At 41.6% G+C, this 57,671-nt stretch carries 55 protein-coding genes, 1 other RNA gene, 1 riboswitch and 1 other annotated feature (2 of these 58 cut by a window edge); of the genes, 7 read left to right on the forward strand and 49 right to left on the reverse strand.

Going from position 1 to position 57,671, the window contains the following annotated elements; all coding sequences use genetic code 11:
* From ACQRD1_RS01870 to ACQRD1_RS01885, 4 genes are all read right to left on the reverse strand, one after another.
* Nucleotides 1-478: the beginning of a CvpA family protein gene (locus ACQRD1_RS01870; RefSeq protein WP_235231754.1), read on the reverse strand. 1,133 nt of this gene lie to the left of the window's left edge; only the first 478 of its 1,611 coding nucleotides appear in the window; the start codon lies at nt 476-478; the stop codon falls past the left edge of the window.
* A gap of 20 nt (nt 479-498) precedes the next feature.
* Complete coding sequence (locus ACQRD1_RS01875; RefSeq protein WP_235231755.1) at nt 499-1,944, reverse strand: TrkH family potassium uptake protein; 1,446 nt, start codon at nt 1,942-1,944, stop codon at nt 499-501.
* A gap of 17 nt (nt 1,945-1,961) precedes the next feature.
* On the reverse strand, nt 1,962-3,320 hold the full coding sequence (gene trkA, locus ACQRD1_RS01880; protein ID WP_347376441.1) for a Trk system potassium transporter TrkA: 1,359 nt from the start codon (nt 3,318-3,320) through the stop codon (nt 1,962-1,964).
* A gap of 108 nt (nt 3,321-3,428) precedes the next feature.
* A complete protein-coding gene (locus ACQRD1_RS01885) occupies nt 3,429-5,504 on the reverse strand; it encodes an elongation factor G (RefSeq protein ID WP_235231757.1) in 2,076 nt (691 codons plus the stop codon).
* Nucleotides 5,505-5,739: 235 nt separating this feature from the next.
* Here ACQRD1_RS01885 and ACQRD1_RS01890 point away from each other — a divergent pair, with 235 nt between their 5' ends.
* On the forward strand, nt 5,740-6,834 hold the full coding sequence (locus tag ACQRD1_RS01890; RefSeq protein ID WP_347376442.1) for a prephenate dehydrogenase: 1,095 nt from the start codon (nt 5,740-5,742) through the stop codon (nt 6,832-6,834).
* Nucleotides 6,824-8,122, forward strand: a complete 1,299-nt coding sequence (aroA, locus tag ACQRD1_RS01895) for a 3-phosphoshikimate 1-carboxyvinyltransferase (RefSeq protein ID WP_347376443.1) — start codon at nt 6,824-6,826, stop codon at nt 8,120-8,122. Before ACQRD1_RS01890 ends, aroA begins: the two co-directional genes overlap by 11 nt.
* Before the next feature lie 779 nt (nt 8,123-8,901).
* Here aroA and ACQRD1_RS01900 read toward each other — a convergent pair.
* The 8 genes from ACQRD1_RS01900 to ACQRD1_RS01935 all read right to left on the reverse strand — a co-directional run bounded on the left by ACQRD1_RS01900 (nt 8,902) and on the right by ACQRD1_RS01935 (nt 17,286).
* The gene (locus ACQRD1_RS01900; protein WP_235231761.1) at nt 8,902-10,074 is read right to left on the reverse strand and encodes a SpoIIE family protein phosphatase; all 1,173 of its coding nucleotides are present in this window, start codon (nt 10,072-10,074) and stop codon (nt 8,902-8,904) included.
* Nucleotide 10,075: 1 nt separating this feature from the next.
* On the reverse strand, nt 10,076-11,788 hold the full coding sequence (locus ACQRD1_RS01905; RefSeq protein WP_235231762.1) for a [Fe-Fe] hydrogenase large subunit C-terminal domain-containing protein: 1,713 nt from the start codon (nt 11,786-11,788) through the stop codon (nt 10,076-10,078).
* The gene (locus ACQRD1_RS01910) at nt 11,779-12,030 is read right to left on the reverse strand and encodes a (2Fe-2S) ferredoxin domain-containing protein (RefSeq protein WP_235231763.1); all 252 of its coding nucleotides are present in this window, start codon (nt 12,028-12,030) and stop codon (nt 11,779-11,781) included. Before ACQRD1_RS01910 ends, ACQRD1_RS01905 begins: the two co-directional genes overlap by 10 nt.
* A gap of 240 nt (nt 12,031-12,270) precedes the next feature.
* A complete protein-coding gene (locus ACQRD1_RS01915) occupies nt 12,271-14,013 on the reverse strand; it encodes an NADH-dependent [FeFe] hydrogenase, group A6 (protein ID WP_347376444.1) in 1,743 nt (580 codons plus the stop codon).
* A gap of 15 nt (nt 14,014-14,028) precedes the next feature.
* Complete coding sequence (gene nuoF / locus ACQRD1_RS01920) at nt 14,029-15,819, reverse strand: NADH-quinone oxidoreductase subunit NuoF (RefSeq protein ID WP_235231765.1); 1,791 nt, start codon at nt 15,817-15,819, stop codon at nt 14,029-14,031.
* Between the two features lie 19 nt (nt 15,820-15,838).
* The gene (locus tag ACQRD1_RS01925) at nt 15,839-16,213 is read right to left on the reverse strand and encodes a (2Fe-2S) ferredoxin domain-containing protein (protein WP_235231766.1); all 375 of its coding nucleotides are present in this window, start codon (nt 16,211-16,213) and stop codon (nt 15,839-15,841) included.
* Between the two features lie 18 nt (nt 16,214-16,231).
* The gene (locus ACQRD1_RS01930; RefSeq protein WP_427786860.1) at nt 16,232-16,789 is read right to left on the reverse strand and encodes an ATP-binding protein; all 558 of its coding nucleotides are present in this window, start codon (nt 16,787-16,789) and stop codon (nt 16,232-16,234) included.
* A 2-nt stretch (nt 16,790-16,791) separates the two neighbouring features.
* Nucleotides 16,792-17,286: a complex I 24 kDa subunit family protein gene (locus ACQRD1_RS01935; RefSeq protein ID WP_235231769.1), complete on the reverse strand. Its 495-nt coding sequence runs from the start codon at nt 17,284-17,286 to the stop codon at nt 16,792-16,794.
* A 278-nt stretch (nt 17,287-17,564) separates the two neighbouring features.
* Here ACQRD1_RS01935 and ACQRD1_RS01940 point away from each other — a divergent pair, with 278 nt between their 5' ends.
* Genes ACQRD1_RS01940 through ACQRD1_RS01960 form a run of 5 tightly spaced genes read left to right on the forward strand, consistent with a single transcriptional unit; the run spans nt 17,565 to nt 20,783 of the window.
* Nucleotides 17,565-17,909: a DRTGG domain-containing protein gene (locus tag ACQRD1_RS01940; RefSeq protein ID WP_235231771.1), complete on the forward strand. Its 345-nt coding sequence runs from the start codon at nt 17,565-17,567 to the stop codon at nt 17,907-17,909.
* Between the two features lie 4 nt (nt 17,910-17,913).
* Nucleotides 17,914-18,336, forward strand: a complete 423-nt coding sequence (locus ACQRD1_RS01945) for an ATP-binding protein (RefSeq protein ID WP_235231772.1) — start codon at nt 17,914-17,916, stop codon at nt 18,334-18,336.
* A 19-nt stretch (nt 18,337-18,355) separates the two neighbouring features.
* A complete protein-coding gene (locus ACQRD1_RS01950; RefSeq protein ID WP_347376446.1) occupies nt 18,356-19,729 on the forward strand; it encodes a [Fe-Fe] hydrogenase large subunit C-terminal domain-containing protein in 1,374 nt (457 codons plus the stop codon).
* A gap of 2 nt (nt 19,730-19,731) precedes the next feature.
* Entirely contained in the window at nt 19,732-20,064 is a 333-nt protein-coding gene (locus ACQRD1_RS01955) for a DRTGG domain-containing protein (RefSeq protein ID WP_235231774.1), read from the forward strand.
* Complete coding sequence (locus ACQRD1_RS01960; protein WP_347376447.1) at nt 20,061-20,783, forward strand: PHP domain-containing protein; 723 nt, start codon at nt 20,061-20,063, stop codon at nt 20,781-20,783. Before ACQRD1_RS01955 ends, ACQRD1_RS01960 begins: the two co-directional genes overlap by 4 nt.
* Here ACQRD1_RS01960 and ACQRD1_RS01965 read toward each other — a convergent pair.
* From ACQRD1_RS01965 to ACQRD1_RS02145, 37 genes are all read right to left on the reverse strand, one after another.
* A complete protein-coding gene (locus ACQRD1_RS01965) occupies nt 20,764-21,525 on the reverse strand; it encodes a Type 1 glutamine amidotransferase-like domain-containing protein (RefSeq protein WP_235231776.1) in 762 nt (253 codons plus the stop codon). The genes ACQRD1_RS01960 and ACQRD1_RS01965 overlap by 20 nt on opposite strands.
* Before the next feature lie 18 nt (nt 21,526-21,543).
* Nucleotides 21,544-22,281: a peroxide stress protein YaaA gene (gene yaaA, locus ACQRD1_RS01970; RefSeq protein WP_235231777.1), complete on the reverse strand. Its 738-nt coding sequence runs from the start codon at nt 22,279-22,281 to the stop codon at nt 21,544-21,546.
* Between the two features lie 68 nt (nt 22,282-22,349).
* Nucleotides 22,350-23,243 carry a DUF6179 domain-containing protein gene (locus tag ACQRD1_RS01975; protein WP_347376448.1) on the reverse strand — a complete coding sequence of 298 codons (894 nt, stop codon included), beginning with the start codon at nt 23,241-23,243 and terminating at the stop codon, nt 22,350-22,352.
* Between the two features lie 33 nt (nt 23,244-23,276).
* The gene (locus ACQRD1_RS01980; RefSeq protein ID WP_347376449.1) at nt 23,277-23,807 is read right to left on the reverse strand and encodes a DUF6323 family protein; all 531 of its coding nucleotides are present in this window, start codon (nt 23,805-23,807) and stop codon (nt 23,277-23,279) included.
* Nucleotides 23,808-23,960: 153 nt separating this feature from the next.
* The gene (locus ACQRD1_RS01985; protein WP_347376450.1) at nt 23,961-24,596 is read right to left on the reverse strand and encodes a precorrin-8X methylmutase; all 636 of its coding nucleotides are present in this window, start codon (nt 24,594-24,596) and stop codon (nt 23,961-23,963) included.
* Nucleotides 24,593-26,104, reverse strand: coding sequence for a cobyric acid synthase (locus tag ACQRD1_RS01990; protein WP_427786861.1), 1,512 nt, complete (start codon nt 26,102-26,104; stop codon nt 24,593-24,595). The genes ACQRD1_RS01985 and ACQRD1_RS01990 overlap by 4 nt, the downstream gene beginning before the upstream one ends.
* A complete protein-coding gene (locus ACQRD1_RS01995; RefSeq protein WP_347376452.1) occupies nt 26,086-27,123 on the reverse strand; it encodes a threonine-phosphate decarboxylase in 1,038 nt (345 codons plus the stop codon). Before ACQRD1_RS01995 ends, ACQRD1_RS01990 begins: the two co-directional genes overlap by 19 nt.
* 24 nt (nt 27,124-27,147) lie before the next feature.
* Nucleotides 27,148-28,080 (reverse strand): adenosylcobinamide-phosphate synthase CbiB, encoded by a 933-nt coding sequence (gene cbiB / locus ACQRD1_RS02000; protein WP_235231812.1) that lies wholly within the window; start codon nt 28,078-28,080, stop codon nt 27,148-27,150.
* Nucleotides 27,968-28,642 carry a histidine phosphatase family protein gene (locus tag ACQRD1_RS02005; RefSeq protein WP_235231784.1) on the reverse strand — a complete coding sequence of 225 codons (675 nt, stop codon included), beginning with the start codon at nt 28,640-28,642 and terminating at the stop codon, nt 27,968-27,970. Before ACQRD1_RS02005 ends, cbiB begins: the two co-directional genes overlap by 113 nt.
* Nucleotides 28,639-29,016 carry a bifunctional adenosylcobinamide kinase/adenosylcobinamide-phosphate guanylyltransferase gene (locus ACQRD1_RS02010; protein ID WP_347376453.1) on the reverse strand — a complete coding sequence of 126 codons (378 nt, stop codon included), beginning with the start codon at nt 29,014-29,016 and terminating at the stop codon, nt 28,639-28,641. Before ACQRD1_RS02010 ends, ACQRD1_RS02005 begins: the two co-directional genes overlap by 4 nt.
* Complete coding sequence (locus ACQRD1_RS02015; protein WP_427786862.1) at nt 29,013-29,807, reverse strand: adenosylcobinamide-GDP ribazoletransferase; 795 nt, start codon at nt 29,805-29,807, stop codon at nt 29,013-29,015. The genes ACQRD1_RS02010 and ACQRD1_RS02015 overlap by 4 nt, the downstream gene beginning before the upstream one ends.
* The gene (locus ACQRD1_RS02020) at nt 29,788-30,342 is read right to left on the reverse strand and encodes a bifunctional adenosylcobinamide kinase/adenosylcobinamide-phosphate guanylyltransferase (RefSeq protein ID WP_235231788.1); all 555 of its coding nucleotides are present in this window, start codon (nt 30,340-30,342) and stop codon (nt 29,788-29,790) included. Before ACQRD1_RS02020 ends, ACQRD1_RS02015 begins: the two co-directional genes overlap by 20 nt.
* On the reverse strand, nt 30,342-31,397 hold the full coding sequence (gene cobT, locus ACQRD1_RS02025) for a nicotinate-nucleotide--dimethylbenzimidazole phosphoribosyltransferase (RefSeq protein WP_427786863.1): 1,056 nt from the start codon (nt 31,395-31,397) through the stop codon (nt 30,342-30,344). Before cobT ends, ACQRD1_RS02020 begins: the two co-directional genes overlap by 1 nt.
* Nucleotides 31,394-32,758: a cobyrinate a,c-diamide synthase gene (locus tag ACQRD1_RS02030; protein ID WP_235231790.1), complete on the reverse strand. Its 1,365-nt coding sequence runs from the start codon at nt 32,756-32,758 to the stop codon at nt 31,394-31,396. Before ACQRD1_RS02030 ends, cobT begins: the two co-directional genes overlap by 4 nt.
* Nucleotides 32,755-34,746 (reverse strand): precorrin-6A reductase, encoded by a 1,992-nt coding sequence (gene cobK / locus ACQRD1_RS02035; protein WP_427786864.1) that lies wholly within the window; start codon nt 34,744-34,746, stop codon nt 32,755-32,757. The genes ACQRD1_RS02030 and cobK overlap by 4 nt, the downstream gene beginning before the upstream one ends.
* On the reverse strand, nt 34,733-35,470 hold the full coding sequence (gene cobJ / locus ACQRD1_RS02040; RefSeq protein ID WP_427786865.1) for a precorrin-3B C(17)-methyltransferase: 738 nt from the start codon (nt 35,468-35,470) through the stop codon (nt 34,733-34,735). The genes cobK and cobJ overlap by 14 nt, the downstream gene beginning before the upstream one ends.
* Nucleotides 35,463-36,515, reverse strand: a complete 1,053-nt coding sequence (locus ACQRD1_RS02045; protein WP_427786866.1) for a cobalt-precorrin 5A hydrolase — start codon at nt 36,513-36,515, stop codon at nt 35,463-35,465. Before ACQRD1_RS02045 ends, cobJ begins: the two co-directional genes overlap by 8 nt.
* A complete protein-coding gene (gene cobM / locus ACQRD1_RS02050) occupies nt 36,516-37,274 on the reverse strand; it encodes a precorrin-4 C(11)-methyltransferase (protein ID WP_235231794.1) in 759 nt (252 codons plus the stop codon).
* On the reverse strand, nt 37,271-37,963 hold the full coding sequence (gene cobI / locus ACQRD1_RS02055) for a precorrin-2 C(20)-methyltransferase (RefSeq protein ID WP_235231795.1): 693 nt from the start codon (nt 37,961-37,963) through the stop codon (nt 37,271-37,273). The genes cobM and cobI overlap by 4 nt, the downstream gene beginning before the upstream one ends.
* A 40-nt stretch (nt 37,964-38,003) precedes the next feature.
* A complete protein-coding gene (gene cbiD / locus ACQRD1_RS02060) occupies nt 38,004-39,149 on the reverse strand; it encodes a cobalt-precorrin-5B (C(1))-methyltransferase CbiD (RefSeq protein ID WP_235231796.1) in 1,146 nt (381 codons plus the stop codon).
* A gap of 143 nt (nt 39,150-39,292) precedes the next feature.
* Nucleotides 39,293-39,478, reverse strand: a riboswitch (cobalamin riboswitch).
* Between the two features lie 58 nt (nt 39,479-39,536).
* The gene (locus ACQRD1_RS02065; protein WP_235231797.1) at nt 39,537-40,307 is read right to left on the reverse strand and encodes a Uma2 family endonuclease; all 771 of its coding nucleotides are present in this window, start codon (nt 40,305-40,307) and stop codon (nt 39,537-39,539) included.
* Nucleotides 40,308-40,396: 89 nt separating this feature from the next.
* Entirely contained in the window at nt 40,397-40,876 is a 480-nt protein-coding gene (locus ACQRD1_RS02070; protein WP_235231798.1) for a superoxide dismutase family protein, read from the reverse strand.
* A gap of 107 nt (nt 40,877-40,983) precedes the next feature.
* Nucleotides 40,984-42,009 carry a tRNA preQ1(34) S-adenosylmethionine ribosyltransferase-isomerase QueA gene (gene queA, locus ACQRD1_RS02075; RefSeq protein ID WP_235231800.1) on the reverse strand — a complete coding sequence of 342 codons (1,026 nt, stop codon included), beginning with the start codon at nt 42,007-42,009 and terminating at the stop codon, nt 40,984-40,986.
* A 23-nt stretch (nt 42,010-42,032) separates the two neighbouring features.
* Nucleotides 42,033-42,692 carry an RDD family protein gene (locus tag ACQRD1_RS02080; protein WP_235231802.1) on the reverse strand — a complete coding sequence of 220 codons (660 nt, stop codon included), beginning with the start codon at nt 42,690-42,692 and terminating at the stop codon, nt 42,033-42,035.
* A complete protein-coding gene (sppA, locus tag ACQRD1_RS02085; protein WP_235231804.1) occupies nt 42,673-43,662 on the reverse strand; it encodes a signal peptide peptidase SppA in 990 nt (329 codons plus the stop codon). The genes ACQRD1_RS02080 and sppA overlap by 20 nt, the downstream gene beginning before the upstream one ends.
* Before the next feature lie 18 nt (nt 43,663-43,680).
* Nucleotides 43,681-46,101 (reverse strand): phenylalanine--tRNA ligase subunit beta, encoded by a 2,421-nt coding sequence (gene pheT / locus ACQRD1_RS02090; protein WP_235231806.1) that lies wholly within the window; start codon nt 46,099-46,101, stop codon nt 43,681-43,683.
* Nucleotides 46,102-46,196: 95 nt separating this feature from the next.
* A complete protein-coding gene (pheS, locus tag ACQRD1_RS02095) occupies nt 46,197-47,216 on the reverse strand; it encodes a phenylalanine--tRNA ligase subunit alpha (protein ID WP_235231808.1) in 1,020 nt (339 codons plus the stop codon).
* A gap of 56 nt (nt 47,217-47,272) precedes the next feature.
* Nucleotides 47,273-47,498 (reverse strand) — a binding site (T-box leader).
* 48 nt (nt 47,499-47,546) lie between these two features.
* The gene (locus ACQRD1_RS02100; protein ID WP_235231809.1) at nt 47,547-48,383 is read right to left on the reverse strand and encodes a YihY/virulence factor BrkB family protein; all 837 of its coding nucleotides are present in this window, start codon (nt 48,381-48,383) and stop codon (nt 47,547-47,549) included.
* Between the two features lie 89 nt (nt 48,384-48,472).
* Nucleotides 48,473-49,735: a SpoIID/LytB domain-containing protein gene (locus tag ACQRD1_RS02105; RefSeq protein WP_235231813.1), complete on the reverse strand. Its 1,263-nt coding sequence runs from the start codon at nt 49,733-49,735 to the stop codon at nt 48,473-48,475.
* Between the two features lie 171 nt (nt 49,736-49,906).
* Nucleotides 49,907-50,089: non-coding RNA, 6S RNA (gene ssrS / locus ACQRD1_RS02110), on the reverse strand.
* Nucleotides 50,090-50,143: 54 nt separating this feature from the next.
* Nucleotides 50,144-51,748 (reverse strand): phosphoenolpyruvate carboxykinase (ATP), encoded by a 1,605-nt coding sequence (gene pckA, locus ACQRD1_RS02115; RefSeq protein ID WP_235231811.1) that lies wholly within the window; start codon nt 51,746-51,748, stop codon nt 50,144-50,146.
* 318 nt (nt 51,749-52,066) lie between these two features.
* Entirely contained in the window at nt 52,067-52,417 is a 351-nt protein-coding gene (locus ACQRD1_RS02120; RefSeq protein ID WP_235233587.1) for a hypothetical protein, read from the reverse strand.
* Between the two features lie 13 nt (nt 52,418-52,430).
* Nucleotides 52,431-53,918 carry a threonine synthase gene (gene thrC, locus ACQRD1_RS02125; protein WP_235233585.1) on the reverse strand — a complete coding sequence of 496 codons (1,488 nt, stop codon included), beginning with the start codon at nt 53,916-53,918 and terminating at the stop codon, nt 52,431-52,433.
* Between the two features lie 23 nt (nt 53,919-53,941).
* Nucleotides 53,942-54,430, reverse strand: coding sequence for a 3-isopropylmalate dehydratase small subunit (locus tag ACQRD1_RS02130; RefSeq protein WP_235233584.1), 489 nt, complete (start codon nt 54,428-54,430; stop codon nt 53,942-53,944).
* Nucleotides 54,430-55,704: a 3-isopropylmalate dehydratase large subunit gene (leuC, locus tag ACQRD1_RS02135; protein WP_235233583.1), complete on the reverse strand. Its 1,275-nt coding sequence runs from the start codon at nt 55,702-55,704 to the stop codon at nt 54,430-54,432. Before leuC ends, ACQRD1_RS02130 begins: the two co-directional genes overlap by 1 nt.
* A 44-nt stretch (nt 55,705-55,748) precedes the next feature.
* Nucleotides 55,749-57,287 (reverse strand): isopeptide-forming domain-containing fimbrial protein, encoded by a 1,539-nt coding sequence (locus ACQRD1_RS02140; RefSeq protein WP_235233582.1) that lies wholly within the window; start codon nt 57,285-57,287, stop codon nt 55,749-55,751.
* A 216-nt stretch (nt 57,288-57,503) separates the two neighbouring features.
* Nucleotides 57,504-57,671: the final stretch of a putative ABC transporter permease gene (locus tag ACQRD1_RS02145; protein ID WP_235233581.1), read on the reverse strand. It continues 744 nt past the right edge of the window; 168 of the gene's 912 nt are visible here — the last part of the coding sequence; the start codon falls outside the window, past its right edge — the gene reads right to left on this strand; its stop codon occupies nt 57,504-57,506.

Below are 57,671 nucleotides of genomic sequence, written 5' to 3' on the forward strand. Positions count from 1 at the left end.
TATCCTGATAATTAATCTGGCTATAGATATCATCCACCTCAAACTGTGAGACCATATCTACCATACTTCCCATCTTACGGTCTCCCAGAATCTCTGCCGTATCTTTATCCAGAAGCGGAATCTTATCAAACGAAAGTTCTTCTACATCTTCCGTAAACTCTCCTTCTTCAACAGTCAACAATTTCTGATACTTTTTGGCATTTACAATCGGAGACGATAATAGAGAGCCGATCAGATAGATGATTCCGAGTCCAAGTATAATAATTCCAAAACCTTTCATCACTTTACTCTGCCGGAATTCACCTCTTCCGAGTCTTTTACGCATTGCATAACAGACCGCCAGCACAATAAATATCACAATTACAAAAAACCATGTGTCTGAAGAGTGGATATTGATTGCCGGCAATGAAATATAATAATATAAACCTGCCAGCAATACTACAATAATTGCAATTAAAAACTTCTTTTTTCCTTTCATACTACCTCCTGTTCTATACTCTAGAACTTTCTTTTCCATGCTGAAGCTGTAAATAACATTAAAAATGGAAAGATTTCCAAACGCCCTGCAAGCATATCAATGCAAAAAACCAGCTTGGATAATGGTGAAAATGCTGCAAAATTTCCTGCCGGCCCTACCTTTGAAATTCCAGGTCCGATATTATTCATTGTCGCTAACACAGAGCTGAATGTAGTCGCAAAATCCATATTATCAATAGAAATAAGCAGAACAGACCCTATCAAAAGAGCAGCATATGACATCAAATAGACATTGACGCTTCGAAGAACTTCATGATCCACTTTTTTCCCGTTGACTCTGATAATATTTACAGACTTAGGATGTGCCAGTTTCATAATCTCCTGTTTAATATTTTTCAACACCATCAGAAAACGCGATACTTTCATTCCGCCGCCGGTAGATGATGCACACGCTCCAACGATCATCAAAAACAAAAGTATACATTGAGAAAACATCGGCCACTCATTATAATCTGCCGTTGCATATCCTGTCGTTGTAATAATGGATGCCACCTGAAATACTGCGTAGCGGAATGCTTTTAATGGATTGGGATACTGACCGCTGATATTCAGTGTAATCGCCGCTGTCGAAAGAGATATAATCAGCAAATACGCCTTTAATTCTTCATTTTTGAAAACCATTTTGTATTCTCCGATCAACAGCAGAAAATACAAGTTAAAATTAATACCAAATAATATCATAAATGTAGTAATGACACCATCGATATATGCACTGTTAAAATATCCGACACTGGCTCCGTAATTGGCAAATCCTCCGGTACCTGCTGTTCCGAATGAAAAGATCAGGCTGTCAAAAAGTCCCATTCCACCAAAGATCAAAAGTATGATTTCTATAGATGTCAGTCCAAAGTACATTCCATAAAGAATTCTCGCTGTAGAAGTCATCTTGGGAACCAGTTTATCTTTCTCTGGCCCCGGAACCTCTGCACGCATCAGGTGCATGGTATTCTTCTTGTCCAGAGAAGTAAGCACCATAACGAATACCAGCACTCCCATACCGCCTACCCAATGAGTAAAGCTTCTCCAGAAAAGCATACATTTTGGTAACGCTTCTATGTCTTCAAGAATACTGGAACCTGTTGTCGTGAAACCGGATACCGTCTCAAAAAAAGCATCAACAAAATCAGGGATACAACCTGACAGACAGAACGGTAACGCCCCAAATAAAGACCATAAAATCCACGCACTGGCGACAATAACCATTCCTTCTTTTCCATAGATTGTCCGATTCGCCGGGCTCTTTCTTCCAAACAGGAAATAAGCAACGAATAATATTACTGTGGGTATCAGAAAATACACTCCACAGAACTCCTGATAAATAAGGGATACAAAAGCCGGGAGCAGCAAAAGTACGCCTTCGACTCCCATCATCTTTCCCAATATGTATCGTATCATCTTTGTATTCATAATCTTTTCTCGTCTCCCTACGCCAAAATATCTTTCAAATCATTGATGATATGATCTTTCGTAATTACAATTACACTGTCGCCAACTTCCAGATGATCCTCTCCGTTTGGAATAATGATTCTTCTGTTTCGTCCAATACATGCAATCAGATTATTTGGCTTTGTCGGAAGATTTTTAAGCGGAACATTGGTCAGGCTGCTTTCCTTTTTTATAATAAATTCCATTGCCTCTAAGCTGCCATTTAATAACCGATATATAGTCTCAACATTGGCACTGCTATAAGAATTATTTCTTGCTCTTACATAACCGACAATTGCATCTGCTGCCGCACTTTTCGCAGAAATAATACTGTCAATTCCAAGACCTTCTACCATCTGCGCTCTGGAATCTTCATTCACTTTGGCAATAATCTTGCTGACTCCCTGCGTTTTAGCGAAAAGTGACATAATGATATTCTCTTCATCCATTCCTGTCAACGCAACAACTGCATCCGCATTTCCGATTCCTTCCTCCAGAAGCAGATCATGGTCTGCCGCATCTCCATGGATCACTGTAGCGCCCGGCAATGCCTCACACAGATATTCACAAGTCTTTTCATTACGCTCTACAATCTTTACCTGCATTCCTACCTGGAGAAGCTGTCTGGTAAGATAAAAGCAGACATTACCGCCGCCGCATATCAAGACCTTCTTTATCTTTGCATTTCTGCGTCCTAATGCCTTAAAAAAAGCTTTTAAATCCTGATGTGCAGCTGCGATATGGAGTCTGTCACCTTGCTGCAATACAAAATCTCCATCAGGAATATAGATCTCACTTCCACGCTTCACCGCGCACACCAATATTTTGATCTGGAACTTTCGATATATTTCAGCCAGTGACAATCCTGCTAACAGACTTTCTTCTCTCATAACATGCTCGATCAGTTCCACTCTTCCCTTCATAAAGGTCTCTACTTTACATGCCTCAGGGAGTAATAATACACGAGAAATCTCATTTGCTGCCGCAAGTTCCGGATTGACTGCCATACTCAGATGCAAATCTTCTTTTAAAATATCTATCTGGCGATAATACATCGGATTACGCACCCTCGCAATTGTATGTTTTGCACCTAGCCTTCTTGCAAGCAGACAGCTTAACATATTCATCTCATCCGTAGATGCACATGCAATAACCAGATCGGCATGTGGTACATCTGCTTCTTTCTGTATCTCAACATCAGCGCCATTCCCTGTAATACAGAAAACATCCATTTGATTCAACGATTCCCTTAACTTTCCGGCATTCTGATCAATCAAAACAATATCATAATCTTCTTCTGACAACTGTGCTGCTACTTTATGCCCGACTTTGCCATCACCAATTACTACTATCTTCATTTTCTATGATCCTCTATCTACTATTATTTTTCATATAACAAGGAGATTATAGCACTTTTAATCTAAGAAAAAAAGCCCTTACGGGCTTTTCTTCTATGTGAAAAATCTCTATTCTTCTGCTGCTCTTTTTGCGATCTCAGCTTCCTGAACGTCAGATGGAGCCTGCTCATAACGTGCAAATTCATAAGAATATGTTCCTCTTCCTCCAGTCATAGAACGTAATACTGTACAATAACCAAATAATCCTGTCATAGGAATATCTGCAACGATCTCCTGGTAACCACCTGCAATTGGATTCATGCCAAGCACTCTTCCGCGGCGCTTATTCAGATCTCCCATAACATCTCCTGTATAATCATCCGGAACGATAACTTTAATAGAGGCAATTGGTTCCAACAGAACCGGTCCTGCTTCCATGAAACCTTTCTTGAATGCTTGAATCGTTGCAGTCTTAAATGCCATTTCAGAAGAGTCTACCGGATGATAAGATCCATCATACAATACTGCCTTCACGCCAACTACAGGATAGCCAGCCAAAGGTCCCTTAAGAACAGATTCCTGCAGACCCTTTTCAACAGCCGGGAAGTAATTCTTAGGAACGGCACCACCAACAACTTCTTCTTCGAAGATATATGGTGTTTCAAGATCACCGGATGGCTCGAATCTCATCTTAACATGACCATACTGTCCATGTCCACCTGATTGTTTCTTATATTTGGTATCAACATCCGATTTCTTTTTCAGTGTCTCACGGAAAGCAACCTTTGGAGTCTCCAGAGTAACTTCACATTTGTATCTCTCTGCCAGCTTGCTTACTGCTATTTCAAGATGCTGGTCGCCCATACCATAGAGCAATGTCTGACGGTTCTCACTGTCATTAACTACTTTCAAGGTTACATCTTCTGCCATCATCTTCTGCAATGCCTGAGATACTTTATCTTCATCTCCTTTATTCTTGGTTACATATTTCATATATGTATATGGCTTTGAATAATCTGTCTTACCATACAGAACCGGAGTTGTCTTAGTAGAAAGAGTGTCTCCTGTCTTTGTAGCCGTAAGTTTTGCAATTGCTCCGATATCACCGGCAAATAATTCACTTACTTCTACTGGCTTATTTCCAATCATTGTATATATCTTTCCTAATTTCTCATCCGTCTCTGAATCAGAATTGTAAAGTGTATCATCGCCTTTTAATACACCAGAGCAAACTTTAATGAATGAATATTTTCCAATGAATGGATCTACCATTGTCTTAAATACATATGCAGATTTTGCTTTTGCGAAATCATAATTTGCTTCATATATCTCATTTGTCTTGCGATTGATACCTGCACATTCTCTCCAATCAGGACTTGGGAAGAATCTGACAATATCAGATAAGAGATTTGCAACGCCCTGTGCCTGAATATTTGATCCCATTGCAACAGGAACGATACTGCCTTCCATAACCTCTGTACGCATCGCAGCACGAATCTCTTCTACAGAGAACTCATCTCCTGCAAAATAACGCTCCATATATTCATCACTGATTTCTGCAACTGCCTCTAACAATTTCTCACGATAAATTTCAAGGTTCGGTTTACAATAATCCGGAATCTCACATTCCTCTCGCTGCCCAATACCTGTATAACGTCTTCCTGCATTCTTAATAACATTGACATAACCAACTAATTTCTCATTCTCACGGATTGGCTGGAAATGAGGTGCGATTACTTTTCCGTATCTGTCAGTCAGATCCTGAACAACCTGACGGAAACTAGCATCGTCTACATCCATCTCCGTTACATATATCATACGTGGCAGGTTATACTTATCACACAATTCCCATGCTTTCTCCGTTCCTACTTCCACACCTGCCTTACCGGACACAACAATTACAGCTGCATCTGCCGCACTGACTGCTTCTTCAACTTCTCCCACAAAATCGAAGTATCCGGGTGTATCCAGTACATTAATCTTTGCTTTTTCCCACTCGATTGGTACTAAAGTTGTACTAATTGAAAATTCACGTCTCTGTTCTTCTTTATCAAAATCACTAATCGTATTACCATCTGTAACTTTTCCCATACGATTGGTAGCTCCTGATACATAAGCCATAGCCTCTACAAGGCTTGTCTTTCCGCATCCCCCATGTCCTAACAGGACAACGTTTCTAATCTCATCCGTTCTGTAAACCTTCATAATTAGCTGCCTCCTTATATTGGTAAAATCTCATGTATATATTGTACTAAAAAAAAGCTTCTATTACAACTCTTTTATACACAATTTACAACAAAGTATGCTTCTATGCTTTAAAGCGTTATAGTATTGACAAGTAATTGGGGACAGGGTAAAATGAATCGGGGACAGGGTAATTTTAATCTGGGACGGAGGAAATCTCATTTTCCCCCGTCCCCTACCCCAAAGGAGGACTAACATGAAACATAAAATTGGTTTTATCGGTCTGGGACTTATCGGTGGTTCTATCGCAAAAGCAATCCGGCAGTACTATCCTGAATACGAAATTGTCGCTTTTGATAAAAATAAGGAAACTTTGGCGCTGGCAACCCAGGAATCTATTATTGATGTGGCTGCAACTACTATTGATGATAACTTCAATCACTGTAATTACATCTTTTTATGTACACCAGTATCGTTTAATACAGCCTATCTGAAGCAGTTAACCAATTATCTGCATGAAGATTGTATTCTTACGGATGTTGGCAGTGTAAAGTCGAGTATCCATAAGGAAGTAGAGGCTCTTGGCATTGAAGAATATTTTATCGGCGGCCACCCTATGGCTGGTTCTGAAAAAAGTGGTTTTATCAATTCTAAAGCTATGCTGATTGAAAATGCATATTATGTGCTGACTCCAACCAGGAAGGTATCGCAGGAAAAGATAGATGCCTATGTCAAGTTTGTTGAAAGTCTGCGTTCTATCCCGATTATACTGGATTATCAGGAACATGATTATGCAACCGGAACAATCAGTCATCTGCCGCATATCATTGCTTCTACACTGGTCAATTTTGTCCGGGATACGGATACAAAAAATGAATTAATGAAGAATCTTGCTGCCGGAGGATTTAAAGATATTACTCGTATTGCTTCTTCTTCACCGACTATGTGGCAGCATATCTGTTTAAAAAACAAAGAGAATATTTCTCATATCCTTGGAGAATATATACATTCGCTTGAAAAAGCAAAAATGCTGATCGACCAGGAAGATGAACATGCACTGTACAATATGTTTGATTCATCCAGAAATTACCGTAACTCTATCCCAGATGTGTCTGCCGGTCCGATCAAGAAAACATTTGCTGTCTATTGTGATATTATTGATGAAGCAGGCGGAATCGCTGCCATTGCTACAATTCTTGCATCCAACAATCTGAACATCAAGAATATTGGAATCGTAAATAACAGAGAATTTGAAGAAGGGGTTCTGCGTATAGAATTCTACGACGAAGGTTCTTCCAAAAAAGCCGCAGAATTATTGCAGAAATTCAGGTATATTGTTTATGAGCGTTAAAAAAATTAATCCAACTACCAATTTAAAAGGGAAAATTCATATACCGGGAGATAAGTCTATCTCTCATCGTTCCGTTATGTTTGGTTCTATCGCCCTTGGCACTACGGAAATCACCCATTTTCTAAATGGCGCAGATTGTCTATCTACCATTGACTGTTTTCGAAAACTTGGCGTCGATATCGAACAACGCCCAGATTGTATTCTGGTTCACGGAAAAGGACTGCATGGTCTGTCAGCCCCCGCTGATATATTAAATGTAGGGAACAGCGGAACAACCACTCGTTTAATGTCCGGTATTCTGGCCGGGCAAGAATTTACTTCTGTGATGTCCGGCGACGATTCTCTGAATTCTCGTCCCATGGGCAGAATCATGAAACCATTGAACAGTATGGGAGCTCACATTACCAGTATTCACGGAAATAATTGTGCTCCTTTAAAAATAGAGCCGGGCAATCTGCATGGTATTGATTATCAATCACCCGTTGCATCTGCACAGGTTAAATCTGCCGTCCTTCTGGCAGGACTTTACGCAGACGGTACCACTTCTGTTACCGAACCTGCTTTGTCTCGTAATCATACAGAACTCATGTTAAAGAGCTTTGGCGCTGACATTTCCTCTGTTCAACATACTGATGGAACTGCCACTGCACATATTGCTCCATGCAAAGAATTATATGCACAAAAAATACAGGTCCCTGGAGACATCTCTTCTGCAGCATATTTTATTGCAGCCGCACTTTTAGTCCCAGACTCAGAGTTGTTGATTCAAAATGTAGGAATCAACCCGACTCGCGCCGGTATCTTAAAAGTATGTCAGGACATGGGCGCTGACATTACTTATCTGAATCAGAAAAATGCCGGTGGTGAACCAACTGCTGACCTTTTAGTCAAATACAGTCATCTCCACGGAACCACTATTAAAGGTAGCATGATTCCCACACTAATTGATGAAATTCCAATGATTGCCGTAATGGCTGCACATGCCGAAGGTACTACAGTGATTAAGGATGCTGCTGAATTGAAAGTAAAAGAAACCAATCGGATTGATACCGTCACAGAAGGACTAAAAGCCATGGGCGCTGAGATAATTCCAACCGATGACGGCATGATCATTGAAGGCGGAACATCTCTTACCGGTGCCCACATCCAAAGCTATCTCGATCATCGAATCGCCATGGCATTTGCAATTGCAGGCCTTACCGCACAAGGAGAGACAATCATTGAAAACAGCCAGTGTGTAGATGTATCATATCCCGAATTCTTTACAACACTGGAATCTCTCCAATAGGAATTTAGATGAGTTTGTTGGTGATTGGGATGTGTACGGCGCAAGAGAGCTGGATAGGCTGGTCTGTATCCGACATCCTTCGCCAAGAATCCATAACAGAAAAAAGAGTTGCAATTTCGTGACCGGACTGATTCACCGAGAAATTTGAATAATTTCTCGATTCAGCAGTCCTTTCGAATTTGGCTGGATGCCAAATTCTCACACGGAATTGCAACTCTTTTTCTGTAACGGATTCTATCGCTTGGCTAAACGGATACGGACCAGCCTATCCAACTCCCTTGCGCCTGACATTCCCAATTACTGAACGAACTCATCTGCGGGAAATCCCTGGCGAGAAGCGTAATGGGGAGCGGTGTTTTTATACTATTCATCATTATTTCAATGGAAGAATCAGTTAGTTATTCTGCCAGTTTTTTGACAATATCTTTACTATGCCCATCTGCATGACGCGCAGGAATCCACCCTGATGAGGAAGTTGCGGACTTGGGGGATGTCAGGCGAGAAGATGGATGGGATGGTTTCCATTCGTTGGACAAGCGATAGAATCCGTTACAGGAAAAGAAGCAGGTATTTCGCGCGAAGATCTGGCATCAAGCCAGATCTGAGAAGGCTGCTGAGCCTCGAAATCATCAAGATTTTGGGGCGAATCAGCCTGGTCACAAAATATCTGCTTCTTTTCCTGTTATGGATTCTAAGCGAAGGACTCCGCAATGGAAACCATCCCATCCATCCTCTCGCCGTACACTCCTCAATCACAAACTAACTCATCTAAATTCCCATCAATAATATTGCACATGTACATTTTTCCCTAGATGTTCTACGCATTCTTTTAACTGTTCCACCAGGTTCATCCTGACGCTCAGATTGAATGGCAGATTGGAGTTCTGATGTGCCACATTCATGGCTTTTCCTACGAACAGATTCAATTCTGTACATTCTTCGATAATATATTTTGCCAGTTTTGCCGCTCCATTATCTGCATCGAGTTCTTCGAAGAATAATTCGTCAAATGCATCCTGTTCGTATCGTTTTAATAATCCCAGGGCTTTCCCTATTGTAAGCACACCTTCCGTTACAAGGTCAAGACCTTCTATCGTTGCTGTTGGCGGAACTGTTGGATCTGCATAATTTAACGAGGTTATGATCTCTTTTTTCAGTACTCTGGCTATGATATTCGCACTGGTACCTCCGCAGACAATCTTTTTACCTTCCTGTGCCATAAAATCACGTACCACACGCTCATCGTCTTCTTTATGTGTAGGTGGTCCGGTAAAAATATTAATAATCCGACGTTCGATGACCCTTGCAACTGCAACGGTTGTATCGTCCCCTGGTTTCTGCCCATACAGATCATCACATGCCTGACTTAGCATAGCGGCAAGGCGTGAAGCTGACAATGTCTGCTTTGTACATTTCAGCGTATATTCGGCCATATTTTCCCAGGTCCATCCAAAATTCAGTAATTCCCCGACTCCTGCATAGATAACACCATCACTCATGAGTACAAAACAGTCTTTTAGCTGCACTTGAAAACGATACTCTCGAATGGTCTTTCCTTCTATCACTCTTTCTTTATAAGGATAATTTACAATCTTTCCATCTCTTACAAATACACACAGCGGGTTATCATATTCTACCAGATATGCTTCTCCATTGCAGAAAATCTGCAAAATACTAAAGGTTGCATATGCTACTTCTCTGACTTTACAGACTGGTAAGGTCTTAGCAATGGTATCGACACATGCATCAATAGAAGCACCTTCCAAAAACATTGTCCCAAGGATCTTGGAAGTCAAAGTCGCAAGGATGTTCGCTTTTACACCGCTACCCATTCCATCTGCAAGAATCACGATTTCTGAATCTTCTGTCGACAACACTTCCACCTTGTCTCCACATAGTTCTTCGTGGTGTTTATTCAGACTTTTCCAAGATATATCTACACTTACACTCATCTTACTCTTCCTCTTCAAACAGAATTGAATCTCTCAGTTTTGACAAGGTCACTTTCGTCTCAGCTGTGGTTTCTCCCAAAAGTCCGGCAATCTCCTGTGCTACCATCATCTGTTTATCAATTACTTTCTGTGCCATTTCTACAGTTTCCATCTTCAAATTATAATGCTGTAATTTTGCTTTTTCTTCCTTTGTAATATCCTGATAAGTCACAAGCACAGATTCAATACTTTCAATATATACGATCGACTCAATGACGGTTAATTTCACAGATTCAAGATTAATCTTCTTCCGAGCGACCTGCTGCTTGTTTCTTAGAGCCTCTTCAATATCCAGCGCATCTACAAATTCAAAGATATACCGTTCCAGTGCCTCTTCCCGTGATACACCCAGCATCTCCTGCGCTTTTTTATTACACTCCCGTATCCTCAGATCTTTATCAACGATAAGAATCATATTCGGTGTCACATCCATGACAACATTAGACATGGATTCTGCCTGGGCAACCGCATATGGAAGACACATACTGATCTCCGCTTTTTTCTGGTATACTGCCAGGGCTTTTGCACGACAAGTCGGATAACCGCATGCTCCACAGTTCAGCTCATCTGACTTCGTATATTTTCCCATTGCATGAAGAATTGTTTTCATTTCCTGATCTGAAGGCATCGGATCTTCTACACGTCGATCTGTAAATGTTTTATGAAGTTGGATACCATTTCCGTCAATCTCTGTTGCTTCCTCCCTGTGAGCCACCTGATCTTCTACATCCATCTTAGCACGGATCAGCGACTGATTCCATTTATCAGATGCAGGACCCTTAATACATCCGCCTTCGCAGACATTCACTTCAAAAAAGCTATGTTGAATATCACCCTTTTTCAGTTCATCAAATAACTCCATACAGGCTTTCAGCCCATCAATATGTATTTTATAATAATTATCTTCTATAGAGCTTGCCCGGACAGATTGAATGATACCGCCGCTGATCGGATAGAGCTGATTAACTCTAGGACTCGGATTCCCCATCGGTCTGTCCTCACACTGATGGATATCGATACCTTCTGCTTTCCACCATTTTACTATTTCCTCAAATGTAAGGATCGCATCTATCGCTCCGCAAACACGTTCATCCCCAATCGCTTCTTCTTTTTTTGCAATACAAGGTCCCAGGAATACAACCTTGACATCTTCTCCATAAATCTTTTTTATCAAACGGCCATGCGCAATCATCGGAGAAACGACTGGCGCCATCATCGGCACAAGCTCCGGATAATATTTTTCGATCAGATCATTGACACTTGGACAGCAGGTGGTAATGATATTCGTCATCTCTCCTGCTTTCAGAAGCTTCCAGTATTCCTTCGTGACAAGTGCGGCACCTTCTGCCGTCTCACGCACTTCATAAAATCCAAGTTTCTGAAGTGCATCCACAATCTGTCCCGGTCTGTCATATTCCAGGACTCCCAGATAAGAAGGAGCAATCGATATGATCGTCTTCATTCCCTGGCGCAGGTATCCTTTCACACGTTCTATATCACTGGCAAATGTTTTTGCATTCTGCGGACAGACCTCCAGACAATGTCCACAATTTATGCAATGATTCTTCATAATATGTGCCTGCTCATTCTCTACAGAAATTGCCTTCACTTCACAATAACGCACACATTTATAGCAATGTTTACAACTCGCATCCTTGAAATCAATTACTCGCACGTTTCAGCCTCCTTCAATATCACCTCATTAAAGAAATCTTCTGCATCTTCCGGCTTCACATGATAGATTCTGTCTTTGATCTTGATACTGACACCTTTGGAACATGCTCCCATACAAAATGAACCACTCAACTCAATATCAACTTTTGTCTCATACTCCTTGACCAGTCTGGTCAGTGTCTCAATCACACTCTTGGAGCCGCGCACATGGCAGGAACTCCCGATACATATCAGAACCTTCATAGTTACCTCCTTTTCCCTCTAAATCCGTTCTGAACAACACTTCAATCACTTCGTGTTCTCAGTGTCCATTATATCATTTTTTATTTGAAAATGGAATTGTTGACAGACTATTTGCCTGAATAAACTGCCGGCATTCTTCAGATTGATATACCTGCAGAATCTATTTCCGGCAGCATAGACATTCAAAAACAGCAGCCATACAGACTGCTGTTTTTAATCATAATAATTATTAGTATGCGTTTAATTAATGGTTCTCTTTACATAAGATGTATGTAAGGTTTCATGCGCTTTATGGCTTCCTGGCTCTCCAAGATACTCTTCATAAAGCTTCTTAATTGCCGGATTCTCGTGTGACTTACGAATCGGTTTTGCAGCATCGTTCTTATACAATACGCTTGCACGAATACCGCGTACATCAGTAAAGTTGCGTACCTCACCAGATACCTGCGGCTGTCCGCCTCCGTTAACACATCCGCCAGGGCATCCCATGATCTCAATGAACTGGTAATCTGCTTCACCGGATTTTACTTTATTCAGAAGTTCTCTTGCATTGCCAAGGCCAGATGCAACTGCAACTTTCACATCCATGCCTGCCACATTATAAGAAGCTTCTTTGATACCCTGTGTTCCACGAACATCTGTAAATTCAAGATTTGCCAGTTCTTCTCCAGTCAGAACTTCAACCGCTGTACGAAGAGCAGCCTCCATAACACCACCAGTTGCACCAAAGATAACACCTGCACCTGTAGACTCTCCCATCGGATCATCGAAATCCTCATCCGGAAGTGCGGTAAAGTCAATACCACAGCGTTTGATCAGTCTTGCAAGCTCTCTTGTAGTAATCGCGATATCTACATCAGGTACCCCTGCTGCATTCTGATCATCTCTTCCGATCTCAAATTTCTTAGCAGTACATGGCATAACACTGACAGATACAATCTTCTTAGGATCAATTCCTTCTTTTTCAGCGAAATAGGTCTTCAGCATTGCACCAAACATCTGCTGTGGTGATTTACAGCTTGACAGATTCTCTGTCATATCCGGGAAGTAATGCTCACAGTATTTGATCCATCCTGGAGAACAAGAGGTAATCATCGGAAGAACGCCGCCATTCTTGATACGATCAAGAAGTTCCGTTGCCTCTTCCATAATTGTAAGGTCTGCTGCCCAGTCTGTATCGAATACTTTATCGAATCCGATTCTACGCAGCGCTGCTACCATCTTACCTTCTACATCAGTTCCCATTGGATATCCGAATTCTTCACCAAGACCTGCACGAACAGATGGTGCTGTCTGAACAACTACATATTTTTCCGAATCTGCAATCGCATCAATGATCTGCTTCGTGTAATCTTTCTCATATAATGCACCTGTTGGACAGACAGCAATACACTGACCACAGGATACACAACTGGTCTCACCCAGCCCCATGCCAAATGGAGAGCCGATCATAGTAGCAAATCCTCGATTATTAGTACCGATTACGCCAATTCCCTGTACTTTCTCACATGTTGCAACACACCGACGGCATAAGATACATTTATTATTATCACGAACCATATGTGCTGCGGAATCATCCAGTTCATAATGATTCATAGCACCTTTGTAATAATCTTCATCATCTACGCCATATTCACGGCATAACTGCTGCAGTTCACAGTTACCGCTTCTGACACAAGACAGACATTTTTTCTCATGGTTAGAAAGTAAAAGCTGTAATGTCTTCTTTCTGGATTCGATCAGTTTCGGAGTATTCGTATATACTTCCATTCCTTCATTGATCGGATATACACAGGCTGCCACCAGGTTTCTGGCGCCTTTTACTTCAACCACACACATACGGCATGCGCCGATTTCATTAATTTCTTTTAAATAGCACAAGGTAGGTATTTTAATTCCTGCAAGATGTGCTGCTTCAAGGATAGTAGAACCTGCAGGAGCTGATACATCAAGGCCATTAATTTTAAGATTAATATTTTCCATATTCTCCATCCTCCATTACTCTTTATAAATAGCACCGAAACGACATTTTTCCATACAAGCTCCACATTTTACACACTTATCTGGATTGATGACATGTGGTTCTCTTACTGTACCGGAAATAGCATCATTCGGACAGGTTCTTGCACACAAAGTACATCCCTTACATTTATCTGCGTCAATCTTATATGTAAGAAGTGCTTTACAAACGCCTGCCGGACATTTCTTATCTACAATATGTGCAACATATTCATCTCTAAAGTAACGTAAGGTTGAAAGTACCGGGTTCGGAGCTGTCTGACCGAGAGCACACAGTGAATTTGACTTCAGATGTGCTGCCAGCTCTTCCAGCTTATCCAGATCTTCCATAGTTCCCTGACCATTGGTAATCTTCTCTAGAATCTCTAACATACGTCTGGTTCCGATACGGCATGGAGCACATTTTCCGCAAGATTCATCTACTGTGAATTCCAGGAAGAATTTTGCGATATCAACCATACAGGTATCTTCATCCATTACGATCAATCCACCAGATCCCATCATTGATCCGATTGCAATCAGGTTATCATAATCGATTGGAACATCGAAGTGTTCTGCCGGAATACATCCGCCGGAAGGTCCTCCGGTCTGTGCTGCTTTGAACTTCTTACCGTTTGGAATACCTCCGCCGATTTCTTCTACGATCTCGCGAAGTGTTGTTCCCATTGGAATCTCAACAAGACCTGTATTTTTAACTTTTCCACCAAGAGCAAATACTTTGGTTCCTTTAGATTTCTCTGTTCCCATGGATGCAAACCAATCCGCACCATTTAAAATGATCTGAGGAATGTTTGCCAGAGTCTCAACATTGTTCAGAATTGTCGGTTTCTGGAACAGACCCTTTAATGCAGGGAATGGCGGACGTGGACGAGGTTCTCCTCGATTACCTTCAATAGAAGTCATAAGCGCTGTCTCTTCTCCACACACGAATGCTCCTGCACCAAGACGAAGCTCAATATCAAAATCAAATCCTGTATCAAAAATATTTTTTCCTAACAGGCCATATTCTCTTGCCTGTTTAATTGCGATATTTAGACGCTCAACTGCGATCGGATACTCAGCACGTACATAGATATATCCCTGAGATGCTCCGATTGCATAGCCGGCAATTGCCATTGCCTCTAATACTACATGCGGATCTCCTTCCAGAACGGAACGATCCATGAATGCACCCGGGTCTCCTTCGTCGGCATTACAACAGACATACTTCTGATCTGCAGCATTTGCAGCAGCAAATTTCCATTTCAATCCAGTCGGGAATCCTGCTCCGCCACGTCCGCGAAGTCCGCTGTCCAGAATGATCTGGATAACCTCTTCCGGTTTCATCGTTGTAAGGACTGTACCAAGAGCTTCATATCCACGGGTTCCAATATATTCTTCAATATTTTCCGGATTAATAACACCACAGTTACGAAGTGCAACTCTGTGTTGCTTCTTATAGAACTGTGTTTCCTGCAGTGGAAGAATCTCTTCACTGCTCTTTACTGTCTCATCATAAAGAAGACGTTTTACAACTCTTCCTTTTAAGAGGTGCTCGGATACAATTTCCGGAATATCTTCTTCCTTTACCATTGCATAAAAAGAGCCTTCCGGATATACAATCATAATTGGACCTAATGCACACAAACCGAAACAACCGGTCTTAACAACACCAACTTCATTCTCTAATCCGTTTTTCTTAATCTCTTCTACAAGTCTTTCTCTGATCTTCTGGCTGCCTGAGGAAGTACATCCTGTTCCACCACATACCAAAACGTGCGAACGATACATAGACCTATACCTCCTTTACTTATAATTGCTGCGCCCCTAATGTGTATTTTGTAACGACCTGTCCCTTCTTCAGATGAAGTTCAAATACCTCCATCGCTTTCTCAGGATTCATCTTCACATAAGTTACTTTTTCTTTTCCTGGTTCCAATACTTCAACGATCGGCTCATACTGGCATAATCCAATACATCCTGTCGGAGTCACACTGATCTTATCCGTCAAAAATTCCTTCTGCACTGCATCTGATAAAGCCGTAAGCACCGGTCTTGCTCCACTTGCAATTCCACAGGTCGCCATACCGACAACGACTCTGGTCTGTGTCTCACTCTCAGAACGGACACCGACTTTTCCTTGATTTCTTTCTCTTATTGCTTTTAATTCTTCCAGAGATTTCATACCTTTCCTCCCTTTACGTCATAATGTTTCTCCGTCATCCACTTCTGCCTTATTCGTATCCAGATATTCCCGAATAAACTGAGACACTTCAGCATCTTTGAACGACAAGCCGCCTAATATATTCTTCATTTCCTTTGTATCAAGCACAAATCCTTTACCGTCATATTCATATTTATAATGAAAATCAATTGATTCATTGAATACTATCAATGTATAAATAGTCGAATTAATGTCACCCAACGGCATCCTATCAATATGAGACAATCCAAATACTGCCTTTACACAGGTGCCTTCCTGTTCCTTCGAGCAAATCGAAAAGCTTCCCCCGGTACTTTCAGCTGCCTGTTTAAAAAAAGGAATACCAAGGCCAACTCTACGGGTCGTTCTTGTCGTGTAGAAAGGGTCCGTCACCTTTTTCACTTGCTCCTCACTCATTCCACATCCATTATCAATTACCGATACTTCAAGAATGTCCTTTTCTGTATTTGCTATGACACTAATCTCTATGTAGCTGGCTCCAGCACGCACAGAGTTTTCTGTAACATCCAGAATATTCAATGCAATTTCTGTCATCATATCTATTCATATTTGGCCAGAATATCATCAATATCATCTACTGTAAGCCGGCCGTATACTTCATCATTAACCATCATGACTGGTGCCAGTCCGCAGGCTCCTACACAACGACAGGCATCCAGGGAAAATTTACCATCTGGAGTACATTCTCCTCCTACGATTCCCAGTTTTTCCATCAGCTTATTGTAAATATCACCAGAACCTTTTACATAGCAAGCTGTACCAAGACAGACAGATATACGATAACGTCCTTTTGGGTTCAAGTTAAACTGAGAATAGAATGTGGCAACCCCATAGATCTTCTCTAATGGAATACCCGTTTCATCAGAAATGATTGTCTGAACCTCAATAGGCAGATATCCATAAATATCCTGAGCCCTTTGCATAATCGGCATCAAGGAACCTTTTTCGTCTTTCAGTTCATGAATCATCTCTAACAGTTCTTTTTTTTGTTCTTCCGTTCCATTGAACTGAACTGTAGATTTTTTAGAAAGCATTCTCTTTTACCTCCCTTAGTTATTGTCAAATTTTGTCGTTTTCACCAGAAAACTCATTTCATTTTTTCATTCTAGCATACAAATTTTCAAAAATCTATAGCTTTTTCTCATGTAATTTAGTTAATTTTCCGACAGCTTCGTTTGTTATTTCACTATCATATTGTTAAAATATTTTCAATTTTAAAAACCATTTTTTGTGTATTTTGTACAATTTCATGGTTGAATTCATCTTTTTGCAATGCTATACTAAAATAAATCTATCCATTCGGGAGGTATTTATGACAATCGAAAGAATAAAAACTTTGTTAGATGCGGATGTTCTTTATGGCAATAATTGTCTGGACAGTGAAGTACATTATGCTTTCTCATCCGATATGATGAGTGATGTCCTTGCCTACGCCGATGAACACTCCGCCTTAATTACTGGTCTGTGTAATCCACAGGTCGTACGGACCGCCGAGATGCTTGACATTGTCTGTATTATATTTGTAAGAAATAAAATCCCAGACTCCAACATTCTGACTCTGGCAGAAGAAAAAGGGATTGTCATACTCTGTACACGCCACGATATGTTCACATCATGTGGCATACTATACAGCAATGGATTACTTGGAGGTGTATAACTTCATGTGTGAAAAACTTGTATTTAATTACGTTATCTCTGGAGATGACTTCACACGCGCCGGGGAAGCCAGCAGTGATGTAAAAAACAAACTAAAAGTGATGGGAATCGACAATAATGTGATACGCAAGGTCGCAATTGCTATGTATGAAGGTGAGATCAACATGGTCATTCATGCCAATGGCGGCACGATCAAGGTCGAGATCGCACCAGATAATATTCGCATGATCCTTGCAGATGTTGGCCCAGGGATTGCGGATATTGATAAAGCAATGGAACAGGGATATTCCACTGCACCGGAAGAGGTTCGCGCTCTTGGCTTCGGTGCTGGAATGGGACTCCCCAACATGAAGAAATACTCAGATTACATGAACATTGACTCAACGATAGGAGTAGGCACTACAGTCACCATGGATGTGCATTTTTAAACTGTAGGGAGGGAAACTTTTGAACAAATTCATTAATTCTGTACAACTGGATAAAAAAGCCTGCACAGGGTGTATCAACTGCATTAAATACTGTCCTACCCAAGCCATACGCGTACAGAATGGGAAGGCAAAGATCAACCCGAAATTTTGCGTAGATTGCGGTCGTTGCCTCAGGTATTGTCCACATCACGCAAAAGTGGCAATCTATGATTCCGTTGACGAAATCAAAAAATACAAATATACGGTTGCTCTACCAGCACCTTCACTCTACTCACAATTTAATAACCTTAAGAACATTGATATTGTGCTGAATGCCCTGCTTTCCATGGGCTTTGATGATGTTTTTGAGGTCAGCGCTGCCGCCGAACTTGTCTCTGAAGCTTCTCACGCATATATTCAGGAACATATTGATGAAGCACCTTTCATCAGCACCGCATGCCCTACCATTGTAAGAATCATTCGTGTGAAATTCCCAACGCTGATTCCAAGACTTCTCCCATTAAAGCCACCCGTAGAGGTCGCTGCAGAGATTGCACGAAAAAGAGCTATAGAAAAAACAGGTCTGAACTCGGAAGATATCGGCATTTTCTTTATCTCTCCATGCCCATCAAAAGTAACTTATGTAAAATCGCCTTTGGGTATTGAGAAAAGCGAAATCGATAAAGTCCTTGCAATAAAAGAAGTGTATCCTATTTTACTGGAGCACATGACACACGATGAATCTAGGTTAAAGCCCCTGTCTGAGTCTGGGCGGATCGGAATCGGCTGGAGCAACGCAGGTGGCGAATCCAGTGGATTGCTTACCGACAATTATCTGGCCTGCGATGGTATCATGAGTGCTTTAAGAGTATTAAGTGATCTGGAAGACGAAAAATTCCACGATCTTAAATTTGTAGAATTAAATGCATGTAACGGTGGATGCGTGGGCGGTTCTCTGACCGTTGAAAATCCCTACATCGCTACTGCAAAATCCAAGAAGTTACATAGGAATCTCCCAGTTTCAAGATCCCATATCAAGGATTTTGATGAACTTGATTACCACTGGTCTACCTACGTTGAATATGAACCTGTATTCCGCTTGGGCAAGTCTTTCCGCGAAAGTTTTGAAATGATGGGATTAATCGAAGAATTGACAGAGCAGCTCCCCGGTCTTGACTGTGGCTCCTGCGGTGCACCGACATGCCGCGCACTGGCAGAAGATATCGTACGGGGAAATGCAACGAAAAATGACTGTATCTATTCTTTCCACGAATATATCGGCACTTTATCAAAAGACATCTCTTCTATGATGTCTTCTCTGGAGAAAAGCGCTGATAAAGATGAAGATACCATGCGTATGCTAAAGGATTATATACTAAAACTGACATCCGAAATCGAGAAAAAGGAGCAATGATTATGAAAACTATTCAGTCACTGATCGACTCAGGAATCTTCACACTTAGTACAGTTGGAGATTCTTCCAGAACAATATCCAAAATATTTTGCTGTGATCTTCTGAGCATTGCCATGAGTAAGGCACCTGCTGAAAGTGCATGGGTCACTGTCATGGGAAATAAAAATACAATTGCTGTTGCTTCTCTGACCGACGTTTCCTGTATTATACTGGCAGAAGGAATTACTTTTTCCGAAGAAGACCTTTCCTGTGCTGAAAAAGAGGGGATTACCGTCTTTTCAACTGATCTTCCCATCTTTGATGCCGCACTAAAATTGCAGGAGTTATTACTATGATGCCCCTGTACTACGATCTGCACTTGCATTCTTGTCTGTCTCCCTGTGGTGATGATGACATGACACCCGCCAATCTTGTAGGCATGGCTTCTGTCAAGGGACTCGACGTAATCGCATTGACAGATCATAATTCATGCAAAAATTGTCCTGCTGCAATGAAACATGGGGAAGAATATGGCGTAATCGTGATCCCCGGAATGGAACTTACTACTGCCGAAGAGGTTCATGTTGTCTGCCTGTTTCCGGATCTGGAAAGTGCAATGTCCTTTGACGCATATATCTACGAACATATTCTTCCAATTAAAAACCGAGAAAATATATTCGGGAAACAACAGATCATGAATGAATTCGATCAAGTCATCGGACAAGTTGACCGGCTTCTGATCAGCGCTACTGACATATCTTTTGATCATGTATTCTCATTGGTAGAATCCTATCATGGAATTGCATATCCCGCTCACATTGATAAATCTACAACGAGCTTGCTGTCAAATCTCGGCTTTGTTCCTCCAGACAGCACATTTTCCTGTGCAGAAATTAACAATTTTGACCATCTCCATCGCATACAAAAAGAGCATCCCTACTTTTTAAATTGTAACATGATCAGTAGTTCCGATGCTCATTATCTTATAGATATCAATGAACCTTATTATCAGATTCATTCAGAATCCCGCAAGATTCCTCATATATTGAATAGTCTTATTCACCGGAATAATTAATTCCGGTGAATCTTATCCTTTGACCTTGTTCACAGATCTGCGTAATCTCCCCATCTTGTATCAGGTAAGCTTCCCCGTATATTGTCGTATTGTCGTCCTCACACAACACATAACTTCCATCTACCAGTGCATAAAATCTATTTCCCATACTGTCAGGACAGGTAATATCTTCTATTATCCGCTTTCCATCCAGCATATGTTCTCTAACTTCCTGATAATGAGGCAAAATCATCAGTTCTGTTAACCCCAGTCCTTCCATATATCTCTGATACTCTGGATCTTCTGATTCTCCTTCCAACTCCGGCTGTGCATATACGATTCTGGCACAATTCATACTTCCGGCACTGATTCCCATAACAATTCCCGAAAATCCACAGAGTAATTCTTTTAACCCCAATTCTCTAAAGAATGCATTTTGTGTTGGAACATGACCGCCTCCTAAGATCAATATATCACTCTCCTGGATCAGCCACTGGATATCCTGTGCATTCCTGCTGTCACACACCGCAATATCTGCAAGGGACAGCCCTGCATATTCAAATGCCATTCCAAAAGTATCGCACATCTCATCATTCATCTCATAATTTTCAGGGTCTGCACTGATAATCAGACACTGCGAATTCTCGTTCCATCCATCAGACAGATTCTTTACAAATTCATTTTCCTCATTCCATTGACACGGAATATCTATCCCTTCCTGTTCACACGGACAACAGGGACTGCTTGTCAAAAATACTCTCATAATAATCTTCTCCGCTTATTATCTAATAAATACCATCTTATGTTCATCAGAATATTCTTCTGTAAAATGATAATCAAGCCTGTCAAAAGTACTCATATCTTCTACACATTCTATCTGATGTTCCGCCATAAAACGCACCATCTCACCTCTTGCCATCTTGGCATACGTTCCTTTTTCCTTCACCTTGCCGCCAATCAGTTCCCCAAACACAATTTCAATCATAGAAACATTTTCCGGCAAATAACGACTTATGCATTTGCTGTATTCTTTGGAAGCCAGATTTATAACCACATCCGTTCCTTCACAGACTTTTCTGGCAATCTTATCTCCCCAGAATTCATATAGATTGTACGGTTCTTTCTGAAATCTTGCCTGCATCTCCAGGCGATATGGAACCACTCCATCTAATGGATTTAAGACACCATAAAATCCCGACAAAATTCTCAAATGTTCTTCCAGATAATCCCATGAAGTCTGATCCAGTACGGCAGGTGCCATATATTGATATTGAATTCCCTCGTATGCAAGAATTGCCGGAGTCAGGTATGTATCCAGTTTCATATTCTGAAAACGTTCATAATTCAAAGAAGCAATCTTATCATTGCAATTCCAAAGTTCTTTCGCTTCCTGATAAGATAAACTCTGTATCACATTTCGCAGATACTCTGTCTCTTCCATGAAGCACGGTATTCGGCTTACTGCTATAGAATCATTGTCTATTACCATTTTTTTTGCCGGTGATATTATAATCTTCATAGTATCCTCCTCTGCTTTCCATGATTATTATACATATTTTTCTCTCAAAAGTCATTTTATTTCATCCATTATCCCAATGTCACAGCTTCGTGCATACATTCATACTCCTTCGCAAGAAAAAGTTCCGTCACGAAATCTGCCAGATCTTTCTTAAGATAATCATACATTTCTTTATTATCTTCGTATTTTTCGCACATCAGTTGTTTTAATAGTTTTTTAAGCAATTTTTTTGTTGCTTCCTTTCCCATCTTATCAACTTTTTCCTGAAGTTTATAATAATCCTCTTCTGTTGCCGGTAATCCCATTGGTTTCTGTATCATCATGCATCCAAGTACATGGCGAAGCACTATTCTGCAAATATTATAAAACTGATTCTGATATTCTCCATCGTAATCATTCAGAATCTGAACAATATATTCCATCGGAAGTTTTTCCAAAAATTTCTGCTCCAGGCAGATGCATTCTATATAGCGTTCTATCGCTTCTATTCCTTGATAGGCATGGAATTGGCTAAGTGTCGGATAATCCATAGTAATCAACGTTTCCTGCGGTGCAAATCTCACATCATAATAGCGGAAGAAGCCTGGAATTGCCTTCTTTACCGTCTCTCCATAATTCTTGTTCCCATAATCACAAAATCGAACAATCATCAGATTATATTGTTCCTTGGCATCTTTTACCTTTTGAAGGATTTTCTGAACACCCGTTTCATACGCATCACTGGCCAACATCTTTTTTCGCTTTGAATCCGTGCTTGGATACATCTTTGAAGGATTCGGCTCAGCACCTGCTTCCTGCTCCTGTGCCATCCGAATGCAGAATTGAACTGCTTCCATTAATTTTCCTGCCGTTTCATAGGTGACAGAAGTACTTTCATAAGATGTATATCGTCCTGCAAGCTTTGTTACGATAGGAAGAAGTTCTTCCAGTCCATACCCTTCTTCCTCATATTCCTTTTGCATCTCATATCATCTCCCTTCTTGTTCTTCTGTCGCTTAATAAAGATCCCTAAGAGCCTGCAGATACAACTCTCGATCCCATCTGGGCACAACATCAAACCTTACATATTCTCCTCTTCCATCTGTCCTGTGATGTTCCCGGTATCCTGCACGTATCGCCCGCGCAAAAACTTCCAGGCAGGTGCTTTCCAGATATTCCAAGTCACCGTAACAGACTGTCTCATACTGTTCTTTCATAAAATGCAACAATTCATCATCCGAAATCTCATCTTGCATCTCATTCTTATACAGCATAAAGATGTCGTGTAGCCTTGCAATTGTATCCACATAATTTTCCTGAGAAATATACTGTGAATCGCAGAATTCATAGATAATCTTCGGAAGAATCCCCTCGCCAAACTCAATTCTTCTCTGCCGCCTTGAATTACCAGTCCGTTCCCGAACCAGAAGTTTTGCTTCTTCCTTCGAAAGAACCAGTCCAAACTTCTGCGCATACTCATTTGTATGAACGATAGCAGTTAATTGATTCTGATCCGACAACATCTCTAACAGATTATTTTTTTCCACCTGACAAACGCCCCTTTCATGGTAAGTTCCATGATTATACACCCGCGGTTGGATACTTACCAGACTTGAAATTTTGGCGATTTTGTGGTAATATAAAGGCACAAAATAAAAAAGGATGAAGGTTTTTTAGAATTCTTCATCCTTTTTTCCATTTTACAGCATATACAACAATGCATTACAGATACATGCCGCGATATTGCTTCCGCCTTTTCTTCCTTTTGCTATGATGTATGGTGTATGTTCCAGTGTTAATATCATCTCCTTAGACTGCACCACATTGACAAAACCTACCGGAACACCAATCACAAGTTCCGGTCGGATCTTTCCTTCCCGGATCAGTTCATACAGCCGAATCAGAGCAGTCGGTGCATTTCCAATTGCAAAGATCAGTTTCTCATTTAATTCGCAGGCTTTTTCCATACTGGCGACTGCGCGGGTCGTTCCATTTTGTTTTGCTCTTTCTGCCACATCATCGTCGGACATAAAGCAATAGACCTTACCACCATACCTTCCCAATTCCTTTTTATTGATACCTGAGCGACCCATCTGTGTATCTGTCACAATAGATGCGCCATTTCGAATTGCCTCCAAAGCCTGTTCTGTTACGTCTTCTGAAAAGATAAGATTCTTTGCATAATCAAAATCTGCACTGGTATGAATACATCGCTTGATAATCGGAGCCTCTTTTTCCGGCAAAACGATTCCTTCCTTTTGTAATTCTTCTGTTATAATCTCAAAACTTCGCTTCTCTATCTCAGTAGGAAGCACATTTTCAATCTCCATCTTCATCGATCCGTTATCCCTCTGTCCATAATCTCATAGATTTTCTTCATATCCAGATGCTGTCGAAGGCTATCTGCCAGCAGATCATACTGAGTTTCCTTAAATGCTTTCATATCTACACCTTCCATTTCATCTGGATCTATGCCCTTGTGTTTTGCGATTGCACGTATCATTGTCGTAGTTACTTCTTCCTTATCAAAAATGCCATGGACATAAGTTCCGTAGACATTTCCCTTAGATAATCCATCCTCACTACTTTTTTCCTGAACATAGTCTTTTATTCTGCTCATCGGCATATCCTTGCCTCTGGTCTCTCCCATATGAATCTCATACCCTTCAAATGCGATGCCAGACAGTTCCTTAAGGATTCCACCGATATGTTGAAATGTACCATTTACTCTCGTTCTGGTCTTCTGACGAACAAATGTTGTCTCCATTGGTAGTAATCCCATTCCATCGATTCTTCCACCGGCTTCCACACTTTCTGGATCACTCAGGCTTTCACCAAGCATCTGATAACCGCCACAGATCCCCCATACGATTGTTCCCTTAGCTGCCCCTTTTTTCACTTCCGTCTCCAGCCCATTCTGCCGCATCCAAAGCAGATCTTCCATCGTATTCTTCGTTCCAGGCAAAATGATCATATCGGGATGTTTTAACTCTCTGCAATCTCTTACATATCTCAAAGATACACCTTTGATATTCTCCAACGCAATAAAATCCGTAAAATTAGAGATTCTTGGTGTCCGAATGACTGCAATATCAATGAGTTCTGCTTCTTTTCGCCCCTGAAAACGCTCTGTCAGGCTGTCTTCATCTTCAATCTCAACAGAAAGATATGGAGTAACTCCTACCACGGGAATGCCGCCACGCTCTTCCAACATCTGAATTCCAGGATCCAATATTGTCTTATCTCCACGAAATTTATTAATGATCAGACCTTTGACCATATTCTTTTCTTCTTCCTCCAGGAGCATTAATGTTCCCAAAAGCTGAGCGAATACTCCTCCTCTGTCAATATCTCCAACCAGAAGTACCGGGGACTTCGCCATCTTCGCCATCCCCATATTAACAATATCATCTTGCTTTAGATTAATCTCTGCGGGGCTTCCCGCCCCTTCGATCACAATGATATCGTAAGTCTCTTCCAACTTATGGAAAGCCCTCATAATCTCAGGAACTAATTGCTTTTTATAGGCAAAGTACTCCCGGGCACTCATATTCTGTAAGACTTCTCCGTTAACGATTACCTGCGATCCCGTATCATTGGTCGGTTTTAACAGGATTGGATTCATCTCTACCTGAGGAGCAATTCCTGCCGCTTCCGCCTGAACCACCTGAGCACGTCCCATCTCCAGGCCATTTTCCGTAATAAAAGAATTCAATGCCATATTCTGGGATTTAAAAGGTGCCACTTTATATCCATCCTGCCGGAAGATTCGACATAAACCCGCGCAGATCAGACTCTTTCCTGCATTTGACATTGTTCCCTGTATCATAATTGTCTTAGCCATGCAATCATCCTCTCATTCTCCTCTTTTGTACGGACGGCAATACGATAGTAACCTTCCGATAATCCCCGGTAATTCTTGCAGTCACGAATCAGGAATCCTGCGTTCAACGCTTGAGCATAAAGCCCCGGTTTTCCTGAGAAAAATATATAGTTTGCTTTGGAACCATATACGGAATACCCCAACATCTTCATTTCTTGAATCATTGCATCTCTTTCCACAGAAATATATTCTCTTGTATCCTGTATATACTGTGCACAATCATCAAGCGCAGCCACTCCTCCCAGCTGTGCCAGAATTGAGACATTCCAAGGCTGAAGTACTTCTGCCATCCTTCCAAGTAATTCCTGATTGCAGCTGATTCCATAACCAAGCCTGAGCCCAGGCATACAAAAAAGCTTCGTAAATGCTTTGACAATCAGAAGCTTAGAATAATTCTGCCTCTTTGAACACATCTCAAAGAATTCCGGATGATCCAAAAAGTCAATAAAACATTCATCCAAAACCACCCAGACATCACATTCCTGACATCGCTTCAGAATCTTTTCCAATAATTCCTGCTGAATCGGCTGTCCGGTCGGATTGTTGGGATTGCACACAAAAAACATATCCATCTGTGGAGTTATCTGATCAAGGATCTCTTCTGTAACCTGGAATTCCTGAGACTTTTGAAGTTCATAATATTGAATCTCGGTTCCTACCGCCTTCAATGCCTTTTCATATTCCGCAAAAGTTGGCGCCAACAAAAGAGCCTTCCTTGGCATCACTGCAAGTACCGCTGCATAGAATAATTCTGCCGCTCCATTTCCACAGACAATTTCTTCTTCCTGTACATGCTCGAACTTTGCGATCGCTTTACTCAATGCACTGCATTGAATGTCTGGATAATGCACAATCTGATCTGCCTGCTCACGAATCGTTTTCAATACTTGTATCGGAGGACCTAACGGATTACTGTTCACTGAAAAATCCAGGACATTTTGATTACGATAGATATCGCCTCCATGAATCTGTTCTCTCATTTATTTCTCCTGTCTAATTATTTTCTATATCATCCATAGAATGCCAATTTTAATAACACTGAAAATCACCAGTGCAGATATCGCTGTTGCATACAGCAGCGTATGTGCCTTTCTGATATCCTGAATCAAAATTGCGCGAATTGGATCTCCAATCGTTGGTTTCTCATATAATTTCCCAAAATACCATGCATTTCCTGCCAGCTGTATATCCAAAGCTCCCGCCATGACAGACTCTGTCTGCGCAGCATTCGGACTTTTATGGTTATATCTGTCTCTTCGATAAATATGGACTGCATTTTTCCAATCCATCCGTGTCAACACAGATGATAATATCATACACCATGCTGATAGTCGGGCCGGAATATAATTCACTATATCATCCAATTTTGCTGCTGCCGTTCCAAAATAAAGATATTTTTCATTCTTATATCCCACCATGGAATCCATGGTATTCACTGCCTTATAAGCAAATCCCAGCACTGCGCCACCAATCATCAGATAGAAAAGCGGTGCGATGACTCCGTCAGATGTGTTTTCTGCAACGGTTTCCACTGCCGCTTTTGTCACGCCTTCTTGTGTAAGATTCTCTGTATCTCTTCCAACGATCATGGATACTGCCTTTCTTGCCTCTTCAATCCCTTCCCGTTCCAATGCCTGATAGACCTTATCGCTTTCAGTTTTCAAGGACTTTGTAGCAAGTATCTGATAGCACATGAAACTTTCCACTGCCATTCCAAACTGCCATGCATATCCATAAGCAGCCCACAAGATCAGTGCAGGAACCGCCGCACTGATACCGACTACTATTAGCACCAGAACACCCCCACCAATACGCTCTCCTCGTTTAGACTCTGGGAAACAATTTCTGATAATTCGTTCCGCTGTCGTAATCAGATGCCCGATCAGCCGGACCGGATGATACAGCCACCTGGGATCTCCTAAGATCAGATCCAGCAAAAAACCGATCCATACTGATATTGTCATCTGTAATAAAAAGCTCATAACCTTCTCCATTTCCTACCTGATAATCATAATAACTTCCGGCAGGATACGCATATTTTTCCATAATACTCATAATCGTCCCGCCATGTACTACAAATGCTGCCCTTTCAATCCTATCTCTGCGACATTCCTCTAATGCTGCCTCAAATCCCAGAATACTTCTCCTTGAAAATTCTTGCCGACTCTCTCCGCCGGGGAATGGCAAGGTTCCGTTACTGTCAATCCACTTCTGATAATCCTCGCATTCTGCCAACTCCCGATAATTCTTATTTTCAAAAAGTCCAAAATCGCACTCTGCAAGTTCATGAATTACCGTAACTTTTCGCCCTGGATAGACAATGTCCGCCGTCTGCCTGCATCGCTTCAGCGGACTGGTATATATTCTCTGGACATCCGGATAAGATCTCTGTCTCAGAAGCTCGATTCCTTCCGTACATAAAGGTTCATCCGTTTTACCGATATATCGCTTCATTCGATTGCCCTCTGTCATCGAATGACGCAATAAAAAGATTCTCATCCTTTAATCACCTTCCCAATCCCGCAAGACACACGGTGTACAATTTCTGCCTCTTTAGCAAGTCTGGTACAGATCCTGCCCGTCTGCTCACGATATACCCTCTCAAATGGATCTGCCGGAACAATTCCGTAACCAATCTCATCACTGATCACAATCATTTCTGGATTTCGCTTTAAAATCTGCTCTGCAAAATCCTCCGGCAATATATCGTTACGCATCATCCTCTCGATATAAACATGAAAATGATGGATTCCCTGACATTCATACACATCTTCTTCTCCACAGCTTCGTCCATCTATCCATGATATCCTCGGATATATCTTCTTTGCATAATCGAGCTTACCCTGATAAGCCCCTCCGATAATTAAGATCATACAGCCAACCCTTTCACAATCACGTCCACAATGACAACCGACACTGCCATCAGAAGTTCACACATCTGCAGAAAATATCCCGCCAGATCTCCCGTAATTCCACCAAATTTTGACATAGACATCCGATAATAATACCAAAACACCAGCCCGGCAGTCACAATTGCCACAATTCCTAAGATCTTCCCGGTCAATACCATACTGCTGCAGATAATTGCCACATAGATAAGTAATACTCTCTTAGATGCTTTTTTTACAGCATTCTGAGAGAATGTTGCCGCCATTCCTTCCTTTCTTGCCTGCGGAAATGTAATCACTGACAATCCGCTTAATGATCTGGATAGCAGAAAACTCCATGCAATTACGGTGACACTTCTAATCGTAAGGGAGGAATAAATTCCCAGATAAGCTAACAGATAAACCGCACAAGAGATGATGGCAAACGCTCCTGCATGAGAATCCTTCAGAATCTCAAGTCTCTTCTCCCTTGGCTGATAGGAACTGACAGCATCCTGCGTATCCAGAAATCCGTCCATATGAATTCCTCCAGTAATCGCAATCGGCACCAACAATAATAGAATGGTCCAAAAAAGATCCGAGAATAGGACACCTTGTGAAGCAGCCACTCCTTTCAAGACAAATAGCCCATATGTTATAGCTCCTATCACGCCTCCAACCAACGGAAAAAAGCACATAGCAAACGATATATTTTCTTCTGTCCATTCACTCTTTGGCATAGGGATTCTGCTATACATCGAAAATGCAATTTTAAAACTATTCCATATTCTGCTCATCCTTAATTAACACTGGGATACCATACACCACTTCCGTCACTCGATCTGCCAGACTGGCAATTCTCTGATTCACCATTCCCATCATCTGCCGATACTGTTCTGTCTCAGGACTGTAACCATTGATATCCGAATTCACTTCATTGGTCACAATCGTAAGACACAACGTATGCTCTGATAAGTGAATCAATCCGTCCAGAATCTCTTCCAGTGTCTCCTTCCTTCCCTTTATCGTTCCATCCTCACGGTAGAATTCATTTGCCACAAGATTCGATACACATTCCAATAATATTCCTTCATTATCAGGAATTGGCATATTCTTTAGATCCGTGTACCGTTCCAGTGTGGTAAATCCCTTTCCGGCGCGAAGCCTGTGGTGGCGTTCTATCTTTTTCACCGTCTCTTCTCCATAAGGCTTCATTGTTGCAATATAAAGAAGGGACTGGTCCTTTCCTGTCTGCTGTCTATGCCCGATCAACCAATCCTCTGCATAAGCAGACTTACCACTTCCACTTCCGCCTGTAATCATATGTATCATTATCGATCACCAAGTTCTTCATAATCTTCTATATTATTTTCTGAAAATGTACTCATTTTGTGATAAACTTCTAAAGCCATCTCGAGAACCGGCAAAAAAGCAACCGCCCCCGTCCCTTCTCCAAGACACATATGACAATCCAGAGATGCACTTAAATTCAACTCTTCCAGGATCACATGCATTCCAGGTTCTTTTGATACATGAGAGGCAATCATATATTCCCTGGCATCAGGACATATTCTCGCTGCAATTAAGGCTGCCACAGCAGATATGAATCCATCCATCACCACCGGAAGATGGCAATAAGCTCCTCCCAGATATATGCCGGCAAGACCTGCCAGATCAAAACCTCCCACTTTACTTAATACATCCAGAGCATCTTGGGGATCCGGCTGATGGAGCGATATAGCCTTTTCAATTGTCTGAATCTTCCGATTCAGACCCTCACTGGTAAGTCCAGCACCTCTTCCAGTCATAAATTCTACCGGACGATTCAAAAGGACCGATGCTACAGCACTGCTGGTTGTCGTATTTCCAATTCCCATCTCACCAGTAGCCAGAATCTGATAACCTTCTTCTTTTTTCTCTATAGCAATCTGTATTCCAGTCATAACAGACTGAATAGCTTCTTCTCTGGTCATAGCCGGTTCCCGCGCCATATTTTTCGATCCATACGCCACCTTATAATCGGGTACTCTGGTGTCTACCGCCATCCCAATATCAATAGGAAACAAGTCTACTCCGGCTTTTTTGCACATAATCGCTGCACTAGTGTTGCAATCCAGAAAATTTTCTGCAACAATCGCTGTTACTTCCTGACCGCTCTGTGTCACACCTTCTGCTACAACTCCATTATCTGCACACATGGCAATCAATGCTTTCTTATCAATTTTTACATCCGCAGTTCTGGTAATTCCGGCAATTCGAATGATATTTTCTTCCAGTTTCCCAAGACTGTGCAGTGGTTTCGCAATAGAATTCCACTGTTTTGATGATCGTTCCATTGCCCTTCTGTCAATAGGTTCGATTGCTTTGATGATCTGCTCTAATGTCATTTTCTTTCCTCTTTTCTGCTGCATTGATCCAAAAATGCTTCTACAACCTTTAAGTTGCCGCAATAATGTATGTGCGGATATCCCGCCAATATGGTCTCTGTACTTACCATACACTTCCAGGAGCGTTCCGACAACGGCTTTTTCGCCACAAATTCCTGCCCACACTGTGTGGAATCATAGTAATGAAATTCATGTGCCGGTAATGCATCTATTTTTTTTCCGAAGGCAGTTCCCTGAGACAATGTTACATATCCAAAGCGTTTTAATGATGATGTATAGAAGCTTTTACCTTTTAACGCCCCTACCATTTCATAACTCTTTCCATCTTCAGCGGTAATACTTTCCTGCAGATACATAAAACCTCCACATTCCGCCATGCATGGCAATCCCTCTTCAAGAGCCTGACGAATTTCAAGGCGAATACTTTGATTCTGGCACAAGTCCTTTGCACATAATTCCGGATACCCTCCATAGAAGAGAAGTCCATCCAGTCTGTCAGGAAGATGCCTGTCCCTTACCGGTGAAAAGGGCATCAATTTTACTCCCCGGTCTTCCAGAATATCCAGATTATCCTGATACATAAAGCAGAATGCCTCATCTTTCGCCAGACCGATGCGCAATCCATCATAACGTTTTTTTAAATATGAAGTCGATGTGTCCGGCAAGTCTGGCGCTGTCCGTGCCAATTTCACCAATCCATCCAGATCCAACGTCTGCTCCAATGTCTCTCCCAGATTCTTAAGTTTCAACTGAAGGGATTCTATTTCCTGCGGCATCTTAAGCCCAAGATATCTACTTTCCAACACGCAGTCTTCAATAACAGGAACGTAACCATATACTTTTACACTCGTCTCACGTTCAATCGTTTCTTTCATTCGCCCATACATCATTGGTGACAGACGATTCAAGATCACACCCGCAATCCGGCTGTCCGTCCGATATTGAAGAAACCCCTGAATCAGCGGAACAATAGAAACACTGATACCTTTACAATCCAGAATCAATACTGCCGGTGTCTCTGTCGTATCTGCCACATCATAAGCACTTGATTCCACAGATGTACCCGCAAGGCCATCATAATACCCCATAACACCTTCTATTACGGCTATATCGCATTTTGAGCCATTCTTATATAGAAGATGCCTGACTCCCTCTCTTCCACATAAAAATGTATCCAGATTATAACTATCAAGTCCAATAACTTCCCGATGAAACATCGGATCAATATAATCCGGTCCACATTTAAATGCAGCGACCCGAAATTCTCGGTTCTTTAACGCCTGTAATATTCCGCAGGTAATCATGGTCTTTCCGGTCCCACTTCTTGGTGCAGTTAACAGTATTCTCGGTATCCGACTCATTCTCTTCCATCCTCATTACACGTAAAGCTGATCACAGAGACTGGATTCTGTCCCATCATCATATGATAGCTTCCCACACTTTTTGACTTTGCCACTGATATCTGGACAATCTCTTCCTCTGTAACCTTCACCTCATCACAACACTTAACAGCTTCTGCCAAAGTTTCCAATGCAATAGCGTTAATCACTACTCGAACTTTTGGATTCTTCTGCGCCACAGTCTGTATAATTTCTTTCATATGTCCCTTACTTCCGCCAATAAACACACAATCCGGTGCCGGAAGTTCTTCTAATACATCTGGTGCTTCTCCTGCAATTACTGTAAGATTGTCGACTTTCATCTTTCTCTGATTCTGAAGTATCAAGGCAACTGCTTCTTCATTTCTCTCTATCGCATAGACATGTCCCTGATCTGCCTGAATTGCTGCTTCCACAGAAACAGAACCGGTACCTGCTCCAACATCATACACAATAGAATCTCTCTTTAGATGCAGTTTTGAGAGGCTGACACTACGAACTTCCTCTTTTGTCATAGGTACATCTCCACGCACAAATTCTCGATCCGGCAATCCATGAGTCGTCACCTGCGTTCCTCCCTTTGGATTTTCAATATACACTATTGCAAGATCTCCGCCGTTATAATCTACCAGAGATTCTGCCGTTCCCGACTCAATCTTCTCAGCTTCATACGCCAGATCGCTCCCAATGCAAACATTCAGATTGCCATACCCATATTCCATCATTTCTCGACATATGCTTCGGACTCCATCTGCATTTCCCGAAAGAGCAATCGTCTTCTTATGATTACGGATAACAGAGATTAAATTAGTTTTCCTTCCATGAACGCTGGTCAGTGCTGCATCATCCCAGGAAATGCCCAACCTGGCACAGAAATAGGCTACCGAAGAAATTCCAGGAACCACTTCCGCTTCAATATCCGGCTCCTGTTGTAATAACTGAAGCAGCTTCTTGGCACCACTATAGAACCCTACATCACCGGATAATGCGACTACAACATTCTCATACTCTGGATGTTCTTTAATATAAGCAAGTATCTCTTCCGGCTTGTAAGCCGCATAGGATGGCTGCTCTGCTTTTGCAGAAGACTCCAGCATACGCTTTGCTCCAATCAGTAACTGCGCTTTCTGACAGAGTTTTTTTCCTTGCACCGTAAAGGTATCTTCCGGCCCCATTCCGATTCCTACGATAGAAACTTTCCACTTATCTTGTAAATTTAATTCTTTCTTTAAAAACCCACACATTTCTCTATATGCAAGTCCCGTCTCCTGAAAAGGCCGTCCGATTACAACCAGTCCAACGCCCGCAAGTCTGGCAGCCTGGCATTTTTCTCTGTATCCTCCCACATTGCCAGATTCCTTCGTCACCAGATACGCAATCTCAAATTCCCGCAGCATTGCCAGATTCATCTCAACCGAAAACGGCCCTTGCATGCAGATCAGATGTCTTCCAGTAAACCCAAGATCTTCGCACTTGGCAGCTACATTCTGCAGAGAGAGCACTCGCGCATAGACTCGCTCCTGATAATCTGTTAGTCTGGTATACTCCTCCAACTCTTTACTTCCAGTTGTTACGAGAATATTTCCTTCCGTCTGTTCCAGAAATCGAATGGCTTCCTCCATATTCTCTACACAGACACAATCCTGCATCTGACTGGATTCTCTGACCAGGCGCAGATAATCTGCATTGCACTGTTCGCAGGCAGTTCTCAGATTCTCCGTCACTTCTTTGGCATAGGGATGTGTCGCATCAACCACATAGCGTGGCCGATATTTTCGAATAAATTGTTGCATTTCTTCACAATCCATCCGATTGTGAGATACGGTAATATTCGTATCTTCTGGAAGAAGGCTCTCTCCATATGAAGTTGCAACACAGACATGTACCTGTACCTGCCTTTTCACCAAATATTCCGCCAGTTTCCTGCCTTCTGTAGTTCCTCCGAAGATTAATATCTTAATCTCTTTCATAACGATATCCCCTTGGCGTAACCATTTTTCCGTCTATTACTTTTGTATCACAATTTCCGATAAATACTGTAGAGAACATATCTACTGCTGTTTTCTGTAATTCCTTCAAGGATAGTATCTGCATCGCTTCACCTTCTCTTGCGATATTTTTTACAACACCACATATGGTATCTTCCGATTTATATCGGAACATCAGATCACATGCCTTATCCAGATAATCTGCCCGCTTCTTACTGGATGGGTTATACAGGCAGATCACAAAATCTGCTTGCGCTGCCGCAAGAAGTCTCTTTTCGATCTTCTCCCATGGAGTCAGAAGATCACTGAGACTGATCAGACAACAATCATGGCTCATAGGCGCTCCTAAGACTGCCGCACCGCCTATAGCCGCTGTCACTCCCGGAATAATCTCTAATTCAATATCCGGATATTTTTCTCCAATCTCATACATCAACCCGGCCATGCCATAGATTCCGGCATCCCCACTGCATACCATTGCTGTCGTCCGCCCTTTTGCAGCTTCTTCAAAAGCCATCTCACAGCGACGAACCTCCTGTCTCATTGGGGTAGTCAAAAACTCTTTTTCACCGAAATATTCTCGAAGAAGATCAACATACACCGTATACCCTACGATTACATCGCATTTCTTTAGCGCTTCCGCTGCTTTGATCGTCATCTGTTCATATGATCCCGGTCCGATTCCTATCACATATATCTTATTCAAAACTTATCCTCCATTCTTTTACGGCAAGTGCAACGGTGACCCCATTACCCGCTTGTTTTTTTATAATAAGCTGTCCAGATTCACTGGCACACAAAGCACTGCGTTCACACACATTATCAACACCAGTCACCCGTTCTACGAATCCAGACGACGTGAAATCGCCTTTTACCTCTTGTAATTCTTTCGAACTATATACCTGAAATTGTAATCGGTGTGCCAAACAGTATTCAAGAATTCCTGGTTCATTTGCCTTTATATCAATACTCGCAGCCTGCCAGATACTTTCCGGCCAGATATGATTCTGCCGCAGAACATTGGTGACGGCCAGTTCAATCTGTTCTGCTTCTGTATGCTTCCTACATCCGATTCCTGCGACAACAACTTTTGGAATCAGATACAATGTCTGGCTCCATGCAGGATTTCGATAAATTCCTACCGATATATCCGGTTCATTTTTTCCCTGGTCTTCTATCAGATTCCAGAGGACAAGTCCCCGTGGAAGCTTTCCTTCCACATTCTTCTCATTACCCTGAAAATCAATCAAAACCGGCGTCTCCTTCAATATATCTGCTGAGATTCTTTTTGCTCTTTTCATATCCTGTATCTGAAGTCCGTTTTTTACTGCAAAAACATCCACTGCCCATTTTTGGTTAATATCAGTCGCTGTCGTGATCACCGGCAGTGCCTGTACCTTTTCACAGACTAACAGAGCCAGCTCATTAGCCCCACCTATATGCCCAGATAATAGAGGAATACAATGGATTCCCATTTCATCAATGACCAAAACAGCCGGATCCTTCTGCTTTGATCTTACATATGGCGCTATAGCACGTACTGCAATGCCTGTAGCTCCAATGAAGATCAGCGCATCCTGACTTTCAAACTGTTGTCTGGTCCAGTCTGACAGTGTAAGATCTGTCGCTTCTGGTATGCCCATACATTTGACATCTACGGTTACCCGATACTCTTCCGCTCTCAGTCCGGCCGCCACTTTGTCTGCCAGGATTTTGCCTTTTTGTGTAAAACATATGAGTGCTACATTCATTTACTCTGTTCCTTCCCGATATTCCGTAGTAAATGTAGGATCATATAACTTTGATCGCTGATAATGATTATGGCTGACAACATCTCCAACAATAATCAATGCTGTCTTTCTAATTCCATGAGACTTTGCCGTCTCTTCCAATGTCTCTATCGTACAGATATGTGTCTCTTCCTCAGGCCAGGTCGCCTTATATACAATTGCAGCCGGTGTATCCGGTTCATAACCTCCACAGATCAGTTGTTCTGTCAGTTTCGCCAGTAGTCCTGTACTTAAGAACAGTACCATGGTCGCCCTGTGCTTTGCAAATGAAGCAATACTCTCTCTCTCCGGCACAGGTGTCCTTCCTTCTGTTCTTGTAATGACCACACTCTGCGATACATCCGGCAAAGTATATTCCAGATTCAATGCTGCCGCAGCACCACAAAAAGAGCTTACCCCCGGGCAAGAATCATATAGAATGTTCTTCTCATCCAGAATATCCATCTGCTCTCGAATCGCACCATAGAGACATGGATCTCCCGTATGCAGCCGGACAGTCATCTGACTCTTTTTTTCTGCCTGTATCATTACCTCTATCACTTCCTCCAGCGTCATGAATGCGCTATTGTAGATCTTACATCCTTCTTTCGCATATTTTAAAAGTCCCGGATTCACTAAGGACCCTGCATAGATAATTACGTCAGCATCTTCAATCATCTTCTGCCCCCTGACTGTAATCAGATCTTCTGCCCCAGGTCCAGCTCCAACAAAATGTATCATAACGCCTCTCCTTCTTTCACAAATAACAATGTATAATACCCTGCATCTTCAGGAATCTGTTCTGTTCCATAATAGATATGCTCCGTCTTCATTCCACAGTTTTCTACCATGACAACAGATGCATCCATATCTTTTAGCTGTTCTTTTACATGCGGAAGTTTCTTTCCTGCCTTCATAAGAATCTTTGTTCCTTCTAACTGCAGAGCCTCTTCAATCTGATATGAAGCCGGAATAATGTGAATCTGTTCCGCTTTCTCAGCAATTCCTATATTCAGTCTCGCCGCTGCTGCACAGAATGATGGAACTCCGCTGACCATCTCTACCTCATATCCCTTTTTTTGAATCTCTTTATGCAGATAAATATAAGTAGAATACACTGCAGGATCTCCTAATGTTAAAAATGCCACTTTCTTTCCTTTATCCAGGCAACGACTCAAAACTTTCGCACCTTCCTCATGATTCTTTTGTAAAGTCTGCTCATCTTTTGTCATAGGCATATAAATCCCCAACAGCTCTTTTTGTTCAATCTCTGGATACGCTTCCCTGACAATCTGATAAGCAACCGTTTCCATCGGATTCCTGCCCGGAACCGCAATCACATCACATTCTCGAATAACTCGCAATGCTTTTACTGTTAAAAGCTCCGGATCTCCGGGGCCTACGCCAACTCCATATAAGATTCCTGCCATCTTCATTCTCCTTGTGTCTTTATTACTATATGATGCTAGGTCATACGCTTTTGACCCTAACTTTATATTTTTCTATCAGATGTTCTGCCTGGCTGGTCTTTCCAAGAATACCATATATATTGGAAAATGTGATCGCACCAATCTGAAGCTCACCTGCTGCCCGGTAATTCAAATACTGCTCCATTCGCTCCATTATCTGCCCCATAATCCTTTCTCGCTCAGAAACTGTGCATCTGTCCAATGCATCATCTGTTGTCATACAATCCAGGAATTCACAGGTCTTTTCCCTCGAAACTCCTGCTTTTAACGCTGCCGCTGCAAGAATCTCCATCCGACAGTCCGCCCATCTTGAATGGGTATTCATAATCCCTCCGGCAACTTTAATGAGTTTTCCGATATGCCCTACCAGCAGAATACCTTTACTTCCCTGATCAATTGCCATATCTATAGTCTGTCCAATATAATTACTGCATTTAACCACTTCCTGCTCTTCAATCCCATAGGCTTGTCTCAGAAAATCCAGGCCATAATTCCCCGGTGCCGCAATCAGATATTCTTTTCCTGCCGCTATTTTCACTCTTATATCCAGGCAAATAGTATCCAACAATGCCTGCTCACTCATCGGTTCTACCAATCCGCTGGTTCCCAGAATCGACAGACCACCCTCAATTCCCAGTCTCGGATTAAAAGTCTTTGCTGCAAGACGTTTTCCTTCCGGTATGGATATCTCAACATATATGCCCCCAAGATAACCAACCTCCTCACAGGCATCCTCCACTTCTTGCAAGATCATCTTACGCGGAACGCGATTGATCGCCGCATTCCCAACTGGTTGATCCAGACCTGGTTTCGTAACTCTCCCGATTCCCTGACCTCCATCAAGAATGTACTGTCCTGTATTTGTTTTTTCCACTTTACTGTACACCATGATTCCGTTCGTGATATCAGGATCATCTCCACTATCTTTTTGGACTGCACAAGATATGCTCTGTATCTCCTTTTGATTCTCATCCCGGTATTCTATCCTGATATCATGAATCTTCAACTGAAGTTTCTTTCCCTTGGGAAGTTCCACTTCTACCTGATCTATCTGCTCTTTTGCAAATAGCATCTTCAGCGCGGCTTTCGTCGCCGCCTGTGCGCACGTTCCCGTAGTATAACCCCAGGCAAGTTTTTTCTGTGCCATTCTTTCTCTCCTGTCACATCTTTTTCTACATTCATGAATATATCTTTTTCATATGAAAGAAAAAGGAGGTGACGCCTTGCGACAATCCCTCCATACAATCAGAACTTTTCCATTCTTATGTATCATCCTGCCCTCACCGTAAGACTTTACTCTGATTACTGGCAGGTATCCTGACTTAAAACTAAAACCTAATCCCCGCCCTTCCCGTTGTCATTCTCACAACAGTGGTCCGCAGGTTTCGTCATTTCTTACAGTAGAGTGAGCTGCTGCGGATTCGCACCGCATTCCCTTTTCATCCACAAAGTGAAACCAGTCTCAATATCTATATTCTATCGGTTTATGTCAGGCATGTCAAATTCTTTTCTGCTTCCTGTTTCTATTCCCTTTTTATTCATATAAAAAACTTATATATTCATAGATTTCAGCAAAATTTATGATACATTTCCCTTCAAAAATCCTCACTGGAACTTTGTCATCAAATCCATAGATTACTGGAAATTCATCATGTTCAAAGTCATATACTAATACTTTTTTCTGTACCGGATCTACAATCCAGTATTCTCTGACTCCTGCACTGGCATATTTTTCACACTTTATAATCATATCTTTCTTTCTTCCTGATTCAGAGAGAATTTCCACAATGAAATCCGGTGCCCCATAAGTACAATGCTTAATTAATTTCCTCCGATCACACACTACAAACACGTCTGGCTGAACCATCGTCTTATCATCACAGTCGAGCTGAACATCTGCCGGCGCAACAAACGGAATACACTGCCCACCTTCTTTTTTTATATAATCTTTGATTGGCTGCCATATCTCTGTACATAATAATTGATGCAAATTCGACGGTGCCGCCATATCATAGATGACTCCATTCATTAACTCCACACGTCTTTCTTTCGGCAATGCATAATAATCTTGCACAGTATATTCCCCCGGTCTTTTCACCGAATAATCCCTTACAGATTCAGCCATCTTGTTATCTTCTTTTTTCAGCACTTTCTCTAAAGCCAACAATGTATCATATCGTGGTGAGGCAGTTACACCCGCAAAAATTTTCTGCACTGTGCCAAGAGGAACACCCGATAGTTCTGAAATCATTTCGTTCGTATAACCTAAGAGTTTCTTTCTCTCTTTCATTTCCTGTACTGTCATTTTGGTTCCTCTCTTTCATTTGTTTTCATAATTATATCTTTTATCACTCCATATGTCAATCATATTATTTCCATTTAATTTCCATATTTTTACCGTATCTCGCTCTCTCGTGCCTGAATCTCGCCACAGGCAATCATTTCTCCAGAAGCACCAGATGGCTGTGTATGAAAATCATCCGGCAACGCATGGATAATTACCGTTTTTCCAATGACATCCTCAGGATAAAACCGATCTGTATATACACACATCCACGCAATCCCATTATTACTTAGCAGAGGCGGCAAATCCCCTGCATGCTCAGGATGCTGTGATTTTACTGACTGGTAATGCCCATCAACATTTGCAAAGGGCTCCTGATCTGCTCCAGAACAGCTGCCACCTTCATGAATATGAAATCCATGAAACTGTTGACTGCTTTTTCCATTGATATCTGTAATCCCATAAATAGATGCAACCAGCACCGTTCCTCCAAACGTATCATAAAAATCCACTCTACCTCTGAGATGTGGATACTTTGCACTTCCTGCTATCTTCGCAGAAGCAGTTGGATGATTCTCCATAATCTTCATCTTACCATCACACTCCTTGTGGCATTCTATGCAAATACCTTCAGGAATATGTAAAAAGGATGGGGCGGGGGAAAAAATTCATTTTCCTCGCCCCATCCTTTCATGCGTTAACAGATCAACATAGCATCTCCAAACGAAAAAAAGCGATATTTTTCTCTGACAGCCTCTTCATATGCCGACAGCACATGTTCTCTTCCAGCCAAAGCCGACACCAGCATGATGAGTGTAGACTCTGGAAGATGAAAATTCGTAATCAGACAATCCAAAACCTTAAATTTATATCCTGGATAAATGAAGATTTCTGTCCATCCACTGCATGCTTTCAAATGTCCCGTCTCATCTGCGGCAGACTCAATAGTCCTGCAGCTGGTTGTCCCTACACAGATAACTCTGTTTCCGGAATCCTTTGCCATATTAATCTTGGCCGCTGCATCTTCATCAATCTGAAAAAATTCGGAATGCATATGGTGTTCCGTAATCTCATCTACTTTAACCGGTCGAAATGTTCCAAGGCCTACGTGAAGTGTTACTCTGGCTATATCAATTCCCTTTTCTTCAATGGCTTTCAGAAGTTCCGGTGTGAAATGGAGTCCTGCCGTTGGTGCAGCCGCAGACCCTGTATGAGTAGCGTATACTGTCTGGTAACGGTTTTTATCCTCCAGTTGATGAGTAATGTACGGCGGAAGAGGCATCTGTCCCAACTGATCTAAGATTTCCTCAAAGATTCCATCATAGGTAAATTGTATCAAACGATTCCCTTCTTCTACCACATCAATGACTTCACCAATTAAAAGCCCCTCTCCAAAGCTGATCTTCGTTCCTATTTTTGCCTTTTTCCCCGGCTTTACCAGAGTCTCCCAGACATTATTTTCTTTTCTTTTTAATAATAATATTTCTATCTTGGCATCAGTTCCTACTTTTGAACCAATTAATCTAGCCGGAATTACTTTCGTATCATTAATAACCAGACAATCTCCCTCATGTAGATAATCAATAATTTCTTTAAATACATGGTGGGAAACAGCTCCAGACTCCTTGTCAAGTACAAGAAGTCTGGAGCTGGAACGATCCTCCAATGGATCCTGAGCAATTAATTCTTCCGGCAATTCATAATAAAAATCTTGACGTTTCATAATATGAATCCCTTCTTTATATATTATTGTGCATGTCCCTGATGAATCTGCTCATCCACGGACTTCTGAACCGATGGATCCTGAGGCGGCATTGCCCCTGGACCTTGCGGCGGCATCGGCGCCGGACCTTGTGGTGGCATTGGTGCCGGACCTTGCGGTGGCATTGGTGCCGGACCTTGTGGCGGCACTTGCCACCCCTGCGGGACTTGATATACTGGATATACTTTTACTTTCTTAGCATAGATAACTCTCGTGTCACAAAGCATATCATGCAATCCTCGTTTTTCACGGTCGACGCCTGCCATAATATATCCAATCCCGACAGACAAACCACACAGGAACCTCCCGACCGTCTCCCGGTAAATCACATCGATCAGATTCAGTTTCTGGCTCCCATCTTCGTTGACAACCCTCAGATTCATTGCTTTTTTTCCAAGAGTCGTCCCGGTATAATAGGTAAACAGAACGAAATACGTCACTTGAAGCACATAAAGAATAATATCTTTCCAAGTATAATGGAACAATATATTTCTTCCAGAAAGTGCACCGCCAGCTACTACCGATAATAGGATTCTCACGAGCAAAAGTCCCACAAACACTACCGAACGGTCAATACAATAAGCTGCTGCTCGTACCCAAAAACCGGCGAACTCCATTGAAGGTCTATTGTAATTGTTCTGCATAGTACATCGGCACCCCGCTTTCCATATCTGCTGCGGTCTCTGTCAATATCTGAGCTTCTGATTTTGGAACCAAGTCTTTGACTTCTGCCAACAGTGAAGACAGTGTATTTTTTGAGCTTTCCAATTCATAGAATTCATCAACATTTAATTCTTCACTCATTGCTTCCTTCATATCATCGTAAAGACTGATCTCATCAATCAACCCATTTTCCAGTGCTTGATTTGCCGTATAGGTACGTCCGTCTGCAAGCTGTTTCACTTCCTCCTCGGACATACCACGTCCATCTGCTACTATCCCAACAAATTTTGAATAATATTCATCCACTTGACTCTGATAAATTGCTATCTGCTCATCAGTCATCTTGGAACTATCCTTATTGGCACCGCTGGTAATACTTACATAGCGAATTCCTAATTTTTCATATAACCCACTCATATCATACCCTGCCATGATCACGCCAATAGAGCCTGTTGTTGTATTTGGATTTGCATATATCTTATCTGCTGACATAGACACCATATATCCGCCAGAAGCTGCATAATGTGCCATATAATCCCAGACAGGACATCCGGTGGTCTCCTTGTATTCTTTTAACTTCAGATAGAGCTCTTCTGATTCATATACGGTACCACCAGGTGAATCCACATACAGCAAGATGCCCTGATTATTCGAATCATCCATCAAATTATCAATATACTCCAACGTTGTTGTGTGTTGATAACCTGAAGATGTCTCAAAATAATTGCTCTCTGTCTGTTCTTGAATCGTTCCTTCTACTCTGACGATTGCAATATAGTTTTTCCCAGGCGGTTGGAAATCGTAGCCTCCCGTCATAAGATGCTCAGCACTTTCTTCCAGCATTCTCTGTGAAAATGAATCTGTCAACGCATTTGTCAATACACTGGCCACTCCTATCGCAACAAACAGGATAGCTGCTATAATCAGACCACCAATCTGCTTTTTCTTCATGCTTTTACTCTCCATATTTTATTTACGAAGCTCGATTCCCATGCCTTCCAACGCTTTCAGAATTCTATCCATGGACTCTGAAACTTCTGAATCTTCGAGTGTCTTATCTTTCGCACGGAACACGATAGAATATGCTACTGATTTGTATCCTTCCTTAATCTGTGCTCCTTCATAAAGATCGAACAGTGCATAGCTTTCCAGATATACTCCGCCCTTTTTCTCAATGACTTCTTCAACCTGGCCTACCAGGATGTCTTTCGGCATAACCATACTGATATCACGTGTCACAGCAGGGAATCTCGCAATTCCTGTGTACTTTCTGTCAAATGATGCTCTCTCAACGATTTCAGGCATATCAATCACTGCAACGTATGCTCTTGTACCGATACCATATGCATCTGCAACATCTGGATGCAATTCTCCCAGATAACCAACAACCTTGCCATCATAAATAATATTTGCCTGACGACCCGGATGAAGATATGGTTTTCCTGCATTTGGATCATATGTTTCTTTCTTATGCAGACCAACCTTTTCAAAGAACTCTTCAACTACACCTTTCATACTGAAGAAATCTCCATCTCCATACATTCCAAGTGTAAACTGCATTCTTTCTTCCGGAAGTTCTGTGAGCGGAAGAGCCTTCGGGATGTATACATTACCTAATTCATACAGTCTGACATTCTTATTTCTTCTATTATAATTAGTTGCCAATGATGTCAGCATTCCATTCAAAGAAGTCGTACGCATGATACTATAGTCTTCTCCAAGAGGATTCATAATCTCAACCGTCTGACGAAGCGGTGAGTCTGCAGGTATCATTAATTTATCAAATACCTTTGGACTTTCAAATGAATAAGTCATTCCCTGGCTAAATCCACAGAACTCAGCAATATCACGAGCAACTTCTTCTACACGCAGCTTGAATGACAATTTACCAGTTGTAGCTTCACCTTTCGGAAGTGTAGTTGGAATATTATCATATCCGTAGAATCTTGCCACTTCTTCTGCCAAGTCAGCCATGCGGAATAAGTCATGACGGAAAGTAGGCGCAATTACTTCGTTTGTCTCTTCATCATATTCAAGATCTATCTTTTTGAAGTATCCAATCATCTCTTCCTTTGAAATGTTGGTTCCAAGCAGACTATTGATTTCATCCTGATCAAAAGGAACTCTTACCGGCTCTTTTTTCTTACCATAGACATCAACCATTCCACCTACCACTTCACCAGCTCCTAATTCTTCTACCAGCTGGCATGCACGGTCGATAGCAGCCTGTGCATTATTTGGATCAAGACCTTTTTCAAACTTACCAGAAGCATCGGTACGAAGTCCGATCTTCTTACTAGATTTACGGATATTTGTTCCATCGAAACAAGCAGCTTCAAAAAGCATTGTCTGTACATCATCTGTAATCATGGAATTTTCTCCACCCATGATACCTGCAATACCGATGGATTTCTCTCCATCGCAGATCATCAGTACAGATTCGTCCATCTCTCTTTCCTGCCCATCCAGAGTTGTAAACTTTTCTCCTTTTGCAGCTTTGCGCACAATAATCTCACGGTCAGCGATTGTATCCAAATCATAGGCATGCATCGGCTGTCCATATTCTTCCATGACATAGTTTGTGATATCAACCAGATTATTGATTGGACGAATGCCTACAGAAGCCAGACGTCTCTGCATCCACTTTGGAGACGGTCCGATCTTAATATTCTTCACAACTCTTGCACAATATCTTGGGCAGAGATCACTGTCTTTTACAGTTACTTTGATATAGTCGTTAACATCCTCAGCATTTCCAGTCTTAGTTACTACCGGAGGTTGAAATTTCTTTCCGAAAGTAGCGGCAGCTTCTCTTGCAATACCTACAACACTAAAGCAATCTACACGATTAGAAGTAATCTCATACTCAAATACCACATCATTCAGTCCCAATGCTTCAATTGCGCTGGCTCCTACCTCTGCATCCTCTGGGAAGATATAGATTCCTTCTTCCGGTGCCTCTGGATACATGTCACGATTAGAGCCAAGTTCTTCAATAGAGCACATCATGCCGCAGCTCTCTACTCCACGAAGCTTACCCTTCTTAATCTTTATTCCACCTGCAACACGACTTCCCGGCTCATGTCCTCCAGCAACACGTCCCCCGTCCAGTACGACAGGAACCTTGTCCCCTTCATTCACATTATGTGCACCAGTGACAATCTGAACAGACTCACTTCCTACATTCACCTGACAGATAATCAGCTTATCTGCGTCCGGGTGCTTCTCAATCTTGTCAATCTGTCCAATCACAATCTTGTCCAGATCCGCATCCAGCACCTCATATCCTTCCACCTTCGTTCCAGACAACGTCATTGCGTCTGTATATTCCTGAGCAGTAACATCCAAGTCAGGAACATATGCTTTTATCCATGATAATGATGTATTCATTTTTTCTCCTTTCTGGGGACGTAGTATTCTTTCACTTTACTACGTCCCTTTTTGCATTTTATGGTGTACCCAAATGCATTTTGCCCTGTACCTTTTTAGAATTGTTTTAAAAATCTAATGTCGTTTTCGTATAATAATCTCATGTCATCGATTTCGTATTTAAGCAATGCGATACGTTCCAAGCCTACACCAAATGCAAAGCCGGTGTATTCGTTTGGATCGATTCCGCACATTTCCAATACGTGTGGATGTACCATTCCGCAGCCAAGGATTTCAATCCAGCCAGATCCTTTACAGAAACGGCATCCTTTTCCTCCGCATTTGAAGCATGTCACATCTACTTCAGCACTTGGCTCAGTGAACGGGAAATGATGTGGACGGAATTTGGTCTTTGTCTCTGGTCCAAATAATTCTTTGGCAAATACTTCCAGTGTTCCTTTCAGATCAGAGAAGGAGATGTTTTTGTCGATGACAAGTCCCTCGATCTGATGGAAAGATGGTGAATGTGTCGCATCTACTTCGTCAGAACGGAATACACGTCCTGGCGCGATCATACGAATCGGAAGTTTGCCCTGTTCCATTACACGCGCCTGTACTGGTGATGTCTGGGTACGCAGTACGATATCTTTATTAATATAGAAAGTATCTTGTTCATCTTTTGCCGGATGTCCATCCGGGATATTTAATTTTGCAAAATTATACAGATCGTATTCTACTTCCGGTCCTTCCACTACTTCATATCCCATGCCAACGAAGATTCTTTCAACTTCTTCCAGTGCAATCGTATTCGGATGACGATGTCCGACCATGTTTTTCTTAGATGGGAGTGTAACATCAATAACTTCCTGTTTCATCTTCTCCTCACGGATAGCCCTCTCCATCTTTACTTTGCTCTCTTCCAGAACAGATTCGATAGCCGCTCTTGTCTCATTGACAAGCTGTCCCACCTTCGGTCTGTCCTCTGGCGCAACATCCTTCATTCCCTTTAATACTGCGGTAAGTTCTCCCTTCTTACCCAGGAATCTTACACGCACATCATTCAATTTTTCTGGCATATCGGCAGCTTCAATTGCCTTCAATGCTTCTTCTTTGATGTTCTGTAATTTTTCTTTCATCACTTTTCTTCCTTTCTGATTTACCAACTCTTTCGAGCATAAAAAAAACTCATCCCAAAAGGGACGAGTTATCACCCGTGGTACCACCCTGATTCCCGCATCATCAATATACGAGCACTTCATTACTGCGTAACGTGCATCTACGTCATTTTCTACTATGATTTCAAAAATGCAGCTCACGTGGGAAATTCAAGCATCATCTGAACCCAAAGGGACTTCCAGCCAACGATCCCCTCTCTCTATCGGAAAATGATTCTCTACTGACACGGTCATTGCTTTTACCTATTAATACTTAATTATTGTATCATAAGAAACTATAATGTCAAGAAATTATTTCTCATTTCTCTCAAATATCTTCCCGTTCAATAACACATTCAACTCACCGCCCAGCAGAATGCAATACATACAAAAATACATCCACAACATAATCAGTACAATCGTCGTAAGGCTTCCATACATACTGGAAAATCCCTTGAACACATCCAGATATACAGAAAAAATCCAGGAAATTATCATCCATCCTACCGCAGAGAACATTGCTCCAGGAAGCTGATAACGGAACTTGTCCCTTCTGTTTGGCAGGAATTTATAAATCATCAGTGAAAATGCAACCAAAACAATTGGCGTAATGATGATTCGCGTCTCTAACAGTTTCTCAGCCACTCCAAGCATAATTGGTATATGCTCCGCTATAAATAGATTCAGGGTATTACCAAATACAGATAACACAAGCAAAAATATAATAACGATAATGAACATAACCGTATAAATGGTTGCCCGAATACGCAAAAATACATAATTACGGGTCTCATTACATTTATACACACAATTCAACCCCGATGTCATAGCCAATACACCTTTTCCTGCCGACCACAAAGCAACTACTATAGTAATCGGGATGACTCCAGTAGACTGATTATACACCTGATTCACAATAGAAGTAATCAAAGAATCAACCGATGACGGAAACACCTGAATAACAGCAGTCATAACATCCGCTTTCGTTACCGGCGTATATTGCACCATCGTAAGCAACAGTAATATAATCGGAATCATACACAGCATAAAAAAATAAGATGTCTGTGCTGCATATGCTCCCACATGATCTGCCGAAATTCCAGCAGTAATATTCGTAATATTTTGATAGAGTTGTTTTATTTTCTTCATGGCAATCTCCAATATATTTGTTCTATATTTTACCCGATTTTTACATATTTGTCTATCAAAACATATCTCCTTTGCTACGATCAAAGCATCTATTCAACTGTAATCCCTTGAAAAAAAAGCGTCAGTATATCCATATAATTCTTCCCTTTTTTAGCCATCTCATTCGCACCGTTCTGGCTCATTCCTATTCCGTGTCCGTACCCGCCACCTTTGATGAAAAATATATCCCCCTCTCTTTGAATTGTAAAGAACGCACTCGGGAGCAAGGATGAACTTGCTACATTTGTTCCATCTTGTTTCCGAATCTCATATCCACTACCTCCCAATGCTCTTCTTATCTTATTCTCAGTCTCCACTGTCAGTTGACCTTTCTCTCCAACCGCACAGATTTGAAGTGCGACACCTCCTGGTCCTTCTTTGGTTACCTCTAGACTTTGCAGAACTCCGATATCTTTTCCGGTATTAATCCCAATAAGATTCGACAAAGTCTCTACCGGTATGTCCGCCTCCCAACGATACCACGGAAGCCCTTGCTCATAATCACCTTCTGAGTCTTTTACTTCTACCGACTGAAGATAGGCATTCTGTTCATTACATTCTGTTCCCCAGGCTTCCAGATTTGTTGTCTTCCCACAAGAAGTGGAATAATAATACGTTGTGACTATCTGACCCTGATATCGAACCACCTGCCCTTTTGTCTCCTCTACCGCCTGGTTTGTCGTATTCTGAGGCAAAGAATTCCCATACACCTGATAATCCGTACTATCATTGACATGAGCCTCATATTCTGGATACGCATAATCCTGCATTTGCTGATAAGCATAACTCCGAGCGCACACAGCCTGTGCTTTCAATGCTTCTAATTCATATGAAGCAGGCATCTCACTGGGTACTACTTTACATAAATACGTCTCTACAGGCAGTTCATTAATAACTATCACACCTTCTGCCGTTGTCCGAAGCTCTAATATTCCAGCATAAGACGGCGTTCCACACCCTCTTTCTATACTCTGTAATGTAATCTCTCCTCCATCTCTGGCATAGATTCGGACATTTCCGCTCTGAAACCTCGGATCATCCGGGGCGAATATAACCGACTGCATTCCTTCCGTTTCTTCTGTCTCTTCACCATATGTAATTACCAGTCCGTTAACAGCTGATATCTCCACTGTCGGATGGGCAACTTCGGCATACCCGTCGGTCATAATCAAGACCCGAATATTCGGATTACTTATTTCCATCTGAGCTTCTGGATTCTTCTGCAGTTCTTTTTCTTTCCTATATTCTTTTTTCTCAAAATTTTGAAATGAAGAAAACAATCCTCCCACGACAAACAGGCTGATTACAAGCATCAACAAATACCGGAGATATCTATACTTTCTATATCTATTATTTCTATATCTATTATTTTTTTTCAATCTGTACGTATCCTCTTGTCCAATACTTTTTTCTCAATGTATGCTTTTTTCTCTTTAAATATAACCAAAAAGACAGCCGCATACACGACTGTCTTCTATCTTTTGTATGGCCCCAAAATGCCGGTTTCTGTATTTTGACTCCTAGCCACAGCTAGGTGGGTGTCCGCATCCGCTTTTTTGTCTTCCCCTGCACAATTCGGAGGCCTGACATATTACGGAGATATAAGAGTCCCGTTTAAAGTTTTGTAGGTTCAAAATTACAGAAGTTATCGAACATCCCAGGTTTCTACTGAGGATATTATACCCCATTTATATAGATTTTACAACCTATAAAACTGTTTTTTATAACTGTGGTCCTGCAGAAACTAATGCTTTACCTGCTTCATTTCCTTCATATTTTGCAAAGTTCTTTACGAATCTCTCAGCAAGATCCTTAGCCTTAGCTTCCCATTCAGCTACTTCTGCGTAAGTATCACGAGGATCAAGAATTGCAGAATCTACACCTGGAAGTTCTGTTGGAACTTCGAAATTAAAGTATGGGATCTTCTTAGTAGGAGCATTCAGGATATCTCCATTTAAGATTGCATCAATGATACCACGGGTATCTTTAATAGAGATACGCTTTCCAGTTCCATTCCATCCAGTATTAACAAGATATGCTTTTGCACCGCTCTTTTCCATTCTCTTAACCAGTTCTTCTGCATATTTTGTTGGATGCAGTTCCAGGAATGCCTGTCCAAAACATGCGGAAAACGTTGGTGTAGGCTCTGTGATTCCACGCTCTGTACCAGCAAGTTTTGCTGTAAATCCAGATAAGAAATAGTACTGTGTCTGCTCTGGTGTCAGTACAGATACCGGAGGAAGTACTCCAAATGCATCTGCAGACAGGAAGATTACATTCTGTGCAGCTGGTGCAGCAGATACAGGACGAACAATCTTCTCAATATGATTGATCGGATAAGATACACGTGTATTCTCAGTTACACTCTTATCAGCAAAATCAATCTTTCCTTCTTCATCCAGTGTTACGTTCTCAAGAAGCGCATCCCTCTTGATTGCATTATAAATATCTGGTTCAGATTCTTTATCCAGATTGATAACTTTCGCATAGCATCCACCTTCGAAGTTAAATACACCATTATCATCCCATCCATGTTCGTCATCACCAATCAGAAGACGTTTTGGATCTGTTGACAAAGTTGTCTTACCTGTTCCAGATAATCCGAAGAAGATTGCTGTATTTTCACCATTCATATCTGTATTGGCAGAACAGTGCATGGAAGCAATTCCCTTCAATGGCAGATAGTAGTTCATCATAGAGAACATACCTTTTTTCATCTCTCCACCGTACCATGTATTGATAATTACCTGTTCACGGCTTGTGATATTGAATACAACTGCTGTCTCTGAATTCAGTCCTAACTCTTTATAATTTTCAACTTTTGCTTTAGAAGCATTATAAACAACAAAGTCTGGCTCAAAACTCTCAAGTTCCTCCGCTGTAGGCATAATAAACATGTTCTCAACAAAATGAGCCTGCCATGCAACTTCCATGATGAAACGGATTGCCATACGTGTATCCTTATTGGCTCCGCAAAAAGCATCTACCACATAAAGCTTCTTATCACAAAGTTCTTTCACTGCAATATCCTTTACAGCAGCCCATGTCTCTTCAGAAGCCGGATGGTTATCATTCTTGTACTCATCAGAAGTCCACCATACAGTATCTTTGGAATTTTCATCCATTACAATGAATTTATCTTTTGGAGAACGTCCGGTATATACACCTGTCATTACGTTTACTGCACCAAGTTCACTAACCTGACCCTTTTCAAAACCTTCCAATTCCGGCTTTGTCTCTTCCTCAAACAATAAATCATAAGAAGGATTGTGTACAATTTCTGTAGTTCCTGAAATGCCGTACTTACTTAAATCGATATTCGCCATCTTTGTTTTACCTCTTTTCTTTCCTTAATCATAACCGCCGTAACACTTTCTGCCTTTGCATATTTCTGCCTTTTACAGCGGCATTTGTCTTATTATTACATTTTTTTCATAAAAAGTCAATACTTTAACAATCCTTTCGCGAAAGTTAATATTTTTTATTATTCATTTATTTTTCACCAACCGCATAATCACGTCTATGTTTTTACAAAAAATGCAAGATTGTATTTTCAATCTTGCATTTTGTCAATATTATAATTTATGAAACTTATCTATTATTCATATAAATATTTTATATAACCGAAATCCAGCTCCAACCATTCAGTTGATTCCAAAATATTTTTGGTTGTATTTACGTAATTTCAGCATAAAGACAACAAGCATCACACATAGAACTGCCGTCATAATTACATACAGTATGCCAACACTGCTGATATAGGAATCGTACAGATCTACACACCCATCTAACAACAGGATAATTCCCAACGCAAGAAGTGGCTTCCCGACATCTCTGCAATATCCCTCCAGGTCTTTGCAGCTTTTTTCATTTACACCCTTCGGAAGCAAGATTGTCTTCACAATCTCTTTTTTCACTTTTAACATATAATATCCATAAAGGCAGTAGATTCCAGCCCCCAGAGCAATTGCCCCAAAGAAACCATCCAACAGCATCTGTCCTCACTCCTTACACTTGCAATATACCTTTTACAGTTTCCTTCATCTTATCTGCATCACATTCCAAAGTATGAAGTATATTGGCATCCAGAATATCTTTGATTGCCTGTGGCATCTCTACACCAGATGTCTCTTCCAACACTTTCAGAAGTTCGAATTCATCTGCATCTGCATATTTTTCATCAATTGCCGTCATAACACTCTTAACGAACTTATATGGACTCGCCGTTGATGCAATCACACATTTCTTTGCATCACCGGTCTTAATCCTATACTGTTCACAGACATGCGCAGCAACAGCTGTATGCGTATCAATTACATATCCTGTCTTTTCGTAATTCTCACGGATACTTTCGGCAGTCTCTGCTTCATCTGAATATCCAGATGCAAAATCAGATAATTTTTCCTTCATATCCTCAGTAATCGTATAGCTTCCACTATCTTTTAATTCTTCCATTAATTCTCTGGTCTTCTCAGAATCTTCACCTGCAATCAGATAGATCAGACGCTCCAGATTACTGGAGATCAGAATGTCCATGGATGGTGAGGTCGTCAGCACAAACTCTCGATTCTTATCGTATGTACCCGTCTGGAAGAAATCAAACAGCACTTTGTTCTTATTTGATGCACAGATCAGTTTATCAATCGGCACTCCCATCTGCTTTGCATAGTAAGCAGCAAGAATATTTCCGAAATTGCCGGTCGGGACTACAACGTTGATCAATTCTCCCTCTGCAATCTCTTCATTTGCCAGTAATTTTGCATAAGCATTTACATAATATGCGACCTGCGGAACCAGACGTCCAATATTGATAGAATTAGCAGAAGAAAACTGGTATCCCTTTGCTGCAAGTTCCTGAGCCAGTTCTTTATCTTCGAACATTGCTTTCACACCACTTTGTGCATTATCAAAATTTCCATGGATCGCAACCACATCTACATTACTTCCTTTTTGCGTAACCATCTGAAGTTCCTGTACTTTGCTGACTCCGTTCTTCGGATAAAATACAATGATTCGGGTTCCTTCAACATCAGCAAATCCCGCCAAAGCAGCCTTACCCGTATCACCAGACGTAGCTGTAAGAATCACAATCTCATTTTCCACATGATTCTTTTTGGCCGAAGTAGTCAAAAGATGCGGCAATATAGACAATGCCATATCCTTGAACGCAATCGTTGCCCCATGGAACAATTCCAGATAATACGTATCATCTACCTTTACCAGCGGCGCGATCTCCTCAGTGTCAAACTTACTGTCATATGCTTTACGAATACAGTCCTTCAACTCCTCTTCTGTAAAGTCTGTTAAAAACTGCTTCATAACCGCATAAGCGGTCTCCTGATATGACATGTCTTTCAACTGCTCCATTGAAACATCGAGTGTCGGAAGTTTCTCCGGCACAAATAGACCACCGTCCGGAGCAAGACCTGTCAGAATCGCTTCAGAAGCTGTTACTTTCAAGTTCGAATTTCTTGTACTTTTGTAATGTAGATTCATCTTTTTCACCCTTCTATCATCCGCTATTTTTTACTATTTGTATATTTTACCAGGCCACCTGCAGCAATCAGCTTCTGCATAAATTCCGGGAAAGCCTGTCCCTGAAACTCTGTGCCTTTTGTACGGTTATAGATCTTTCCACTGTCAAAATCAACTTCCACTTCATCACCGGCATCGATTCCTCTTGCTGCCTCTGGGCATTCAATAATCGGTAATCCAATATTGATTGCATTTCTATAGAAGATTCTGGCAAATGTCTCTGCAATGACGCAGCTTACACCTGCCGTCTTGAGACACAGAGGTGCATGTTCTCTGGATGAACCACATCCAAAGTTTTTATTCGCAACAATCAGATCTCCCGGCTTCATCTTATTTACAAAATCTGGATCAATATCTACCATCGCATGGCTTGCCAGTTCCTGAGGATCATAGGAATTAAGATATCTTGCCGGAATAATAACATCCGTATCCACATTATCACCATACTTAAATACATGTCCTACTGCTTTCATTATCTGTCACCTACTTTCTCTGGATTCGCAATACATCCTGCAATCGCACTCGCTGCAGCCACTTCTGGAGACGCAAGATAGATCAGAGAATCTACATGTCCCATTCTGCCCACAAAGTTACGATTTGTTGTAGACACACACTTTTCACCTGCTGCCATAACACCCATATGACCTCCCATACATGGTCCACAGCTTGGTGTATTCACAGCACAGCCTGCATCCACAAAGATATCCAAAAGTCCCTCTGCGATACACTGTTTGTAGATCTTCTGTGTTGCAGGGATTACCATAACACGTACATCTGGATGAACTGTATGGCCTTTCAAAATTGCTGCTGCTTTTCTCATATCCTCCATACGCCCATTGGTACAAGAACCGATTACAACCTGATTGATCTTGATTGGCTCCATCGCCTCAACCTCATCAATTGTCTTAGCATTACCTGGAAGGTGTGGGAATGCAACGGTCGGACGTACCTCTGAAAGATCAATCTCAACCACTTCATCATACTCTGCATCCTCATCAGCAGTATATATCTTGTATTCCTTCTTGGAATGTTCTTTCATATAGGCTTCTGTCTGTTCATCTACCGGGAAGATTCCATTCTTGGCACCAGCTTCAATCGCCATATTCGCCATTGTAAAACGATCATCCATAGACAGATTAGCAATGCCATCTCCAACAAATTCCATAGATTTATAAAGTGCGCCATCTACCCCAATCTTACCGATAATATGGATAATGATATCTTTTCCACTGACATATGGTCCTGGCTTTCCCGTCAATACAAACTTCATTGCGCTCGGAACTTTAAACCACAACTCACCTGTTGCCATACCTGTTGCAATATCTGTGGTTCCCACACCAGTAGAAAATGCACCTAATGCGCCATATGTACAGGTGTGTGAATCTGCACCAATAATGCACTCACCACCCACAACAACACCAGCTTCTGGAAGGATTGCATGTTCCACGCCGGATTTTCCCTGTTCAAAATACCATGTTAATCCCTGTGCTCTTGCAAATTCTCTGATTGCCTTAGAGTTCTCTGCTGATTTAATGTCCTTATTCGGTGTAAAATGATCTGGTACCAGAACTACTTTATCCTTATCAAACACATTTTCTGCCATCTCCCGAAAAATCGGCAGTGCCATAGGTCCGGTGATATCATTTGCCATTACTACATCTAACTTCGCCTCTATCAATTGTCCTGCCACAACAGAATCGAGCCCTGCGTGAGCCGCCAATATCTTCTGCGTCATTGTCATTCCCATCACGACAACCTCCTATTCTTCTTCATTGACTTATCTTTTGAATACTACTTTCTCCATATTTTCCGTAGCCATGCGTTCATTTTACCACAAACAAATATAGTGGTGCAAGAAAGAATCAAGAATAGTACAAGAACCACTATATTTTCTTGATCACCAGTCTTAACGGATGCAATTTTTGCTGTCGTTTTGGATTTTGCTTCCACAAGTTTCTCAGGTTCCGTCTCTGGTTTCTCTATCTCCGGTGTTTCTTTTTCTGGTTCATCTGATTCTTTCGGTTTTTCTACCAGAATCTTCTCTTCATCTTTTTTCTCTTCCGCATTATCCGCGCAGACAACTACTTCATTATCTATTTCTTTTCCTATCACCGATTCATCCGTTATTGCCATCTGATACTCGACTATATAGCGTTCTCCAAGTTCTACACACTGTAAGAACTCTCCTGCATGAATGGTAAATGAATTTCCGTTGACAGAGATCACTGCATCTTGTATCACATTACGGGAACCATCCAGAAGAACAATGGAATTTTTCTGAAGCTGTACTCCCTCAGTAAGAATTGTATCTGTAATCACCACATTTTTTGCCACCGCATTTTGAATCTGCTGTGTTACATCCATAGTATAAGTAACAATGTCTCCCAACTGATAAGTTTTCCCCGTTTTATCTGCATGTTTCTCAACCATAAGTTCCGGGCGCTCCATCCACTTCACTTGCAGAGATACTGCTGATGGTTCCACCGTGAGCAATTGTCCAGTTCCGATATCCTGGCTTCCGCCACCAGTTTTTACAACCAGCGTTCTCCACGCTTGATTCAAAGTCCCTTTTATCTGACCACTGTCCCAACTTGTTCCGTTACCATAAGCCACATCTGATGCCAGATAGAACTGCTCTTGCCCATGCACTGTCACCTGGCCCTGCAGACGACTTTGCTGGGTTACATTTACCAGAGTCACTCCTTCGGGCAAAGAAAGCACTAATGAATTCGATGTATCCCCTTCACATGTAACAACCTCTGTTCGCTGCACGCCCTCCTCAGCACTAAAAAATGCGGTTAAATTCTCCTGAGAAAGAGCAATATCTGTATCCGGTATATTTGGCCATCCCTGAATTGCGTTCGTATACTGAATTACTGCATTACTAATATCCGCATTCAATCCCTTGAACCCATCGCTATTTGGATCACACCCATCATAAATATAAGACAATATGCAGTGCGACAGACAATAGGCTCGGTCTGGTTGATCCCACCCTCCTGTCAATGTCGGTTTCATATACACATCATACCCAGGTCCTCCATACACATAATACATTGCTTTTGCCAAAAGCTGGTCCTTATCCAACTCATCGGAGGAATAAGTTCCGTTATTCGGCGAGAGTTTACCGGGTTCCAGACAATATGCCATATTTCCATCCACATAATAATAATGTGTCGAATATCCCATATATTGGACGGATGCTCCCGTTACCAAAGAGACCTCCTTAGCTTCTGCCGTCATCGTACTAGCGGCTCCCACAATACCTAATACACTAAGGAACAACAAAACTACAGAAAAAAAGATAGATTTTTTATTTGTTTTTTTCATTTAAACACTCCTTTTTACATAAACACACTGAATAATTGAAATGATACTTCTACCCTCCTTTCCTGTATGGTTCTTTTCTCGTTTTGGAAATTGGGAACGAATCTTCCCGATGGGGATACCCCTTTGAATGATAATGATTAGATTTCTTAGACGAGTGCTCTTATCATATCTATATTTTCTTATTTTGTCAATACCACCGTTCAAAAAAGAACCGGATTACTTCCGGTTCTTTTTTACACGAAGTTTCAATTCTTCTAAAATCTCTTTGTGGTGTCTGGATTCCATCTTCGGGAATGCTTTTACCAGACGAATACTGACTCTTGTACTGCGTCCTGCCAGCTCCGCATATTTTGTTTTCAACTCTTCTATACGGGCCTTTTGTTC

Source organism: Bariatricus sp. SGI.019, assembly GCF_050315235.1.
GTDB lineage: Bacteria > Bacillota > Clostridia > Lachnospirales > Lachnospiraceae > JAFBIX01.

Excerpts from the sequence above, each read along its gene's own strand:
- ACQRD1_RS01945 (WP_235231772.1), top strand. The coding sequence starts at position 17,914 with ATGTGTGAAAAACTTGTATTTAATTACGTTATCTCTGGAGATGACTTC.
- ACQRD1_RS02080 (WP_235231802.1), bottom strand. The coding sequence starts at position 42,692 with ATGCAGAACAATTACAATAGACCTTCAATGGAGTTCGCCGGTTTTTGG.
- cobT (WP_427786863.1), bottom strand. The coding sequence starts at position 31,397 with ATGACATTAGAGCAGATCATCAAAGCAATCGAACCTATTGACAGAAGG.
- ACQRD1_RS01900 (WP_235231761.1), bottom strand. The coding sequence starts at position 10,074 with ATGAGTGTAAGTGTAGATATATCTTGGAAAAGTCTGAATAAACACCAC.
- ACQRD1_RS01915 (WP_347376444.1), bottom strand. The coding sequence starts at position 14,013 with ATGGAAAATATTAATCTTAAAATTAATGGCCTTGATGTATCAGCTCCT.
- trkA (WP_347376441.1), bottom strand. The coding sequence starts at position 3,320 with ATGAAGATAGTAGTAATTGGTGATGGCAAAGTCGGGCATAAAGTAGCA.
- nuoF (WP_235231765.1), bottom strand. The coding sequence starts at position 15,819 with ATGTATCGTTCGCACGTTTTGGTATGTGGTGGAACAGGATGTACTTCC.
- ACQRD1_RS02010 (WP_347376453.1), bottom strand. The coding sequence starts at position 29,016 with ATGATCTTAATTATCGGAGGGGCTTATCAGGGTAAGCTCGATTATGCA.
- ACQRD1_RS02140 (WP_235233582.1), bottom strand. The coding sequence starts at position 57,287 with ATGAAAAAAACAAATAAAAAATCTATCTTTTTTTCTGTAGTTTTGTTG.
- ACQRD1_RS01965 (WP_235231776.1), bottom strand. The coding sequence starts at position 21,525 with ATGAGAGTATTTTTGACAAGCAGTCCCTGTTGTCCGTGTGAACAGGAA.
- ACQRD1_RS01975 (WP_347376448.1), bottom strand. The coding sequence starts at position 23,243 with ATGCAAAAGGAATATGAGGAAGAAGGGTATGGACTGGAAGAACTTCTT.
- ACQRD1_RS01885 (WP_235231757.1), bottom strand. The coding sequence starts at position 5,504 with ATGAAGGTTTACAGAACGGATGAGATTAGAAACGTTGTCCTGTTAGGA.
- ACQRD1_RS02065 (WP_235231797.1), bottom strand. The coding sequence starts at position 40,307 with ATGACAGTACAGGAAATGAAAGAGAGAAAGAAACTCTTAGGTTATACG.
- ACQRD1_RS02015 (WP_427786862.1), bottom strand. The coding sequence starts at position 29,807 with ATGAGCAGAATATGGAATAGTTTTAAAATTGCATTTTCGATGTATAGC.
- ACQRD1_RS01875 (WP_235231755.1), bottom strand. The coding sequence starts at position 1,944 with ATGAATACAAAGATGATACGATACATATTGGGAAAGATGATGGGAGTC.
- leuC (WP_235233583.1), bottom strand. The coding sequence starts at position 55,704 with ATGGGAATGACAATGACGCAGAAGATATTGGCGGCTCACGCAGGGCTC.
- cobI (WP_235231795.1), bottom strand. The coding sequence starts at position 37,963 with ATGGCAGGAATCTTATATGGAGTTGGCGTAGGCCCCGGAGATCCGGAG.
- cobK (WP_427786864.1), bottom strand. The coding sequence starts at position 34,746 with ATGAAAGAGATTAAGATATTAATCTTCGGAGGAACTACAGAAGGCAGG.
- ACQRD1_RS01995 (WP_347376452.1), bottom strand. The coding sequence starts at position 27,123 with ATGAGAGAACAGATTCATGGAGGCGATATCTATCGTAATCAAAATGTC.
- sppA (WP_235231804.1), bottom strand. The coding sequence starts at position 43,662 with ATGAAGAAAAAGCAGATTGGTGGTCTGATTATAGCAGCTATCCTGTTT.
- ACQRD1_RS02030 (WP_235231790.1), bottom strand. The coding sequence starts at position 32,758 with ATGAGTCGGATACCGAGAATACTGTTAACTGCACCAAGAAGTGGGACC.
- thrC (WP_235233585.1), bottom strand. The coding sequence starts at position 53,918 with ATGAATCTACATTACAAAAGTACAAGAAATTCGAACTTGAAAGTAACA.
- ACQRD1_RS01890 (WP_347376442.1), top strand. The coding sequence starts at position 5,740 with ATGAAACATAAAATTGGTTTTATCGGTCTGGGACTTATCGGTGGTTCT.
- aroA (WP_347376443.1), top strand. The coding sequence starts at position 6,824 with ATGAGCGTTAAAAAAATTAATCCAACTACCAATTTAAAAGGGAAAATT.
- pheS (WP_235231808.1), bottom strand. The coding sequence starts at position 47,216 with ATGAAAGAAAAATTACAGAACATCAAAGAAGAAGCATTGAAGGCAATT.
- ACQRD1_RS02045 (WP_427786866.1), bottom strand. The coding sequence starts at position 36,515 with ATGAATGTAGCACTCATATGTTTTACACAAAAAGGCAAAATCCTGGCA.
- yaaA (WP_235231777.1), bottom strand. The coding sequence starts at position 22,281 with ATGAAGATTATAATATCACCGGCAAAAAAAATGGTAATAGACAATGAT.
- ACQRD1_RS01960 (WP_347376447.1), top strand. The coding sequence starts at position 20,061 with ATGATGCCCCTGTACTACGATCTGCACTTGCATTCTTGTCTGTCTCCC.
- ACQRD1_RS01930 (WP_427786860.1), bottom strand. The coding sequence starts at position 16,789 with ATGATGACAGAAATTGCATTGAATATTCTGGATGTTACAGAAAACTCT.
- ACQRD1_RS02005 (WP_235231784.1), bottom strand. The coding sequence starts at position 28,642 with ATGAGAATCTTTTTATTGCGTCATTCGATGACAGAGGGCAATCGAATG.
- ACQRD1_RS02130 (WP_235233584.1), bottom strand. The coding sequence starts at position 54,430 with ATGAAAGCAGTAGGACATGTATTTAAGTATGGTGATAATGTGGATACG.
- queA (WP_235231800.1), bottom strand. The coding sequence starts at position 42,009 with ATGAAACGTCAAGATTTTTATTATGAATTGCCGGAAGAATTAATTGCT.
- cobM (WP_235231794.1), bottom strand. The coding sequence starts at position 37,274 with ATGATACATTTTGTTGGAGCTGGACCTGGGGCAGAAGATCTGATTACA.
- ACQRD1_RS01955 (WP_235231774.1), top strand. The coding sequence starts at position 19,732 with ATGAAAACTATTCAGTCACTGATCGACTCAGGAATCTTCACACTTAGT.
- ACQRD1_RS01985 (WP_347376450.1), bottom strand. The coding sequence starts at position 24,596 with ATGAAGATGGAGATTGAAAATGTGCTTCCTACTGAGATAGAGAAGCGA.
- ACQRD1_RS01925 (WP_235231766.1), bottom strand. The coding sequence starts at position 16,213 with ATGAAATCTCTGGAAGAATTAAAAGCAATAAGAGAAAGAAATCAAGGA.
- ACQRD1_RS02105 (WP_235231813.1), bottom strand. The coding sequence starts at position 49,735 with ATGCTTGTAATCAGCCTGTTTGTCGTGGGAGGATTGTTTTCTTCATTT.
- ACQRD1_RS02020 (WP_235231788.1), bottom strand. The coding sequence starts at position 30,342 with ATGATACATATGATTACAGGCGGAAGTGGAAGTGGTAAGTCTGCTTAT.
- pheT (WP_235231806.1), bottom strand. The coding sequence starts at position 46,101 with ATGAATACATCATTATCATGGATAAAAGCATATGTTCCTGACTTGGAT.
- ACQRD1_RS01940 (WP_235231771.1), top strand. The coding sequence starts at position 17,565 with ATGACAATCGAAAGAATAAAAACTTTGTTAGATGCGGATGTTCTTTAT.
- ACQRD1_RS01935 (WP_235231769.1), bottom strand. The coding sequence starts at position 17,286 with ATGCTTTCTAAAAAATCTACAGTTCAGTTCAATGGAACGGAAGAACAA.
- ACQRD1_RS02120 (WP_235233587.1), bottom strand. The coding sequence starts at position 52,417 with ATGCTGTTGGATGGTTTCTTTGGGGCAATTGCTCTGGGGGCTGGAATC.
- cbiD (WP_235231796.1), bottom strand. The coding sequence starts at position 39,149 with ATGGCACAGAAAAAACTTGCCTGGGGTTATACTACGGGAACGTGCGCA.
- ACQRD1_RS01990 (WP_427786861.1), bottom strand. The coding sequence starts at position 26,104 with ATGGCTAAGACAATTATGATACAGGGAACAATGTCAAATGCAGGAAAG.
- ACQRD1_RS02070 (WP_235231798.1), bottom strand. The coding sequence starts at position 40,876 with ATGAAGATTATGGAGAATCATCCAACTGCTTCTGCGAAGATAGCAGGA.
- ACQRD1_RS02100 (WP_235231809.1), bottom strand. The coding sequence starts at position 48,383 with ATGAAGAAAATAAAACAACTCTATCAAAATATTACGAATATTACTGCT.
- pckA (WP_235231811.1), bottom strand. The coding sequence starts at position 51,748 with ATGGCGAATATCGATTTAAGTAAGTACGGCATTTCAGGAACTACAGAA.
- ACQRD1_RS01910 (WP_235231763.1), bottom strand. The coding sequence starts at position 12,030 with ATGAAGGTTCTGATATGTATCGGGAGTTCCTGCCATGTGCGCGGCTCC.